This window comes from Bradyrhizobium cytisi (genome assembly GCF_008123515.1).
Classification (GTDB): Bacteria; Pseudomonadota; Alphaproteobacteria; order Rhizobiales; family Xanthobacteraceae; genus Bradyrhizobium; species Bradyrhizobium cytisi.
This window is the reverse complement of record NZ_VSSR01000024.1, coordinates 110584-161004: the sequence shown is the minus strand read 5'-3', so window position 1 is coordinate 161004 and position 50421 is coordinate 110584. Positions and strand designations below refer to the sequence as shown.

The window sequence follows — 50421 nt, the reverse complement described above, 5'->3', positions numbered from 1 at the left end:
CTTCCACTACAAGTACAAGCACTGCCACGGGCGGTACGCGTAAGCGGTTTAGCTCTCTGGATGCCCCGCGAAGGCGGGGCATCCAGTACGCAGCGGCCTCTCGGCTCAATCACGACCCTCTCGGAATACTGGATCGCCCGATTAAATCGGGCGATGACAGGTGTGCGTGTGGCGCGCAATTCTCGTAGCGGCGAGAAAGCGTAAAGCCGCCCCTCAATTCGAGCTATCGATCAAGCTCTCCAGCAGCCGCTTGAGCTCGCTGGTCGGCTTGTCGCCGTAGCTCTCCAGGATGTGCTCCTCCTGGTCGACCGCGAGCGAGTTGAGCTTCTTGCACAGCACCTTGCCGCGGTCGGAGATGAACATCAAAACCTTGCGGCGGTCGTTCGGGTCCTGCACGCGGTAGACCAGCGTGTCGGAGACCATGCGGTCGATCATCTTGGTCAGCGTCGGATGGTTGAGCAGCACAGCGTCCGCAAGCTCGCCCATCGAATGGCCGTCGCCATCCGACAGCACTTTCAGGATGCGCCATTGCTCGACGGGAACCCCCTCCTTGCTCAACCGCAGTTCGAGCTGCCGGTTGATCTCCCGGTTTGCTTGCGCGAGCAGGTAAGCGAGGTGTTCGGTGATTGGAGCGTTCATTTTTGCCACGGCTAAGACTTCGTCTTGACCCAAATGAGTGAATGTCTTGCAATCAATGCTGCTTCTATATGCACTTCAATTCTTGAATATTCAATATTTTCAAAATAGGATGATTGCACAACAAAAGGGCGGGTGCCGCGGCCGCCTGCTCAATGTGCTTTCAGGTCTGGTACCAGACAGGAGTTGGCGTGCGCGCGACGGTAAACTTCCCGGCACACGGCGGTCCGGCGTTGCCGCCGTCCTTGCTGTTCAGGAATCTGTCGTCATCGGCGGCTGATGGTGCGTTGTCGCCCAACGATCATGCCTTTCTTCGGCGTCGCGGTACGAACAAGCTGCGCGTCGGCTGCTTCATCTGCTGCACCGGCTCGCCCGGCATCTGGGGGCCATGCGCCACCAACACCGCGCAGCTCGCGGTCGCCGAGATCAACAAGCGTGGCGGCATTTTGGGGCGCGAGATCGAGCTGTCGATTTATGATGCCGGCGGTCCGCTCGACAGTGTCCTGAACCGCGCCGAGCAGGCGGTCGTCGACGACGAGATCGATCTCGTCGTCGGCATGCACACCAGCGCGGTTCGTGTCGCGCTCCGCAAGATCACCACGGCAAACCGGATCCCCTACATCTACACGCCCGTCTATGAAGGCGGCGAACTGACGCCAGGCGTCATGGCGATCGGCGAAACGCCGCGCTGGCAGAGCCGTCCTGCGATCCACTGGCTGGCCGACGTCAAGAACGCGGCGCGCTGGTACCTGATCGGCAGCGATTATGTCTGGCCATGGCAATCGCATCGCGCGGTGAAGCGTTACATCAAGGAAACCGGCGGATGCGTCGTCGGCGAGGAGTTCGTTCCTCTCGGCGAGGACAACCACGAGCCGCATCTGGAGCGGATCCGCGCCGCAAGACCGGACGTCGTCCTGATCTCGCTGATCGGCACCGACAGCATCACCTTCAATCGCGCCTTCGGCGAGTGCGGTCTCGCCGCGACGACGTTGCGGCTGGCCGGCGCGATGGACGAGACGGTGCTACTCGGCATCGGCGCAGACAACAGCGAGAACATGTTCTGTGCCTCCGGCTATTTTCCCGGTGTCGGGTCGCGCGCCAATGACGATTTTCAAAGCCGTTATCGCCAGATGTTCGGACCGAACGCCGCGCCGATCGGCTCGCTCGGCCAGTCCAGCTACGAGGGCCTGCGTTTCCTTGAAGCCGTCGCGAACAAGGCCGGTTCGTTGGCGATGGGGCCGATGCTCGCGGCGGGGCGCAACATCGATTACGGCGGCGCGCGCGGCCCGGTGGTCGTTCGCAACGGTCACGCCCGGATGCAGATGTATCTCGCCGAGGCCGATGGCCTCGACTTCAAGCTGATCAAGCCGGTCTGACGCCACGCGTAGCAATCAGCGCACGATCCGCTCCAAAATAATACTTGAAAAGGAAAATATTTCCGTCTCTAGTATCAACGCGATGCCGATTGGCCCGCGCCGTGCAGGCCCGAGCCCAGCGGCTGTCCGTTCAAAGCCAGGGATCAAGAAGCCTCAAGGAGCGCGCCGTGACAGTTGTCCTTCCCACGCCAGCCCAACTCCGCAGCGTCGCCGAGCAGTGCGGTCTCGCACTGACCGATGCCGACGTGACATCGTTCCGCGGCCTGATGCAGGGCTCGATCGATGCCTACAACCTCGTCGGCGCGATGCCGGACGAGGTGCCGGAGGTGAAATATCCGCGGACGCCGGGCTACCGGCCGTCGGCGGAAGAAAATCCGCGCAATGCCTGGTATCGCAAGTCGACCGTTAAAGGCGCCGCCAGCGGCAAGCTCAAGGGCAAGACCGTCGCGCTGAAAGACAACATCATGCTGGCCGGCGTGCCCATGATGAACGGCTCAACGACGCTGGAAGGCTATATCCCCGATTTCGACGCCACCGTCGTCACGCGCATTCTGGATGCCGGCGGGGAAATCCTCGGCAAGACCCACTGTGAATCCTTTTGCATGTCCGGCGGCAGTCACACCAACGCGGTCGGCGCGGTGCATAATCCCTACAAGATGGGCTATTCGGCCGGGGGCTCGTCCTCGGGCAGCGGCGTTGTCGTTGCCTTGGGCGAAGCCGACATGGCGATGGGCGGCGACCAGGGCGGCTCGATCCGCATGCCGTCCTCGTTTTGCGGCACCTACGGCATGAAGCCGACCTGGGGCCTCGTGCCCTACACCGGCATCATGCCGATCGAGATTTTCGTCGACCACACCGGTCCGATGACGGCGACCGTCGCCGACAACGCGCTGCTGCTCGAAGTGCTCGCTGGCGATGACGGCTACGATCCCCGCATCAAGGCGCCGAAGGTGGAGGAATACACCAAGGCGCTCGGCCAGGGCGTCAAGGGAATGAAGATCGGCATCTTGAAGGAAGGCTTCGAGCAGGCGACTGCCGAGGCCGCCGTCAATGAAAGCGTGCGCGAGGCCGCAAAGCGTTTCAAGGATCTCGGCGCCACTGTCGAGACCGTCTCTATCCCGATGCATCTCGCCGGTCCCGCGATCTGGACACCGATCGGTACCGAGGGCATGACCCAGACCATGATGTATGGCGACGGCTACGGCTTGAGCCGGTCCGATCTCTATTCGACTTCGCTGATGGACTTCCACCGCGGCTGGCGCCGGCAGGCGGACTCGTTGTCCGAGACGACAAAGCTGTTTCTGTTGCTGGGCACCTACATCAACAACACCTTTGGACCACGCTACTACGGCAAGGCGCTCAACATTTCCCGCCGCCTGACTGCGGCCTACGACAAGGCGTTCGGCGAATACGACCTTTTGCTGCTGCCGACGACACCAATGAAGGCGACCAAGCTGCCGGAACCGACGGCCAGCCGCGAGGACTACGTCGCCCGTGCCCTGGAGATGATCTCAAATACCGCGCCGTTCGACATTACCCATCATCCCGCGATGTCGCTGCCCTGCGGCATGGTCGACGGGCTGCCCGTCGGCCTGATGCTGGTCGGCCGCATGTTCGAGGAATCCACCATCTACCGCGCCGCGCACGCCTTCGAGCAGATCGGCGACTGGAAGAAGATGTGAGCGAGGAATTAGTGCAGACGAACGGAACAGCATCGCATGGCTAACGCGTTCGTCGCGGCTTTCGAGATCCTGAGCTTCGGCGCGATCATCGTCCTGATCGTGCTGGGGCTCGGGATCATCGCCAGCATGATGGGCATCTTCAACTTTGCGCAGGGCGAGTTCGTCCTGCTCGGGGCCTACATCACCTATCTCGCCTACGCCAAGGGCCTGCCGATCTGGACCGGCATGGTTGCAGCGCCTTTCCTGGTCGGTGCGCTCGGCTTCGTGCTGGAGGCGCTGATCATCCGCCGCTTCTACGCCGCGCCGATCGTGGCGATGCTCGGCACTTACGCGCTCGGCCTCATCATCCGCGAATCCGTGCGCGGCCTGATCGGCGGCTTCTATCTCACCGTGCCCGAACCGATCGGCGGCTCGATCGACATCGGCACCATGCATATCTCGGCCTGGCGCTTCACCATCATCGTCATCACGCTGCTGGTGATGGTCGGCTGCTATCTCCTGCTGTCGCGCACGAGCTTTGGTCTGCGCATGCGCGCCACGCTGGAGAACCCGTCGCTGGCGCGCGCATCCGGCATTTCGACGCCTCTGATGTATGGCGCCACCTTTGCTTTCGGCTCCGCACTGGCCGGCCTTGCCGGCGCGCTGATCGTGCCGGTGTTCAGCCTCTATGCCGATCTCGGCATCCGCTTCCTGATTCAGGGCTTTGTCGCCGTCATGGTCGGCGGCGTCGGCTCCTTCATCGGCCCTGTCGCCGGCGCCGGCGTGATCGGCACGCTCAGTGCCGCGCTGCCCTGGGTGATGGCGCCCGTGGTCGCCGATGTCCTCGTTTTCGTTCTCGCCATTGCCTTCATCAAATTCCGGCCGCAGGGCCTCATCGCTGGAAAAGGGGTTTAGTCACATGTTCGATCGTCAGCTCTCGCGCCGCCGCTTCCTCTCCAATTTTGCTTTTGCCTCCGGCGCGGTCGCAACCGGGGTGGGAAGCTGGGTGATTCCGGCGCCGTGGGCCAACGCGGCCGAAGCGCCGATCAAGGTCGGCATCGCAACCGATCTCACCGGTCCGATTGCGTACGCCGGCACGGCGGACGCCAACGTCGCCAAGATGCTGGTCAAGCAGATGAACGATGCCGGCGGCCTGCTCGGCCGACCGCTCGAGCTCTATATCGAGGACACCGCGTCGAATGAATCGGTCGCTGTCGGCAACGTGCGCAAGCTGATCCAGCGCGACAAGGTCGACATGGTGCTCGGCGGCATCACCTCGTCGATGCGCAACGCGATCAAGGATCCGATCGTGGCGCGCGGCAAGACGCTCTACATCTATCCGCAGCTCTACGAGGGCAAGGAGTGCACGCCCTATCTGTTCTGCACCGGGCCGACCCCGGCGCAGCAGTGCGACGAATTCATCCCCTGGCTGATCAAGAACGGCGGCAAGAAGTTCGCGCTGCCCAGCGCCAATTATGTGTGGCCGCACACGCTCAACGTCTATGCCCGCAAGGTGATCGAAGCCAATGGCGGCGAGGTCGTGTTCGAGGAATATTACCCGCTCGACCAGGTCGACTTCTCCGCGACCGTCAACCGCATCATCTCCAACAAGGTCGACGTCGTCTTCAACACCGTCATTCCGCCGGGCGTCGGCCCGTTCTTCAAGCAGCTCTATGAAGCCGGCTTCCTCAAGAACGGCGGGCGCCTAGCCTGCGTCTACTATGACGAGAACACGCTGAACATCAATCAGGCCGCCGAGATCGAGGGACTCGCGAGCTGCCTCGACTATTTCAAGGTGCTGACCAAGGAGAACCCGTTCGACGCAAAAATCCAGGCGGCCTACGAGAAGGACTTTCCGGGCAACTTCCTGTTCGCCGCCGGAAGTGCCGCGACCGGCACCTATCGTGGTCTGAAGCTGTGGGAAGCTGCGGTGAAGGAAGCCGGCAAGGTCGACCGCGACTCGGTCGCCGCCGCGCTCGATCACGCCAAGATCGCGGAAGGGCCGGGCGGACCGGCCGAGATGGTGCCGGGCAAGCGCCACTGCAAGATGAAGATGTACACCGCGGTTGCCAAAGCCGGGAACTACGAGATCGTCGGACGCAGCGACGGTCTCGTCGACCCCAAGGAATGCTAAGGTCAAATGCCGAAGTCGATGGGCGCAGTGAAACAGGCGATCCCCGCCGAGATTGGCGGGGAGACGGACGCGGCAATGGCTGAACGCGAAACGGCGGCACAAGCCGCCGCGGAACGAAAGATCCTGCCATTCGTAGAGGGCGTGGCGCTCGTCGCCGCGCTCGTCGCGCCATTTGTGCTGCAGGACTACCTCACGGTGTTTGCAACGCGCGTGATCATCCTGGCGCTGTTCGCGCTGTCGTTCGACCTGGTCTGGGGCTATGCCGGCATCATGAGCTTTGGCCAGGCCCTGTTTTTCGGCTCGGCCGGCTATGGTGTCGCGCTGCTCGCGCGCGATCTGGATATCACCAACATCTTCCTGGTGCTGCCTGCGGGCACGCTGATCGGCCTCACCTTCGCGTTGCTGCTCGGCGGCTTCCTGCTGCTGGGCCGGCACCCCTCCAGCGTGATCTTCGTGTCGCTCGGCACCCTGACCGGCTCCTACGCTGCCGATCGCCTTGCACGCGGCTGGTATTATCTCGGCGGCCAGAACGGCATTCCTTCGATTGCGCCGATGACGCTCGGCGGTTACGAATTCTCGGAAGGACCGGCGTTCTATTATCTCGTCCTCGGCATCCTCATTGTCGTCTACCTGCTCTGCCGCTTCCTGATGCGCTCGCAGTTCGGTCTCGCGCTTGCGGGCCTGCGCGAGAACGAGCAGCGCATCGCCTTCTTCGGCTACAAGGTGCAGCATCTGAAAGCGATCATCTTTGCGATCGGCGGCGCCATCGCGGGGCTCGCCGGGAGCCTTTATGCTTTCCACGAAGGTTTTGTCTGGCCCAACATGGTCGGCGTCGTGGTCTCGACGCAGGTGGTGCTCTACGTGCTGTTCGGCGGCTCGGGCACGCTGATCGGTGCTGTCATCGGCGCGGTCATCGTCGAGGGCGTCAGCTTCTGGCTGTCGGACAATTATCGCGACATCTGGCCGATCATTCTGGGACTGTTGCTGCTGCTCGTGATCCTGTTCCGGCCGCTCGGCCTGATCAGTTTTGTCCTCGGGGAGCGCGAGCGGGTCGGCAGCTTCGGTGCCAAGCCCAAGGAGACTAAGGAGAAGCGCAATGCCGCTTCTTGAAGCCGCGGGCATCTCAAAGATATTCGGCAAGCTCACCGCGCTCGACGGCGCAGCACTGACCGTCGGCGAGAACGAGTTTCACGGCCTGATCGGCCCGAACGGCTCCGGCAAGAGCACGCTGATGAAGTGCATCGCCGGCGCCGAGGTGCCGACACAAGGCAAGGTGAGCTTCGTCAACACCGACATCACCGCGTTCACGCCGACCGAGCGGGCGCGGGCCGGCATGAGCCTGAAATTCCAGATCACGAGCGTGCTGCCGTCGCTGACGCTCTACGACAACATCCTTCTCGCGCTGCAGGCGCAGTCCTCGCTGCTTGACCTCGTGTTCTCGCGCACCAGGAATGCGCTGCATGATCAGGTCATGACCATGCTGACGCAGTTCCGTCTCGCCGACCGTGCCTTCGATGCGGCGGCCGCGCTGTCGCACGGCCAGCAGCAATGGCTGGAGATCGCGATGGCGCTCGCCGGCAAACCCAAACTCCTTTTGCTGGACGAGCCGACCGGCGGCATGAGCCTGGAGGAGCGTCGCGTCACCGGCGAATTGCTGCAGCCGATCAAGCAGCATTGCTCGCTCGTCATCGTCGAGCACGACCTCGATTTCATCCGTGACATCTGCGATCGCCTCACCGTGCTCGACCAGGGCAAGGTGCTGGCATCGGGCACCGTGTCCGAGATCCAGGCCAACAAATCCGTTCAGGAGATTTATCTGCGCCGTGCCTGAATTTTTGGACATCAAGCATCTCGACGCCGGCTATGGCCGCAGCCAGGTCCTGTTCGACGTCAATCTCGGCATTCCCTGGCGCGGCGGCGTCGCGGTGCTCGGGCGCAATGGCGCGGGCAAGACCACGCTGATGAAGACCATCGTCGGCGAATTGCCGGCGTGGAAGGGCGAGGTCGGCTTCGATGGCCGCGACATCAGCCGCCGCCGGCCAGAGGAGCGCGTCCGCGCCGGCATCGGCTACGTGCCGCAGGAGCATTCGGTGTTCGCGCGCCTCTCTGTGCGCGACAATCTCGCCGTCGGCTCGCTCCTCAACAAGGATGCCACCGCGGTCGACCGCGTGCTGGCCATCTTCCCGAAACTCGGCCAGCGTCTCGACCAGCCCGCCGGCACGCTCTCCGGCGGCGAGCGCAAGATGCTCGCGATCGGCCGCGCCATGCTGGGCGATCCAAAATTGCTGCTGCTGGATGAGCCGACCGAAGGCGTCTGGATCGGCGTGATCGAGGAGATCACCGAGCGCCTGATCGAGCTTGCGAAAGAGATCGCCGTCATCATCGTCGAGCAGCACCTCGACCTCGCGCTGCGCGTCGCCGACTACGCCTACGTGCTCGACCGCGGAAGAGTCGCGCTGCAAGGCGCGGCCGGCGAGGTGAGGGGCAATCCGGAGTTGCTGCGGTATCTGGCGCCGTAAGCGAAAATCCCGCTTACTTCACCGCGCCAAACCGGCTGTCAAACGAGTTCGACGACACCACCGGCGCCGCGCCGGCCATCTGCGCACCATCACTTGCGCCATCGTTCACGGAAGGCTTCAGCGCGGGCCGCGTTGCTGCGATCTTGGTCTCGGCGGGCTTTGCGGCAACCGCCGGAGCGTCCTTGGACTTGTCGTGGCCGGGCACGAACCGCGTCACTGCGGCTTTCAGCCTGGAGGCCGTGCTCGGCGCTGCGGGTGTGGGGGCCACCGACGCGGTCGCTTGCGGCGCTGAGGCGGTCGCCGTCGTGTCGGCAGTGCCGAGGCCCATCTTGCGGCCGAGATTGGAGAAGAAGCCGCCGGATTTCTCGGCCGAGGCGACGCGGGTGTTGGTCGCGGGTGCGACCGCAACGACAGGTTCTTGCTGCGGAGCTGCCGCGGCGGGCTCGAGGTTCGGCTTCGGTGGGTTGACGGTGCCTGGGATCGTGCCCGGCGCCTTCGACATCGCCAGCATCTGCAGCGTATTGCCTTCGGCGCCTTCCGACAGGCCGGTCGAGCCTTCCGGAATCTTCGCGGCAAAGATCTTGTTCATGCCGCCGTCGATACCGGTGTTCATGCGCGCCACCGGCGTACCCTTGGAGACGAGCTTGTTGTATTCGGCCTCGTCGCGCTGCTCTTTCTCGCGCACGGCGCTGGCGATGTCCTCGGGGATCACATAGGCCGGGCACTTCGCCGAGGCATCGAACACGGGATCGCGCTTGGCGTCGGGTGCCTTCGCGGCATCGAACACGTACTTCTTCTCGCAGAAGTCGACCTTCGGCTCCTGCCGCGTCACCTCGAAATGATCATAGCCTTCCTTGATCATCTTCCAGAAGGCCATGTTCGGATTGTTGCGGTGCTTGGCCATGTTCACCGGCGTCATCTTGAACGGATACGCCTGGAACTGGAACGCCTTCTGGCCGCCGAAGAAGGACTCGCGCCCGAGCGAATAGATCTCCGCGATCTGCTCGTCCGTCATCGCGTAGCAGCCGCGCGACGAGCAATCGCCATGCACCATCAGCTGCGAGCCGGTACGGCCGAGCGCCTTGTCGAACGCGTTCGGGAAGCCGGTGTTGAACGAGAGGTAATAGGCCGACTGCGGATTCATCTGGCTCGGATTAATCGAGTAGAATCCTTCCGGCGCCTGGCGATCGCCTTCGCGCACCTTCGGACCGAGGTCGCCCGACCAGCGGCAGATCGGATAGGTCTTGAGCAGTGCGAACTGGCCGGAGCGGGTCTGCTTCCAGATCTCGAGCTCGGCCTCCGACTTGAATAGGCGGATCAGGATCGGCGATTGCAGATCCATGTCCTTCTCGCCCATCGCGGCGACGAGCTTTGGCGAGATCGGCTGGTTGGCCTTGGCGTTGGTCGCGAGCGAGACCTGGTCGGTGTCGCAGCCGGCCAGCACAATGCTGGCGGCAAGCGCGACCGAAGCCAAAAGCGCACGAGCAAGCGAGCTAGCAGTCAAGACGAACCCCACAACGTTCCGGGCAAGGAGCGCGAACCCCGATCTTTGAAGCATGGCCTGACCGGATGTCCGGACTTGATTCAGACCAAGCCCCAGCGCTGATGCCCTGAAGCCATTGATTAAAATTCTAACCTCCGCGCCTGGGGGTCGCAACCCGACCGGGGATCACGAGCCCGTTGGCCGACAGGCGTGGTCAACAGAGACTTAAACTGGGCCGGAACTGGGACTGAATTGGGCTTTGCAGCCAAACCGCTACTGAGATCGCCGATTTGGGCAAAAAAAGGGTTAATGCGGGGTTACAGGGGCGGTCCGGGCGAAGTCCAGTAGGGTGGGCAAAGCCGGAAGCGTGCCCACCATTCCCTGCCGTCCGACCGGCTGGTGGGCCGAATCAACCCAGTTTCCGACCGATATCGAGGAATTTCTGCCGGCGCTGCTTGCGGATCGCGTCGCCGTCCAGGCCTCGCAGGTCGTCGAACGCCTTGGCGATGGCATCGCCCGTGGTGGCGATCATGGTGGCGGGGTCGCGGTGGGCGCCGCCGACCGGCTCCTTCAGAATACTGTCGATCACCCCGAAGCGCAGCATGTCCTGGGCGGTGATCTTCATGTTGTTGGCGGCTTCCTGCGCCTTGCTGCCGTCGCGCCAGAGGATGGAGGAGGCGGCTTCCGGCGAGATCACGCTGTAGATCGCGTGCTCCAGCATCAGCACCTTGTTGGCGGTGGTGATCGCAATCGCGCCGCCCGACATGCCCTCGCCGGTGATGATGGCGACATTCGGCACGGTCAGCGCCATGCAGGCATCGGTCGAGCGCGCGATCGCCTCGGCCTGGCCACGCTCTTCGGCGCCGATGCCGGGATAGGCGCCGGCGGAATCGGCGAGCGACAGCACCGGCAGGCCGAACCGCTCTGCCATCTCCATCAGCCGCACGCATTTGCGGTAGCCTTCCGGCCGCGCCATGCCAAAGTTGTGCTTGATGCGGCTCTCGGTGGAATCGCCCTTTTCCTGGCCCATCACGCAGATCGCTTCGCCGCGGAAGCGGCCGAAGCCCGCGACCAGCGCCTCGTCCTCGCCGAACTTGCGATCGCCGGCGAGCGGGGTGAATTCGGTGATCAGGCCCTTGATGAAGTCGTTGAAATGCGGCCGCTGCGGATGCCGCGCGACCAGCGTCTTCTGCCACGGCGTCAGGTTCTGATAGAGGTCGGCCAGCGCCTGCGCCGCCTTGTCCTCGATCCGTCCGATCTCCTCGGCGATGTCAGTGCCGGAGGCAGCTAACGTCCTGAGCTCGTCGACCTTGGAGTCGAGCTCGGCGACGGGCTTTTCGAAGTCGAGATAGCTGCGCATCTGGTCTGGCATCAACTCAATATAGAGGGACGGGGCGGAGAGGCGAAGCGAGGTTGGCTCCTCATAAAGAAGTGTAGCTTCTTCAAGCACTTGACTTGTGCGCTCCCGGGGGCGCGCCAAATCGCGAATGAGGCCACGGCTCTTTCTGCGGAGATGTGGCCGAAGTCAAGGCGGTTTCGCGGCTGTCGTCCCGACCGGATCTCGTGTCCCGGACGCGCTGCAGCGCTTCTATAGCGCTGCCGCGCAGAGCCGGGACCCAGCGAGCATGGCCCCGGCTCTGCGTCGCATCGTTTCACGCTGCGCCGCGTCCGGGGCACGAGACCTCCTTACTTCTCCGCCAGCGGATGCAGATCGCGCACCAGGCTCTTCAGCCGCTCCTCGACCACGTGGGTATAGATCTGGGTCGTCGAGATGTCGGTATGGCCGAGCAGGGTCTGCACGATGCGCAGATCCGCGCCGTTGTGCAGCAGGTGGCTGGCAAAGGCGTGGCGCAGCACGTGCGGGGAGACTAGCCGCGCCTGAAGCCCCGAAGCCACCGCGAGCTCCTTGAGGTCGCGGGCAAAATGCTGCCGCGTCAGATGCCCGCTCTCGCCGAACGAGGGGAACAGCCATTTCGTGGTCGCGACACTGCCCTTCGTCTCGCCCTTTTTGTTTTCCTTGGCCGCCTCCGTCGCGCTGAGATAATCCGCCATCGCCTGCCGCGAGGCCTCGTTGAGCGGCACCAGCCGTTCCTTGTCGCCTTTGCCGCGTACCACGATCATGCGGGCGTCGCGCTTGGCCGCCGTGCGCGGCAGCGACACCAGCTCGGAGACGCGCAGGCCCGTCGCATAGAGCACCTCGAGCAGGCAGTAGAGCCGCAAAGCGCGCAATCGCTGTGACGGCGAGGCGTCCGCCGCCTCGCTCATCTCCTTGGCGCGGCGGAGCATGCGGTCGACATCGGCGATCGACAGCACCTTTGGCAGGCCGCGGCCGCGCTTGGGCCCGGACAGGATCGCCGCGGGATCCTCAGTTCTGATGCGTTCATTGAGGAGAAAGCGGAACAGGTGCCGCATCGCCGACAGCCGCCGTGCGACGCTGGAGGATTTGAAGCCGCGCGCATCGAGGTCGCCAAGATAGTCGCGGAGTGTTTGCGTCTCGGCGTCCACAAAGCTGTGGCCGGCGCGGCCGAGAAACTCGGAGAAATCGGCGAGGTCGCGGCGATAGGCGTCGAGCGTGTTGGGGCCGGCGCCCTGTTCCGCCGCGAGCATGTCGAGGAACAGGCCGGTGAGCTTGGCGTCGGAGGGCTTGGCGCCGGAGGGCTTGCTGGCGGAGGATTTGCGCATGCCCCGGAGGCTAGCTCCTATTTCTTGAGAAATTTATCCGGCGGGATCGTCACCGTCATTTCTCGCGGCTTCGGATTGACGAAGTTGGCCAGCGCGAACACCACGCCATAGACGATGCCGGCGAGCACGGCGACGACCGTCAGGAAGCGGAACAGGCTGGGCATCGGGCAAGGTCTCGGAAGAGGTCTCGAACAGGCAAATTAACCAATGAAATCATCCAACATGTTCGCCGTTTCGTGGCAAGAGTCCTCTGGCGAGGGCCCCGGGGTGGTCGTATACGTGGCCGGGATGCCGCCTTTGGCGGCAGATTGAGCGAGATCCAGAGCAAGATCGAATGTCCGACGCCGCGTTGCCAGCACAAGCGAGCCCTGAGGCCGACATCCTGTCGGCGCTGGGCGCGCGTTCGATCGTGCTGGTCGGCATGATGGGCGTCGGCAAATCGACCATCGGCCGGCGATTGGCGGCGCGGCTCAAGCTGCCCTTCGTCGATGCCGACACCGAGATTGAGGCGGCGGCCGGCATGACCATACCGGAGATTTTCGAGCGCCATGGCGAGCCGCATTTCCGCGACGGCGAGGCGCGGGTGATCGCGCGCCTGCTCGAGAGCGGGCCGATCGTGCTGGCGACCGGCGGCGGCGCCTTCATGCGCGAGGAGACGCGCAGCCGCATCGCGGCGAAGGCGATCTCGATCTGGCTGAGGGCCGATCACGACGTCATCATGCGCCGCGTGCGCCGTCGCGCCGACCGGCCTCTGCTTCAGACCCCCGACCCCGAGGGAACCGTGACGCGCTTGCTCACCGAGCGCGAGCCGGTCTATGGCAAGGCCGACCTCACCATCGCCTCGCGCGATGTGCCGCACGACCGAATCGTCGACGAGACCATCGAGGCGCTGCGCGCCCATCTTTGCGGCGAGAGCGCGTCCCATCCCCCAGCCGACGTCGCGAGTGCCGTTCGATGACCGCGCCCCCAAAGCATTCCGACCCTGTCAATGTCGATGTCGCGCTGGAGAATCGCGCCTACGACATCGTCATCGGCCGCGGCGTGCTGTCCTCGCTCGGCGAGCGGGTCGCGGCTTTGCGCCCCGGCGTGCGCACGGCTGTTGTCACCGATCGCACCGTTGCAAAATACTGGCTCGAGCCGACCGAGGCCTCGCTCGCCGCTGCCGGCATTCCGACCTCGCGCGTCGTGGTCGAGGAAGGTGAGATCTCCAAGACCTATGCGGGTCTGCAAAAGGTCAGCGAAGCCCTGATCGCCGCAAAAATCGAGCGCAACGATCTCGTCATCGCGCTCGGCGGCGGCGTCGTCGGCGATCTCGCCGGCTTTGCGGCGGCGATCCTGCGCCGTGGCGTCGATTTCGTGCAGGTGCCGACCTCGCTGCTGGCGCAGGTCGATTCCTCGGTCGGCGGCAAGACCGGCATCAACTCGCCGCAGGGCAAGAACCTGCTCGGCGCCTTCCACCAGCCGGTGCTGGTCATCGCCGACACCGCCGTGCTCGACACGCTGTCGCCGCGGCAGTTCCGCGCCGGCTATGCCGAGGTCGCCAAATACGGCGTGCTCGGCGACGAGGCCTTCTTCACCTGGCTGGAGAAGAACCACGCGGACATCGTCAAGGGCGGCTCGGCCCGCGAGCACGCCATCGCCACCTCCTGCCGCGCCAAGGCGGCTGTCGTCTCGCGCGACGAGCGTGAGACTGGCGAGCGCGCGCTGCTCAATCTTGGACACACCTTCGGCCATGCGTTGGAAGCCGCAACCGGTTTCTCTGATCGCCTGTTTCACGGCGAGGGCGTTTCGATCGGCATGACCCTAGCGGCGCAATTTTCCGCAAGTCTCGGCATGATCGCCGAGGCCGACGCGGCCCGCGTCGAGCGGCATCTCATCGAGGCCGGCCTGCCGACCCGCCTGCAGGACATCGCCGGCTTCGCGCAGGAAGGCCTCGCGGATGCTGACGCGCTGATGGCGCTGATGGCACAGGACAAGAAGGTCAAGCGCGGCAAGCTCACCTTCATCCTGCTGGAGGCCGTCGGGCGTGCCGTCATCGCCAAGGATGTCGAGCCGGCGCCGGTGCGCGACTTCCTGCATAACAAGCTCGCCCTCAAGGCGCGAGGCGCTGCTGAACGGCGCTAAAACAAGGAACCAGAGTGGTTCATGGACTGGCTCGGCTTCACCATCGTCATTATCTGCCTGCTCGTCTCGGGCTTCTTCGCCGCGAGCGAGACCGCGCTGACCGGCGCCTCGCGCGCCAGCATGCTGCGGCTCTCCAGGCAGGGTAATCGCGACGCCGACGTGGTCTCGCAACTGCTCGACATGCGCGAGCGCCTGATCGGCGCGCTGCTGCTCGGCAACAACATCGCCAATATCAGCGCTTCGGCACTGGCGACCTCCATCTTCACGGCCTGGTTCGGCGATGTCGGTGTGCTCTATGCCACCGGCGTGATGACCGCGCTGGTCGTGATCTTCGCGGAAGTTCTGCCCAAGACCATCGCCATCAACGCGCCGGACCGGATGGCGCTCGCGGTCGCGCGCCCGATGCGGTTGACGATGTACGTGCTGGGGCCGCTGCTGCGGGTCGTGGAAGTCATCGTGCGCCTGCTGATGCGCCTGTTCGGCCTTGCCGGCGAGCATCAGGCGATCCTGTCGCCGACCGAGCGCCTGCGTGGCGCGGTCGACCTCTTGCACCACGAGGGCAAGGTCGAAAAGCACGACCGCGACATGCTCGGCGGCCTGCTTGATTTGCGCGAGCTCCAGGTCTCCGATGTCATGATCCATCGCACCGAGATGATGATGATCAACGCCGATTTGCCGGCTGAGGAGTTGGTGAGTGAGGTGCTGGCGACCGAATACACCCGTATCCCGCTCTGGCGCGAGAAGCCCGAAAACATCATCGGCGTGCTCCACGCCAAGGATCTCTTGCGCGCGATCCGCGCTGCCGACGGCGACACCTCACGCATCGATGTCTCCACCATCGCGCTGCCGCCCTGGTTCGTGCCCGAGATGCGCACCGTCTCCGAGCAGCTCAAGGCATTCCGCCGGCGAAAAACCCATTTCGCGCTCGTCGTCGACGAGTACGGCGAAGTTGAAGGTCTTGTGACGCTGGAAGACATTCTGGAAGAGATCGTCGGCGACATCTCCGACGAGCACGACGTCGTGGTCGCCGGCGTGCGGGCCCAGCCGGACGGCTCCGTGGTGGTCGACGGCTCGGTGCCGATCCGCGACCTCAACCGCGCCATGGACTGGCGGCTGCCCGATCAAGAGGCGACGACGGTCGCGGGCCTCGTCATCCACGAGGCGCAATCGATCCCCGACCGTGGCCAGAGTTTCACCTTCCACGGCTTCCGCTTCCGCGTCCTCCGCCGCGAACGCAACCGTATCACCGCACTCCGTATTTCACCGGTCCCGCGCGACGCGGAGGTGGAGGAAGCCAAGCCGCGACGGGCAGGGAAGTCGTTTTGACGCCTGGTGTCATCGCCCGCGAAAGCGGGCGATCCAGTACTCCGCGGCCGCGATTATGTGAACGAACTGCCGCCGCGGAGTACTGGATGCCCCGCCTGCGCGGGGCATGACGGTGGAGATTACGTTCCGCCTTCCCCCGGGGCCTGCGCTTGGATCGCCAGCGCATGCACGCCGCCGGAAAGTTCCGCGGTCAGCGTCGCATTTATCATACGGTGCCGGTCGACCCGGCTCTTCCCTTTGAAGGCCTGAGATACGATATAAACCCGAAAGTGCGTCTCGCCGCTCGGCCGATGGCCGGAATGGCCCTCATGCAAATGTGACTCATCGACGACCTGCAGGCTTTCCGGCGTGAAAGCTTCCTGCAACTTGTTGCTGATAATGTCTTTGGTAGCCATGTTTGCCATTAAGGTACGCGATCGCACTCCGTCAATGCCGATAGGCCGCCTTGGCGGCCGTTCTTGAGCGATAGGCCGCCTGGGGCGGCCGTTCTTAAGAACGCCGAAGCGAAGCTTCGGCTACGGGTTCCAAGCTAATTGCAATGTCAAGACTTGAAGGTTTTTGCATTGCGTAGTCAAAGTCTGCCATGCCGATCGATTCATCAAAGTTCTTCGACTCCATCCGCGTGAAGCCGCGGGGCAAGCAGCCCGAGGTGAAGCCGCGCGATACCGTGGTCGCCTGCGAATGGACCGGGTGTCAGAACAAGGGCGCGCACCGCGCGCCGAAGGGACGCGATAACCAGCGCGAGTACTGGCACTTCTGCTTGAACCACGTCCGCGAGTACAATCAGAACTACAACTTCTTCTCCGGCATGAATGCCGACGCGGTCGCACGCTACCAGAAGGACGCGCTGACCGGCCATCGCCCGACCTGGAAGATGGGCGCCAATGGTGGCGTCAAGAAGGGGGCGGAAGCCGAGATCGACGGCGCCTTCGATCCGTTCAGCATGTTCGCGGAGCTCAACGGCCGCACCGGCTGGCGGAAGGGCCCTGAGGCCGCCCAGCCCAAGGTCGAAACCCGCAAGGTGATGAACGCCGAGCGCAAGGCGCTCCAGGTCATGGGCCTCGGTCCAAGTGCGACGCTCGCCGACGTCAAATCCAAGTACAAGGCGCTGGTGAAGCAGCACCACCCCGATGCCAATGGCGGCGACCGCTCCACCGAAGATCGCCTGATCGAGATCATCAAGGCGTATAATTATCTGAAGACGGTGGTGCGGGAGGCCTAACCTACAAGCTCGGGGAAGGCGAATTCGCAGACCAATCCCTCCGGCTTCCACTGCCGGGTGATCCTGCCGCGCAAGGTCCGGATGATACCGTCGACGGCGCCAATTCCGAAGCCATGGCGCGTCGGCTCGTCGACCCACGGACCGCCGCTCTCGGACCAGCGTAGCACGAGAGGCTCTGCGTCGCTGCTTTCCCAGCGAACGTCCAGCCGACCCGCTGGCGTCGCCAGCGAGCCGTATTTGGCGGCGTTGGTGGCCAGCTCGTGCACGGCGACCGCAATCGATTGGGCGAGCGTCGCCGGCAGGCGGATGTCGTCTCCAGCGATGCTGACACGTTCGCCGTCCGGGCTTGCGTATGGCCGGAGTTCCTCTTCGACGATGGTCTTCAGACTGGCACCGGTCCAGCGCGACGCCGAGAACAGCCTCTGCACGTTGGCAAGTGCTCTAAGCCTGCCTTGAAACGCGGCTTGGAATTCTGCCGCGGTCTCGGCCTTGGTCAGCCGCAGCATCGCCTGGGTCACCGCGAGCAGATTATTCGAACGATGATCGACCTCGTAGGCGAGCAGCATCATGCGCTGCTCGGCCTGCTTACGGGCCGTGATGTCGACCAGCATGTTCACCGCGCCAACCAGTCGGCCGCGTTCGTCGCGCAGCGGGGTCGGATATGGCATGAAGCAGATCCGCGATCCGTCCGGCCGTTCGGCCACAGCCTCGACGTCGCGCACCGGCCGGTTCTGCTTGAGCGCGATAGCCATCGGGCATTCATCGTGGGGGAGCGGCGTGCCGTCCGGCAGATAAAGCTTCCACGTCACGCACCACATCTCGCCGATTTCTGGAGTGCGTCCGGCAAAATCGATGCAGGCTTGATTGAAGAAGGTGATGCGGCCCGTTGCGTCGGTGGTGTAGATCGCGGCGGGCAGCGCCTGAAGCAAGTCCCGGAACCGCCTCTCGGAATCCGCTCCCGCTTCGACCCGGCTCGCCGCATAACCGGCGGCGATCTGGCCAATCCTGGCCTCGTCCGCTTGTCCAAACAAGTCCAGCATTGCGTTCCTCACGGGGAGAGATCAGGCAATGCGCTGGACGCGCATATGTTCCAAGGCGCTCGTCAGGGACGTGCAGACCCACCTCAACCCAGCGAGCGATTAGAACCTCGTCGGCACGACGACGGAGCGGGGCTCCGCCGTCGCCTTGCCCTTGCCCCTAGTTGCCGGACGCCTCCGGCATCGCCCCCACATATGACGAGCTCGGCCGGATCAACCGTCCCGTCCGTTGCTGCTCGCGCGCATGTGCGGTCCAGCCGGCCGAACGTGCCACCGCGAAGATCGGCGTGAACGCCTGCCTTGGGATTGCCAGCGCATCGAGCAGGATCGCGGTGAAAAACTCGACATTGGTCTCGAGCGGCCGCTCCGGATTCTTCTTGCGTAGCGCTGCGCGGATATAGGCCTCGACCTCGCCGGCAAACGGCAGGTCGGTACCGTCAGAGGCGAGCGCCTCGACTGCAGTCTTGAGCACGTCGGCACGTGGGTCGCGCACGCGATAGACGCGGTGGCCAAAGCCCATCATCCGCTCGCCGCGCGCCAGCGCCGCATCCACCCAGGGCTGGATCCGCTCGCGCGAGCCGATCGCATCGAGCATTTCCAGCACCGGCTCCGGCGCCCCGCCATGCAGCGGACCGGTGAGCGCGCAATAGCCGGCGGTGACGGCAGCGAACAGATCGGCCTGCGTCGAGGCCACCACGCGCGCCGTGAAGGTCGAGGCGTTCATGCCGTGGTCGCTGGCGGCGACGAGATAGGCATCGAGCGCGGTGATCTCGCGTGCGGCAGGGCTGCGCCCATGCAGCATGCGCAGCGTATCGGCGGCGTGACTCACGTTCGGATCGGGTGTGACCGGGTCGAGCCCTTTTGCGCGCCGGACCAGTGCGCCCGCGATCACCGGAAACGCGCCGACGATCGTGGCCTCATGCTCCAGCCCGTGCTCGGCGCGCAGGCCCGCGACCGCGGCACGAAAGCCGTCGACGATGCCCATGCCTTGGGTCGCCGGCAAGAGCTCGGAGAGCCGCGCGAAGGCACGTTCGCGTGCCGCGCCCAGGCTTGCCCGGACATTGGCTTCGGTGAGGGTCGTCTTGCTGGCGCCGTTCCAGAGCCGGGCTGTGACGCCCTCAAAGCTCGATTTGGCGGCAAGGCGGCCGACATGCTCGCCGGCGATGATGAGCTCGCCGCGCTCGCCGTCGACATGGCTCAACGCGGTCTCGGCCGCGGGAACGCCGTCCAGCCCGATCTGGCTTTTGGTGAGGTGGATGTTCATGGCCCAAATCTCCTTTGCACTGCCCAAGGGGAAAATCGGACCTCTCGACAGATTGATCAATCTTGATTACATTAATCAATATGAAAAATTCGGACGGTCTCTATCTCTCTGCCCGGGAAGCTGCGGCCGAGCTCGCGATCTCGCCGGCTTCCCTCTACGCCTATGTCAGCCGTGGCCTGATCCGCTCCGAGCCGACGCCGGATTCGCGCAAGAATCGCTACCGCGCCGAGGACGTCCGCGCCCTGAAGGAGCGCCGGGTGCCGTCGCCGGAGCCGCGCGGCTTGCGCAGCTTCGATGCCGATCTGCCGGTGATGGACACGGAGATCTCGACCATCACCGAGGAGGGCGCGATCTACCGCGGCGTCAACTGCGTCGATCTCGCCGAGAACGACACGCTGGAGCACACCGCAACGCTGCTCTGGGACGTCTCCGACGTCGATCCCTTCGCGCCGGACAATCAGCCTGCGATGTCCGACGAGATGCGTGCGATTGCGGAAGCCGCGCGCCGCGCAGCTCCGATCGATCGCGCCATCGCGGTGCTCGCGCTCGCGAGCAGCGCCGATACCCGCGCGTTCACCCGCGCGCCCGATGGCCGCGCGATGGTCGGCGCGCGCATCGTCCGGCTGCTGGTCGCGACCATGCTCAATGCGGAGTCTTCACCCGAGCCGCTGCATCAGCAGATCGCGCGTGTCTGGGCAGGCGACAACAAGCACGCGTCCGATCTGATCCGCCGCGCGCTGGTGCTGCTGGCCGATCACGAGCTGAATGCCTCGACCTTCACCGCGCGCTGCGCTGCCTCGACCGGCCTCAATCTCTACGACTCCGTCATCGCGGGTCTCGCCGCGCTGAAAGGCCCAAAACATGGCGGCGCCGGCGTGCTAGCCTCGCAGCTCGTCAAGACGCTGGTCGACCGCGACGTCGAGCCGATGGTGCGCGAGCGCGTTGCGCTCGGTGAGCGTTTTCCGGGCTTCGGCCACGGCGTCTACAAGCGCGGCGATCCCCGCGCGAAGTCGCTGCTGAACGCCTTGGCCCGCGCCGGCGCGCCACGCAAATTCACCAAAGAGGTGCCCGAGCGGATCGCGGAAGCGACCGGAGAATTCGTCAATATCGATTATGTGCTCGCCGTGCTCGTGCACGCGCTGCGCCTGCCGGGAGGCAGCGAGCTCGCTTTGTTCGCCATGGCCCGCAGCGTCGGCTGGATCGCGCATGCGAGCGAGCAATTGCAGTTCGGCAAGCTGATCCGGCCGCGGGCACGGTATGTGGGGCCGGCGGCGGGACGGAGATCGGCGCCCGTGGAGAGGGCTTAGGGACAGCCAGTGGCTCTAGGAACCAATTGCCACTTATTCCCGTTCCGCTACAGTTCAGGCTTATTTTTCTTCTGATCGCGCCATGTTACATCGCCGCGAATTGGACTATTGCCCGCCTGCGCCGCGCCCTTCGCCAGCCCGGCCAGGATTTGTCGAGCTATTAATCAAACTGAGGCGAAACCCGCTTGAATGCTGGAGCGCGGATTTTTTTCAGGAGCCAATAGCCAAGCTTCGCCTGCCGTTCGCTGATGCTTTTCTGGTTCATGACCCCCAAGCCATCAAGCGCGTGCTGATGGATAATTCAAGAAACTATCAGAAAGATACGATCCAACGCCGCATTCTCTCGTCTGGACTGTCCGATGGCTTGTTGAGCGTCGAAGGAGAGCGTTGGGAGCTTCAACGACGAATACTCGCACCCGTGTTCGCTCGCAGAACCGTCAACTCTTTCACGAAGGCCATGTTGTCGGCCGCGAACGGACTGGCCGCAAGATGGACAAGCTTGGAGCCTGGCGCCACGGTCGACGTCGCTGCAGAGATGACTCTGGTCACTTTGAACGTGCTCGCAGTCACGATCTTTTCTGGCGGGATCGGCGGCGACTTCGATGAATTTCGAGTGGCGATGAATGCCTATTTCAGCGTGATCGGCCGCATAGGGATGCTGGATCTGTTCGGCGTGCCCAAATTCGTGCCACGTCCGGGTTATCGCCGCTTGCGTCACACGATGGCTTACTTCGAAGCGGTGATCGATACGATCATACACGCGAGGTACCAAAGGCTTGCGGCCCTTGCCACACACGACGGGCCAGATGATCTTTTGACGCTGCTGTTACGTTCGCTGGATCCGTCGACCGGACGGCAACTCAGCCCGACAGAGGTTCGCTCGAACATCCTCACTTTTCTTTCGGCGGGACATGAGACAACTGCCAATACACTCGCCTGGTCGATCTTTCTGCTTTCACAGGTACCGGAGTGGCGATCGCTCGTCGTGGAGGAAGCACAACGGGAATTGTCGAATCCGAGGGATGACCTGGCCGACCGGCTGATCGTGACTAAGGCAGTGATCGAGGAAACGCTTCGCCTCTACCCGCCGATCGCCGCACTCAGCCGGGCCGCGGTCGATGCCGATGTGTTGGGTGAAATCCCGGTCAAGCCGCGGTCTCTGATCGTGATAGCGCCCTATGTTCTCCATCGACATCGCGGGCTATGGAGCCGTCCGGATGCATTCGACCCTTCCCGGTTTCTACCGGAGGCCCGCGGCCGAATTCCACGTTTCGCCTATATGCCCTTCGGGGTTGGGCCTCGGACCTGTATCGGTTCGTCTTTTGCCCTGCAGGAGGCTGCAATCGTACTTGCTGTCTTGACCCGTCATTTCGAGATGCAGCTGCTGCCGCACTCCGAGGTCTGGCCCCTTCAGCGCATTACGCTACGTCCCGCAAAGGGGCTGCCGATGAGGTTAATTCAGAGGAGAGCGCTTTAGCGCGGCGACCGGAGAAGCGCTTAATTGCTTTCCGTATCGTCGGCCCCCGGGCACGCTTCCAGCATCTTCGATCTCCCCGGGAGCAATTCGTGTCGCAAGCCGCCCTGCCTAGCCGAAGCCGAGCCGTTCGCTCGCGCGCCGAACTCACGTCAGCCATTGCAACGGCATACGAGCGCATCGAAAGGGACCAACACCGCAACTGCTGGGTCTATGTGAGGCCGATGGCGGAGGCGCTGGCGGAGGCCGAAAATCTCGCGGGGCGCGGCGCGCAGGGCGAATTCCTACCGCTCCTCGGTGTGCCTTTCGGCGTGAAGGACAACATCGACGTGGCGGGCATGTCGACCACCGCGGCCTGCCCATCATTCGCTCATGTTGCCGAGCGGTCGGCTCGGTGCGTCGAGCGCCTTATCGCAGCGGGTGCCATCTGTCTCGGCAAGACAAACCTGGATCAGTTCGCCACCGGGCTCTCCGGCGCGAGGTCACCTCACGGCGCCTGTCCGAGCGCCGCCGACGATCGCTATGTCGCGGGTGGATCGAGCTCGGGCTCGGCCGTCGCCGTTGCCTCCGGCCATATTGCTTTTTCGCTCGGAACCGACACCGGCGGCTCCGGCCGGATACCGGCAGGTTTCAACGGCATCATCGGGGTCAAGCCGACGGTCGGCCTGGTTTCATCCCGTGGGCTGGTCCCGAACTGCCCGACGCTCGATTGTCCGTCGATCTTTTGCAATTCAGCCGCCGAGGGCAAACTGTTGCTGGGGCTCGTCGAGGGCTTCGACGACGAAGATCCATACAGCCGTCAAGCGCCCGGCCTGTCATCGGTCTTTCCCCGCGAATTCCACTTCGGACGTATTTCCGCTCGTCAGCTGAATTCATTCGGTATGCCCGAATGCGACGCGCTGTACGAACGGGCCTGCGAGAGGCTCGTGCGGTTGGGAGGCCAAGCCATCGAGATTGACTTCACGCCTTTCACTGAAGCCGGCGAAATGCTGTTTTCGGGGCCATGGATCGCCGAACGCTATGCGTCGATCAGCAGGCTCCTCGACATCGATCAAGGTGAGCTGCTGGAGGTTACGCGCAAGGTCCTGCACTCCGCGGCGCAGTTCACCGGGGCGGACGCATTCGCGGCGCAACACCGTCTCTTGAAGCTGCGGCGGCAGGTCCGGCTGTTCTTTGAAGAGATGGATGTGCTTGTGGTGCCCACCGCACCGCGTCCCTACACCATTGCGGATATGCTTCAGGACCCCATCAAGCTCAATAACAGCCTTGGTTACTACTCCTACTTCGCCAATCTTCTGGACCTCTGCGCGGTAGCGCTTCCCAATGCAGCGCTCCCCACCGGCATGCCCATGGGCGTCACCCTGCTGGCGCCCGCATGGCACGACCATGCCCTTCTGGATTTTGCATCGCGATGGCAGCCTGACGAAGGCGGAGCTCTGTTCGGTCTCAAGGTCTATTCGCCGGCCGCCGGCTAGACGAGTTCGAGATCGAGGGCGCGCAAATTCAGGATGACGATGAGGCACCTGTCGTAGCGGATGACGCCTCTCGCCTGCATGCGCGAGAGCTGCACCGTCACCCATTGTCGGGTCGCCCCGATCAGGTTGGCGAGATCGCTGTGGGTGAACGGAATGCCGATCACGATCTGGCGGCCCTGCTGCGATCCGTAGATCTTCGAGAGAAAGATCAGCAGGCGCTGCAACCGCTCGGTCACCGACCGCGTGCCGAGCATCTGCGCCATCGCCGAGTAGCACCTGGCCTTGAACGCCAGCGCATCCAGAAGAGCAACCGCGATGGTCGCCGATTGAAGTGCAAGTTCGCGCAGGATGGCGCCGGGCAGAAACAGGAGCCGGCTGCGCTCAACTGCAACCGAAGACCACATATGCGCGCCGGCTCCGAACAGGTCCGGCCCGCCGATGAAATTGCCGGCAAACCAGTAGGCGAGCGTCACCTCGCGCCCGGAAGGGGCTGCGTAATAGCTGCGGATCCGGCCGGACTCGATCAGATAGATGCCGTTCTGCGTGTCGCCTTGGCGCCAGATATGCTTGCCGGTTTCCAGCACCTCCTTGCGGCCGATGGCAAGGACGCGACGGCGGTCAGCCTCACCTAAGGGATCGAGGAAGCCTGGCAATGAGCTGACCAGAGTATCGGACTCCGCCAGCATGATCCCGGCCGTAGTCCTGAGAGTTGCCGCTGCCATCTGCCCGCTCCCTCGTAGCCGGGCGATGCCATTCAAGAGCCATGCCAGCTCGCGCTATGAGGACACGCGCTAGGCGACCGTTTCCATTTGCTCGAACGCCTTGCGGCCTTCGCTCCGGATCAGATCGAGGCAGTCCCGCTTGAGGGCGAGATAGGCGGGGTCGGTCAGGATGGCGCTCGAGCGCGGGCGTGGCAGGCCTACGGAAAGATCGCGCAGGATGCGACCCGGCCCGGCGCTCATGATCAGCACCCGATCCGACAGCAGAATAGCTTCGTCGATGTCGTGCGTGACGAAAACGATAGTGGCGTTGATCCGGCCGCGAAGTTCGAGAAGGTTGTCCTGCATCACCGCCCGGGTCTGCGCGTCCAAAGCGCCGAACGGTTCGTCCATCAGCAGGACGCGCGGCTGGTTTGCGAGAGCCCGGGCAATCGCCACCCGCTGCTGCATGCCGCCTGACAGCGTATGCGGATAGGCGTTGGCGAATTTTGTCAGCCCGATCATTTCGATTAGGTCGTCCGCGATCCGCAGTGCCTCCGCTTTCGACTTGCCGAGCGCGCGCGGTCCATGCGCGATATTGCGACGCACCGATTTCCACGGGAATAGATGCGGCTGCTGGAACACCATCCCTACATCCGGCCTGGGTCCCAGCATCGACTCGCCGGCCACCGTCACCAGGCCTTCGAACGGCTGCTCGAGACCGGCCATCGCATTCAGGAGTGTAGATTTGCCGCAGCCCGACGGGCCGACGAGCGAGACGAATTCGCCCGGCATGACGGCCAGAGACACCCGGTCCACCGCAATAACCTGGCCGCGCGGCACATCGAAGACGATGCTCAGATCCTCGACGCGGATGATCGCCTGAGGTGTTGTCGATGAAGGTGCGGGCGGAGCATCCACCAGCCGGAGCGGCAGGGCCGGACGAAGGGGGTTGTGCATCAGCGCCACCATACGGCGCGTTCGGCAATGGCCGCGAAGGAACGATCGGCCACGAATGAGAGCAGTCCGAGCGCCGCCAGCCCTCCCATGACCTGTCCGGTCTGCATGTTCTGTTGCGCAATCTCGATCCGGTAGACGATGCCCGCAAACGCGCCCGCCAGCTCGGCGGCGACCAGCGTGTAAAAGGAGATGCTGACGGCGGTGCGCAGGCCGACGACAATGTAGGGAAGCGCACCCAGCAGGACGATCTCCGATAGCATCTGCCGGCGCGGCGTGCCGAGCATCAGCGCGGCGCGAATGAGGCCGCGGTCGACCTTCTGCACGCCGATATGGGTCGCGAGCCACACGGTGAAGAACACACCCCAGACGACCAGAAACAGTTTGCCGGCCTCCGACAGCCCAAACCACAGGATCACGATCGGCACAAAGGCGATTGGAGGGATCGGGCGAAGAATGTGGAACAAAGGGGAGAGCAGGCTCGAGACTAGCCTGAACTCGCCTGTCAGGACGCCGAGCACGATCCCACCCGTGGCACCGATCAAAAATCCCGCAGTGACGCGGAAGAGGCTCGCGGAAAGGTCGCCGAAAAACTGGCCGCTATGGATCCAGTCGAGGACGGCGACGGCGACCGTCGAAGGCGGCGGAAACAGCACCGCGTTGACGATCCGAGATCGGGCGATCAATTCCCATACGCCGACGAAGGTGGGCACGGAGAGCACGCCGACAAGCACGCTAAGGCGCCCGGCCGCGTTCGCACGGCTGCGTCTGCCGACGCTCATGGATTGGCCGACAGCGTCACACGTGCGGCATCAAGTGCCTTCAATGGCGCAGTCGCGATGATCTGTAAGAAATCGGGCATCCCGGCCCCGGGCGGATGATTGCCGGTTGCGAGCCGCCAGGCCGCGTGCGTCTTGAGCGTCTCGAGCAGCTTGTCGTCAAGGCGCACATGATAGACGTAGTCCGGCCAGATCAGCGTCAGCTCGTCGCGTTTCATGCCGGTCGCCGTGGCAATGATGTCAATCGCTTCATCCGGATAAGCCTTGACCCAGCCTTCGGCCTCAATGAGGGCAGCCAGGAATTTGCCGATGACCGCAGGGTTGGCCTCCAGATAGGACCGCATCACAACGACGTTGAACGTCTCCGAGTAGAGCCCCTTGGTGTCGAGCAGGACGGCACCCTCGCCGAGAGCTTTCTTTGCATTCGCCACATGCGGCTCCCAGGTATCGAATGCATCAATGCTCCCCGCCGCCAGGGCGGGAAGCATCTCCTGCGGGCGAAGATTGACGAGCGTAACGTCCTTGGCGGTCAATCCGGCCGCCTTTAACAGGACCGCTGTGTAGACCTCGCTGCCCGTCCCGGCCGTGAAGCCGATGCGCTTGCCGCGCAAGTCGGCCTTGGTCCTGATCGCCGCGGACGCGGCCGTCATCGTCTTCAGATCCGAGTATTCCATGCCGGCGACGAAGGCGATCGGCTGCTGGGCCATTGCGGCCGCCGTTACCGGCGCTTCGGCGGTCGTTGCGATATCCGCTCCTCCTCCGACCACCGTATCGAGGCACTGCTTTCCGCTGGTGAAGTTCGAAACGGAGATATCGAGCGCCTGCTTGGCGAACAGGCCTTTGGTCTTGGCGACGATCGCGAGACCCGAAATCGGTCCGAGATTCTGCGCAAGCCGTGCCTTCAGCACATCTTCGGCTTTAGCTCCGACGCCGGAATTCAGGCCGACCGCATACGTCGAGATCGCCAACAAAACCACGCGAAGAGCTGTGTTCGAGCGCATGCAACCACCCCCAGGAACGTCGGCGGCCGCAACGGCCAGCCTGCGATTGGATGAGGGTCATCCGAAGGCAACGCGCCGTGAAGCAATTAATCGACAACTCATCCCGCTGGCAAATATTTGCGCATCGCGGATGCGCAGCGGACCGCAATTTAGGCAACGGAGCGCTCCATGCGCCCGCCTCTTGTGCTGCCGGCCGAGCCCGTTCAGACCCGCGGCTTCGCCGCTGCCGCGATGCCGTCGCCGTTCCGGCGACGGATGATCCAAACCGTCACGCCCAGCACGATCGCGACGGCGACCACGGTCAAAATCCAGATGTGTTTGACCGGATGCCCCTCGTGCGGCACCCCGAAATATTGGTGGAAGGCCGACACCGCCAGCACGCCCGGCAGCACATGGGCCGGGGCCCAGACCAGGATCGCGGGGATGTTCACCGCGTAGAACTTTGCCGGCGCCATGCCGAGCGCACCGGCGGTCACCGGCACGAAGGCGCGGATCGGCGGCACGAAGCGGGCGAAGAACACCGCCCAGGTGCCGAAGCGGTGGAAGAAGGTTTCGCTCTCCTCGACCACGCGCGGATAATTGGTCATCGGCCAGGTGTTGAGGATCTTGCGCTGCTGCCGGTGCCCGATCCAGTAGGCCGAGCCGTCACCCAGCACGGCGCCCACGGCGGCCGCGAGCAGCACCCACTGCAGCTTCAGGTCGCCGCCCGGAATCAGGGCGCTCAGCGCCAGGATGATGGTCGAGCCCGGGATCACCGACCCCACCACCGGCACGGCTTCGAGAAGCGCTGCCAGGAACAGGGTTAGATAGGCCAGCCACGCGTGGACTGAGACGAAGGATATCAGGGGATCAAGGAATGACGTCACGTCGTCTCTGTGGTGGGCTGGGGCATTCGGGTTCAGACCCTTACACAAGTAGTGAGAGGCGGTGAAAGTGCCATTCGCCTGGGCAGGGCGCCTGTCCGGCGCGAAATTTGGGCGAGATTTGCAGGGCAGCCTTCCCAAAATCGCGTTCCTTGCCTATCTAAATGAAAAGACAATGGAACTTTGATTGGCGCGCGGGCTTCTGCAGGCCCGTGGTCTCTGATAGGTTCGCAATCGCACCCAGCCGCAGCCAACGTGCAAATAACTGGTCTCGGGATCGCCCGGGATCTCGGAGGATTGATGACGACCGCCGCCTTGTCCAAAGTTGAGGAAATTTCCGGTCTGCCCGACATGAAGGTGTCGGTGCGCCAGGTATTCGGGATCGACAGCGATCTCGAAGTGCCGGCCTATTCCGAAGTCGATCCTCATGTGCCCGAAGTCGATTCCGACTACCGTTTCGACCGCGCCACCACGCTTGCCATTCTCGCCGGCTTTGCCCGCAACCGCCGCGTGATGGTGACCGGCTATCACGGCACCGGTAAATCCACCCATATCGAGCAGGTCGCAGCCCGCCTGAACTGGCCCTGCGTGCGCGTCAACCTCGACAGCCACATCAGCCGTATCGATCTCGTCGGCAAGGACTCGATCGTGGTCCGCGACGGCAAGCAGGTCACCGAATTCCGTGACGGCATCCTGCCCTGGGCGTTGCAGCACAACGTCGCGCTGGTGTTCGACGAATACGACGCCGGCCGCCCGGACGTGATGTTCGTGATCCAGCGCGTGCTGGAGGTCTCGGGCCGCCTGACGCTGCTCGACCAGAACAAGGTGATCAAGCCGCACCCGTCGTTCCGGCTGTTTTCGACGGCCAACACGGTCGGCCTCGGCGACACCTCGGGCCTCTATCACGGCACCCAGCAGATCAACCAGGGCCAGATGGACCGCTGGTCGATCGTCACCACGCTCAACTACCTCAGCCATGACGAGGAAGTGGAGATCGTGCTGGCGAAGGCCAAGCACTATCGCACCCAGGAAGGCCGCGACATCGTCAACAAGATGGTGCGCCTCGCCGATCTCACCCGTAACGCCTTCGCCAATGGCGATCTGTCGACGGTGATGAGCCCGCGCACGGTGATCACCTGGGCTGAGAACGCCGACATTTTCGGCGATATCGGCTTCGCGTTCCGCGTCACCTTCCTCAACAAGTGCGACGAGCTCGAGCGTCCCCTGGTCGCCGAGTTCTACCAGCGCTGCTTCAACGCGGAGCTGCCGGAATCGGCCGTGAACGTGGCGCTCAGCTGATCTCTCGATTGAACGTCACTGATAGTTTCCTGACACAAGAGCGGCCGGTGGTTATGGGTCCCGGCCTTCGCCGGGACGACAGATAGGGTCAGATGACCACCTCCAACTCCAAATTCCGCAACACCAAGGAAGCGCCGACCGAGCCGTTCAAGCGCTCGGTGGCGTCCTGCCTGAAGGCGATCGCGAAGTCGCCCGAACTCGAGGTGAGCTTCGCCGCCGAGCGCCCGGGCCTTGCGCCCGGCAAGGCGCGGCTGCCGGAGCCCGCGCGGAAAATGACCAAGCGGGATGCCGCGATCGTGCGCGGCCACGCGGATTCGATCGCGCTCAAGATCGCCTGTCACGACGCAAAGCTGCATCGCAAGCTGATGCCCGGCAATCCGCAGGCGCGCGGCGTGTTCGAGGCGGTCGAGCAGGCCCGGGTCGAGGCGATCGGCGCGCGCCGCATGGCGGGCGTTGCCAGGAACCTGACCGCGATGCTCGACGATCACTTTCATCGCGGCAAGTTCGACGAGATCACCGACCGCGCCGACGCGCCGCTCGCCGATGCGCTGGCGATGCTGGTGCGCGAGCGCCTGACCGGCATGGCGCCGCCAACGGCTGCGAAGAAGATGGTCGATCTTTGGCGCCCGATCCTCGAGGACAAGATCGGCAGGCGGCTCGACCGGCTTGATAACCTCGTCGAGGACCAGACCAGGTTCGGCGACGCCGTGCACGATCTCTTGACCGCGCTCGAGCTCGGCGACGAGCGCAGCGCCGACAGCGAGGACAATGAGGACGACGACGAGAACCGGGACGGCGACAACGACCAGTCCGGTGCCGAGGGTTCGCCCGATTCCGATGCCGCGCAGGAGATGAGCGCAGACCAGGCGCAGGCCTCGAGCGAGGATATGAGCGACAGCGCGATGGAAAGCGCGCAGGCCTCGACGTCGGATACCCTGGACGACGGCGAGCTCGGCGACGACGAGACGCCGGGCGAGGCGACGCGCCCGAACGCGCATGGCAAGAACGAGCCGCGCGGGCCGGAATATCACGCCTTCGCGCCCAAGTTCGACGAGGTCATCGCCGCCGAAGATCTCTGCGACCATGACGAGCTGGAGCGCCTGCGCGCCTATCTCGACAAGCAGCTCGCGCACCTCCAGGGCATCGTCGCCCGCCTCGCCAACCGGCTTCAGAGGCGCCTGATGGCACAGCAGAACCGCGCCTGGGAGTTCGATCTCGAAGAAGGCATCCTCGATCCCGCGCGCCTGTCGCGCGTGGTGACCGATCCCCATCACCCGCTGTCCTTCATGCACGAGAAGGAGGCGACGTTCCGCGACACCGTGGTGACGCTGCTGCTCGACAATTCCGGCTCGATGCGCGGCCGCCCGATCACGGTCGCCGCGACCTGCGCCGACATTCTCGCGCGCACGCTGGAGCGTTGCGGCGTCAAGGTCGAGATTCTCGGTTTCACCACGCGCGCCTGGAAGGGCGGACAATCGCGTGAGGCGTGGCTTGCCGCCGGCAAGCCGGCCAGTCCCGGCCGCCTCAACGATCTCCGCCACATCATCTACAAGTCCGCCGACGCCCCGTGGCGCCGCGCGCGAAAGAACCTCGGCCTGATGATGCGCGAGGGGCTGCTGAAGGAGAACATCGACGGCGAGGCGCTGGACTGGGCGCACAAGCGCCTGCTCGGCCGGCCCGAGCAGCGCAAGATCCTGATGATGATCTCGGACGGTGCGCCGGTCGACGATTCCACGCTGTCGGTCAACCCCGGCAACTATCTCGAGCGGCACCTGCGCCACATCATCGAGGAGATCGAGACCCGCTCGCCGGTCGAGCTGATCGCGATCGGCATCGGCCACGACGTGACGCGCTACTACCGCCGCGCGGTGACGATCGTGGACGCCGAAGAGCTCGGCGGCGCCATCACCGAGAAGCTCGCCGAACTGTTCAGCGAGACCAACACCGCGCCCACGCAAGCTCCCAATCGCCCGCGACGCAAACTGCATTCGTGAGCACGCATCAATCCCGCCGCGGCTTTCTCGGCCACGCGGCGGCGGGATTTTCCACTCTTGCACTGCCTCGGCTCGCGCAAGCGCAGTCCGCGCCAAAGCCGGCGCTGGCCGAGCACGCCGTCACCGAGCCCGTCAGCATCGAGGTCAACGCGCGGCCGATTCCCGACTTCGAGCCGCGCGACCGTTCGCGCGTGCGGTTCGGCTCGTTGCAATATCGCAGCGGTCTGGTGCTGACCTCACCGCATCGCGGTTTTGGCGGCCTGTCCGGCTTCCGCTTCCTCGATGACAAGGGCGGGCGCTTTCTCGCGCTGTCAGATCAAGGCACCTGGTTCACCGGCGCCATCCGCTATTCCGGCAGCAAGATGACCGGGCTCGACGACGTCGAGGCCGCGCCGATGCTCAACGCCGAGGGACGGCCGATCACGGAGAAGCGGCTCTGGTACGATACCGAGTCGCTCGCGCGCGACGGCTCGCTGGTCTATGTCGGGCTCGAGCGCGTCAACCAGATCATGCGCTTCGACTTCGCCAAAGGCGGCACCCGTGCCCGCGGCGAGGTGGTGCCGACGCCGCCTGCGGTGCGCAAGCTTCCCTACAACAAGGGGCTCGAGGCGCTGGTGTTCGTGCCCAGGGAGATGAAGGGCCAGCCCCTCGCGGGCACGCTGATCGCCCTGTCGGAAGGCGGCTTCGATGCCGACGGCAATCTGATCGGCTTCTTGATCGGTGGTCCCTCGCCCGGCCAGTTCAGCATCAAGCGCACCGACAAGCAGTTCATCAGCGACGCCGTGCTGCTGCCTTCGGCTGAGCTGCTGATCCTCGAGCGCAAATTCTCCTGGTTCACCGGCATCAACATCCGCATCCGGTCGCTCCCGTTGAAGGCAATATCGCCCGGCGCATTGGTCGACGGCCCCGTGCTGTTCGAGGCCGATCTCGGCCATGAGATCGACAACATGGAAGGCATCGACGCCCACGTCACGGCCGCGGGCGAGACCGTGCTGACAATGGTGTCGGACGATAATTTTTCGCTGCTCCAGCGCACCCTGCTGTTGCAGTTCACGCTGGTGGATTAGTCGCCTGTTCCGTGACGACGGCCCGTCGTGCCCGCAATGCATGGGGCCGCCAGCGGCCATGCCGCCTGCGCAACTGGCAATTCGCCGTCGGCCTACTAGACTTCATGCAATCGCTTTCATCCCTCCATTCCCGGATTCCCCGCATGAGCGCCCTGTTCTCCCCGATCAAGCTGCGCGGCCTGACCTTGAAGAACCGCGTCGTGGTGTCGCCGATGTGCCAGTATTCGGCCGAAGACGGCGTTCCCACCGACTGGCATTTCGCCCACATCAACAATCTCGCGCTGTCGGGCGCGTCGATGTTCTGCATCGAGGCCACCCATGTCGAGGCGATCGGCCGCATCACGCCGGGCTGTCTCGGGCTCTACAGCGACGCCGCGGAGGCCGCGCTGAAGCAGATCCTCACCTCAGTCCGCAAGCATTCGACCACCGCGATCGCGATGCAGCTCGCCCATGCCGGCCGTAAGGCGAGCAGCGCGCGGCCCTGGGACGGCGGCCAGCTGATCCCGCAAAGCGAAGGCGGCTGGCAGCCGGTGGCGCCGTCGGCGCTGCCGCACAAGGAGGGCGAAGCTGCACCCGTGGCGCTCGATGCCGCGGGGCTGAAGCGCATCCGCGAGGCCTTCGTCGACAGCGCGAAGCGCGCGATGCGCATCGGCATCGATGCGATCGAGCTGCACGGCGCGCACGGCTATCTCATGCATCAATTCCTGTCGCCGATCTCGAACAAGCGCACCGACGAATATGGCGGGTCACTTGAAAATCGCATGCGCTTCCCGCTCGAGGTCTACGACGCAGTGCGCGCGGTGGTCCCGCACGACAAGCCGGTCGGCATGCGGGTGTCGTCGACCGATTGGGTCGAGGGCGGCTGGGATCTGGCGCAGACCATTGAGTTTGCCAAAGTGCTGAAGGCGCGCGGCGTCGACTGGATCGATGCTTCCTCCGGCGGCGTCTCGCCGCTGCAGAAGATCGCGCTCGGCCCCGGCTATCAGGTGCAGTTCGCAAATGCGATCAAGCGCGAGACCGGATTGCCGACCATCGCCGTCGGCCTGATCACCGAAGCCAGGCACGCCGAGGAGATCGTCGCCTCCGGCAAGGCCGACATGGTCGCGCTCGCCCGCGCCATGCTCTACGACCCGCGCTGGGGCTGGCACGCCGCAGCCGAGATCGGCGGCGAAGTCGAAGCCCCGCCGCAATACTGGCGCTCGCAGCCGTCGACGCAGAAGGCGCTGTTCGGGAAGACGACGTTCGGAGCGCGGTAAGGGAGTAACCGGGCACCTCACGCATCCGTAACTCCCCCAACCTTCCACCCGCGGCAAAACAGGCCTAACCTCCGCCCATCCGGGGGGCGTCTCGGAGGCCCGGCATGCGATTTGGTGTCCGCAAGACTGCCCATGTGCTGGAACGGATCGGGCTCGCGATGGCGGGCGCAGCCTGCGGGCTGTTCGTCGGCGCCCATGTCGGATCGGCGATCCCGTCGCTCACCACGCAGGGCTTTCTGCTGCTGATGATGCTGCTCGGTGCCGTCGGCTTCTATCTCGGCATCGACACGCCGCAACTACCCTTCGACGCGGCCCACAGCCAGATCGACGCCGCGGAATTGTTGAGCTCCGCCGGCACCCTCTGCGCCACGCTCGCCTCGCTCGCGTCAGTCGCCGTCATCGTGCTGCGGCTCGATCCGCACGACGCGGCTACCTGGCTGGTGTTCGCCGGCTGGATCGGTGGCGTCGCGATGCAGATCGTCGCGGGCGCAAAGGCGAGGATGCGGGAGTAGTCCTCTAAAACACCACGCCCACGCGCGTGCCGCGCTTCCAGGCGATGCGGCAGCGTTTCTTGGTGTTGACGTGCAGCAGCTCGAACCGATCGGGGATCTTGACCTGTCCGCCGAGATCGATGCAGGCGCCGCCCGGCGAATAGTCCACCAGTGTACAGACGATGACCGGCGCACGCGCGTCGGTGATGATCTTGGCCTGGCGGGACACCAGGCCGGCGGGTTTCACGCGAGCATGTCGGCGCGGATGCATTGGCACTCTCCTCCAATACCGCGGACAACGCGGTGGCAGGTTGCAATGATGCCGAAGAGATGATGCGATCACGTTGAGGTCGCGGTGAGAATTTTAATGAAAAGTAGCGGCGATCGGGGAATGTTGCGGTAGCGGGGTGGGGTACCGTGGCCGCCTCAGGCACCGCCGGGAGTGTAGCGCGACGCCGTCTCTACACTCTCCGTCATTGCGAGCGCAGCGAAGCAATCCAGTCTGCCACTGCGGAAAGACTCTGGATTGCTTCGCTTCGCTCGCAATGACGAGGAGAGGCCACGGCTTCACTCTCCGACCATCACCTCGCCGCTACCGTCCGCCGCCAGCTCCACCCCCGGCGCCACCGGCATCGGCACCGTCACAAAATCCTTCGGCATATTCACCGGCCGATAGTCCGGCTCCACCGCCATCCGCTTCAACACGCTCTCATGCACGTGCGCGCCTTCGGGGATCAGCCGCGGCTCGCAATCGGGGATGTAGAAGCCCAAAAACACCTTGCCCAAAAACACCTTGCGCGCCGGCCATTCCTTGTAGCTCGCGCGCTTCGGCAAGAATTCCAGCATGCGCCAGGCCGCACTCATCGAATTGTGCAGCACGCCCGCCTTGCCGGTAAAAGCCGGCGGGACATATTGGAACGGCGAGGCCTTACGCTGGATGCCCCAGGCGAGCTGGTTCACGGTGCGCGGGTTGAAGTTCAGTCCCGCCTTCGCGGCCTCGTCGATCATCCAGATCAGCGGGTATTTCGATTCCGCGCTCTCGGCCTCGGGATAGCCGCCGCCGACGTCGCAATGCACGCCGGCGAACCACACCTGCAGGATGTCCTGCTTCTCCTTGCTGTGGTCGGGCACGAAGCGGTTGCTCCAGAATTCCTGCGGCTCCTCATACGCTTTGAGGCGAAACATGCAGCGCCGCTCGTCGATCGCGATCGCCTGGCGGAAGATTTTGACGCTCGGATTGCGCAGCGTGAAGGCCAGCTCCTCCAGGCTCGGCCAATACAGCCGGTCGGCGCGCGGCACGATCACGCTCGCCACCGTGTCCCAGACGCCGATGAAATGGATGGTCGGCCAGCGCGACGAGGTGATGCGGGCGAATTGCGCGGCGAGATCGAACTGGTCCTTCGGCAGCGGCCCATCCTCGTCGCTGCCGCTATCCTTGAGGTCCTCGATGTCGTTGCCGCGCCCGAGCCCGGAATATTGCTTGTAGGCGACGAGGCCCGAGCCTGCGAGGTTCGCCTGCTCCGGCGAGATCAGCCCAATTTTGTGGATCAGCCCCGCCAGCACCCGCACGGTGTAGGCGCCGCGCGAAAACCCGAACAGGTAGATGCGATCGCCGGGCGCGTAGTGCTCGACCAGGAAGCAGTAGGCGTTGAGCACGTTGTCATCGAGCCCGTAGCCGGTGGCGAGCCCCAGCACCAGGTTGATGTCGGCCTTCCAGCGATTCCACGTCGACGGCTCCGTCACCGTGCCGACGCCGGGATCGTAAAACACCATCTGCCGCGGCTCGGTCTTGTCGGTCTTGCGCAGGCAGCGATAGAGCTTCAGGACGTTGGAGATGTTCTCCGAGATCTCGTTGCCGGTGCCGTCGCAGCAGATGACGAGATTCTTCGGCTCGGTTGTGCGCGCGTGCTCCACAGTGGGCCCCTCCCGGTGATGCTACCGGAGCGAGTATAGCCGAAAAGCGCGGCGGCGAGGAGACGAGGGCTGCGCCAGTTGGATGCGCGGTCGTGCCACAAACTCGTCATGCCCGGGCTTGTCCCGGGCATCCACGTGCTGGTTTCCGCGTAACAAGAACGTGGATGGCCGGGACAAGCCCGGCCATGACGGGCTCTATCGATTTGGCCGAGCGCGCTTGCTAACCTACTTCTTCTTCCCCTGTCCGATCTCCGGCTGCCACGCGTCCTTGCGGGTCGGCGCCGCGGCGATCACCTTGGTCTTGTCCTTCTTCGGCTTCTTGGCTTCGCGATTGCTGCGTTGCTGTCCCTTGGCCATGATGTTGGTCTCCTGTGCGGGTTTGAGTTCGTCCAGTTCGTCCGATTGCAGCACGCGTCCGCGCGGCGTGCAGACGCGCACCTCCATGAAGCCGTCGCGCAGCAGCTTTCGCGCCATCCGGAGCGCGACATTGGCGTCGCTGCGGCCGTGATGGGCGCTGCCGTATTCGCCGGTCGCCCAGATCAGATAGGGCACGCGGATCGGCCTGGCCATGGCAATGCCCGTCTGAGTTGCGATGATGCGTCGAGCCTACGCCCGCACCACACCATTAGCGAGGCCTAAAACTAGCGAGGCCTAAAACGCCGCGCACCAGCCGCGGTATTGATAGTGCTGGCTATTGGCGCGCCGAGAGCGCATGGTTGCAACCAAGCTGGCGTCGGCTGGGGCCGCTCTCGCAGGAAGGCAGGCGTGCATGACCATCCGTTCGCGGCGGGAGACCGTCACGTTCAGGCATCCGTTCCGCATCCACGGTATCGATCGGATGCTGCCGGCCGGCAGCTATCAGGTGATCGCCGACGAAGAGACGATCGAGCGCGAGATGTTCTCGGCCTGCCGCCGTGTCGGCACGTCGATCGTCGTGCCCGTCGACGGCATGGTCGGCTCCATGGAGACGCTGTCGATCCGCGCGCCCGATCTTGCGGATGCGATAGCGTCCGACGCGAGCGTCGCCCAAGAGCCTCGCCAATGACTGAGATTCCCGTCGATCTCGACAAGCACCGCGGCATGGCCGCCCAGAAGGCGACCGACCTGCGCCGTGCGCTGGCCGAGGTCGAGAGCAATGTGAGGCAGCTGCGCGAGCGCGAGGCCGATCTCGAGAACCGCCTGATGACGGTGCCCGCCGGCTCCTGGGCCGAAGCCGCCGTGAAGGCGCGCTATCTCCTCAACCTCTACGCCGCCAGCCTCCCCACCGAAGACACCCGCCACCGCGCGCTGGTGGCCGCCCTGTTCGACGACTTCGCGAGATTAGGCGGGGACAACTGAAGGCGGCGGGGACACCTCTCCCGCTCGCGGGAGAGGTCGGCACGTCGGGCGATGCGAAGCATCGTCCCGCGCGCGGCGGGTGAGGGCTCTCTCCTCATCGGGGTTCTCGCCTGCAGAGACACCGCCACCCGCATCCGCCTTCGCCAAGGTTCCGGCCGCCAACACCGAGAGATGGCGGCGAACCACCGCCGTCACACCGCGTTCAGTCCTCAGCAAGCAACCCGCGTCAAAGGAGCACCCCATGACCCTCACCAGCGGCCGTTTCATCGGCCACGAACAGGACCGCGGGATCGTCCAGTTCTCGATGCAGGACGGGCCTAAGGAAGTCCCGTGCGCGATCTCGACCTCCGCGATGGACGATCTCGAACGCGGCCCCAAGGCCCGCCACAACGAGCGCGAAGCCCAGTTCACCCGCCTCCGCGACCGCATCGAAGCCCAAGCCGCGAGCAAGTACCGCGCGACGGAGTTCGAGGGCACCCCGCCGGGGATCGTGCTGCGGAGCATTGATTTTCGGGGGTAGGGGAGACGCTATGCTATCGGAGCAACCATAGCGGAAAAGGGATCGTGTGAGTGCCAAGGTGATTCTACTTCGCCCATTTTGCGTAGGCGGCGGTGTCGTACCTGGCCGCCTCAAGAAATCGGCTTGAGTTTTGAACCATCTCTTCAAATAGATTCGGATCATTCGCTAGGAGTTGATCGACGTCTCGATGGTTTGCAACCCTTTGGACGAGCTTCGTAGCAAATCGGCATTCGTCTATTTCTTGTGACGCGACGGCAGAGATATCAAGTGGATCGGCTACTGGAATTGTATGTGGTGTGAAACGCAATGCGATAGAAACTAAGTCCGTTGTCGGTGCCGATCCTTCGACACGATATCCCAATACGCTCTTTAACTCGGCGCTGGATTGATAGCTTATTGCCAATGTTAAGAGCCATTTGCAAACTCCGACCAAGAAGACGCTGTGTACTCCCGCGGCCGTTTTAAGAGATTCAGTAAGAGAGGCCTCGTCTGAAATTTTGAATTCCTGCAAGGAGAGGTCGCGGAACGGTCCGCACTCAACGAGATTCTGCCTGTAATGCCCCTTAAATCGTTTCAGCGTCTCGGCATGAACGTGATTTAATCCCACGCGCGTTGTCAGCAAAAGTAACCAAGGGGTCTTCCGTCGAGTTTGAATTGCCATGAGCCTGGCCACGGCATTGTAATAGTTGTCATTGAACAGCCCAGCTTCCTCAATGGCGAAGCTATCACAAAGGTCTAGATTGATCACATCGAACGGGCCGAATTTTCGGATTTTGGCCCAAGCCATGGAATCGTCGTTGGCTACTGAGCGAAAGTCGTCTGGAATGACTTCGGATATTGGGTCAACGTGATTTAGCTTCGTTACCTCGTCCAAGGAGATATTGAGTTCAATCTGCTCGTTGCTGTGAGGTGCAAGGCCGCATAAATTGCACCAGCTTCTTCATGCCATTGTCGGTCGTTCAAATGCTCACCTTGCCCCACAAACAAAAACGGCCGGATCTTTCGATCCGGCCGCGACGCAGAACTCTACTTGGCTAAGCCTACGCCACGCGACGCAACTTAGCCCCCGCCCGAATCCAAAATTCGCTTAGCTGGCCTTCTTGACCGGCGCGTCGCCGACCTTTTTCTGGATGGCGCGCTTCAGCTCGAGGGCGCGCGGCGACAGCACGTCGGCCTTGGCCTTGAGCAGGAAGGCATCTAAGCCGCCATTGTGGTCGACGCTCTTCACCGCGTTGGTGGAGACGCGCAGGCGCACGTTGCGCTCCAGGGCTTCGCTGATGAAGGTCACGTTGACCAGGTTCGGCAGGAAGCGGCGCTTGGTCTTGATGTTGGAGTGGCTGACCTTGTGGCCGACGAGGGGGCCCTTGGCCGTCAGTTCGCAGCGGCGAGACATGTCACTAATCCTCAGTTTCGAGCCCCCAACGAGTTGCGGCCGCCATCCGGGGCGCCACGGGGGCAAATTCTCTGTCCTTGCAGGGAGCGGCGGACGTATAGGGGGGAAGGGGCGGGTAGTCAAGGCGACGGGCCGTTTTGGGCCCGTCGTCCCGGGGCGGGCGGGAGCCCGAACCCGGGATCTCGATCGGCATATTCAGGTGTCATCGCCCGCGAAGGCGGGCGATCCAGTATTCCACCGGCGGCGCGGCTGGAACAGAGAGGCCGCGGCGTACTGGATGCCCCGCCTTCGCGGGGCACGACAGCGGAGCAAGCGGGGAGATGTGGCGGCGCCCGCGGCTGCCCCGATCACCAAAACGGCAATGTTTAAAGCGCCTTACCATCACATAAAGGGCGCATTCACCGCCGAAAGACTCCGGTGAGTTCCCGGCTTATCGTGCCCGGATACATTGCTTGCGGCCGTAACAGGCTTAAGTAACACCCACTCGCGTCCCGATTGGATCGTCTCGTGCACACCTCGCCCCTCTTTCTGCCCCGGCTGCAGTCGGCCGGCAGGCTGGCCTTTGTCGCCCGGCTGGCGCTGGCCGCTGTCGGCGTGCTGGTGCTGGTGTGGGCGGCGGAGCCGGCGGCAGCGCAAGGCAAGCTCGAGGCGCAGTATGAGGCGACGCTGTCGGGCATTCCGGTCGGCCGCGGCGCCTGGAACATCGATATCCAGGACGACGTGTTTTCGGCGGCGGCCTCCGGCGGCACCACCGGCATCCTGAAATCGTTCGCGGGCGGGTCCGGCACCGGCGCCTCGCAGGGGCGCGTGGTCAACGGCGCGCTGGTCGCGACCGCCTACCAGGCCTCAACCACCACCTCGAAGAAGACCGAAGAGATCCACATCACCCTCGACAAGGGCAATGTGAAGGATTTCGGCATCATTCCGGAGCCGCCTGTCGATGCCGACCGCATCGTCGTCACCGACGCGCATCGCCGCGGCGTGTTCGATCCGATGACGGCCTCGCTGGTGCGCGTATCAGGCACCGGCGATCCCGTGTCGCCGGAGGCCTGCCACGGCAGCGCGCCCGTGTTCGACGGCCGCATGCGTTACGAGCTGAAGCTCGATTTCAAGCGCATGGAGACGGTGAAGGCCGAGAAGGGCTATCGCGGCCCGGTCGTGGTCTGCGCGCTCTATTTCGTGCCTGTGGCCGGCTACATCCCCGACCGCCCCGTGATCAAATACCTCGCCGCCCAGCGCAACATCGAAATCGCCTTCGCGCCGGTGGCGGGCACGCGGATCCTGGTCCCGTTCTGGCTGAAAGTGCCGACGCCGCTGGGCCCGGCGATGCTGGAAGCGACCAGCTTCATCACCACCGCCCAGCCGCCAAGGGTGGCGAAAACGCAGTAGCCGCCGCTGCGACGCTCCCCCTAATCATAACAATGACTTAGCTACTGTGCATGGGGTTGTTTTCGCGAAAATGAGGTGGGGGTCATCGTTTTCGGGAATCCATTTGACTCCTCCCCAATTCTGATTCGACTCCGCGCCATCCCCAACTTAACGAAATCCGCCACCACATCGTCGCTTGTGCGACAGCCCAAAACTCCATCTAGTGCGATGGAAACAAGCGTCCCGCGACATGTTGCGTGAACGGAACAGGACTCACCGGGGAGTCAGCGATTCGGCCGCGATTCGTTCTGGAGTCGTTCCGAAGCTTAAGGCCACAGGGAAAAGCGTCGCAAAGTGAGACAGTTGCGCGGGATTTGGGGAAGCTGCTCCCACACGATCGGTGTCATCGTCCGGCTTGACCGGGCGATCCAGTACGCCGAGGCGGTTGTGGTGGAGCGGACAGGCCGCGGCGTACTGGATGCCCCGGTCAAGCCGGGGCATGACAGCGGAGAATTTGGCCGCGTTCGGAGACATGGCTGACAGCACCTCGCCGCCCCAAACAGCACTGACATTCGCCCCAATCGCCACTACCTAATCATTCAGACATGGCCTTTTCCTCTTCCCCCTTCGCCTCCGAGCGCGCGCTTTCCGATCGCGTGCCTGGCGCCGGCGTCACTGCGGTGCTCGGGCCGACCAACACCGGCAAGACCCATCTCGCCATCGAACGGATGCTCGCGCATTCCTCGGGCATGATCGGCCTGCCGCTGCGGCTCTTGGCGCGCGAGGTCTATAACAAGATCGTCGGCCGCGTTGGCCCCGAGGCCGTGGCGCTGATCACCGGCGAGGAGAAGATCAAGCCGAAGAACCCGCGTTACTGGGTGTCGACAGTCGAGGCGATGCCGCGCGACCTCGACGTCTCCTTCCTCGCCGTCGACGAGATCCAGATCGCGTCCGATCTGGAACGCGGCCACGTCTTCACCGACCGCATCCTCAACCGCCGCGGCCGCGACGAGACGCTGCTGCTCGGCGCCGCGACCATGCGCCCGATCATCGAGCGGCTGTTGCCCGGCGTCTCCATGATCACCCGTCCCAGGCTGTCGCAGCTGGAATTCGCCGGCGATCGCAAGATCACGCGCCAGCCGCGCCGCACCGCGATCGTCGCCTTCTCCGCCGACGAGGTCTACGCCATCGCCGAGCTGATCAGGCGCCAGCATGGTGGCGCCGCCGTGGTGCTGGGTTCACTGTCGCCGCGCACCAGGAACGCGCAAGTCGAGATGTTCCAGAACGGCGACGTCGATTACCTCGTCGCCACCGACGCCGTCGGCATGGGCCTCAATCTCGACGTTGACCACGTCGCCTTCGCCTCCGACCGTAAGTTCGACGGCTATCAGTTCCGCCGCCTGACGCCGGCCGAGTTCGCGCAGGTGGCCGGCCGCGCCGGCCGCGCCACCCGCAACGGCACCTTTGGGACGACGGGACGCTGCGGCCCGTTCGAGCCCGAGCTGGTGAATGCGCTCCAGAACCACATCTTCGACCCCGTGAAGATGCTGCAATGGCGCAACGCGAAGCTGGATTTCTCCTCGCTCGGCGCGCTCCAGGTCTCGCTGAACCTCGGCCCCGGCCATGAGGTGCTGACGCGGGCACCCATTGCCGAGGACATGCGCGTGCTCGACCACGCCGCCCGCGACGTCGAGGTGCGCGATATCGCGCATGGCAAGGCCGCCGTGGAACGTCTGTGGGAGGTCTGCCAGGTCCCGGACTACCGAAAGCTGTCGCCGGCCGCCCATGCCGAGCTCGTCACCACGCTCTACGGTTTCCTGATGCAGAAGGGCTGCATCCCCGATTCCTGGTTTGCCGCCCAGGTCGACCAGGCCGACCGCGTCGACGGCGACATCGACACGCTCTCGGCCCGGATCGCGCAGATTCGCACCTGGACCTTCGTCGCCAACCGCCCGGACTGGCTGAAAGACCCAGAACGCTGGCAGGGGATCGCGCGGGAGGTCGAAAATAAATTATCGGATGCGCTCCATGAACGCTTGACTGAGCGTTTCGTTGATCGCCGGACCAGTGTATTGATGCGCCGCCTGCGGGAGAACACGAGCTTGAATACGGAAATCGGCAAGACCGGCGAAGTCATCGTCGAAGGCCATGTCATCGGCCGCCTCGATGGCTTCACCTTTGCACCGGATGCGGCGGAAGCCGGCTCCGATGCGAAAGCCTTGCAGGCTGCTGCGCAAGCGGTGCTCGCCGGCGAGATCAACACGCGCGCCGAAAAGCTCGGCAATGCGCCGGACGATCAGTTCGTGCTGACCTCGGACGGCACCATCCGCTGGACCGGCGATGCGGTGGCGCGGCTGACCGCCGCAGAGGAGGCGCTGCATCCACGCATCCGCATCATCTCGGACGAGCGGCTGACAGGTAGCCCCCGCGAGAAGGTGCAGGCGCGGCTCGACCTCTGGCTCAAGACGCACATCGAAAAGCTGCTCGGGCCGATGTTCGAGCTGTCGAAGGCCGAAGACGTCACCGGCATTGCCCGCGGCATCGCCTACCAGCTCGTCGAGGCGCTCGGCGTGCTGGAGCGTCCCAAGATCGCCAACGAGCTGAAGGATCTCGACCAGCCCTCGCGCGCGACCTTGCGCAAATACGGCGTCCGCTTCGGCGCCTATCACATCTATTTTCCCGGCATCCTGAAGCCTGCCGCGCGTGCGCTGGCCGCGCTGCTGTGGGCGCTGAAGCAGGACAATGTTGATCTTTCGGCGCTTTCAGGTGCGCAGCATCTGGCATCGTCGGGCCGCACCTCGTTCCCGGTCGACAAGCAGCTGCCGCGCGATGCCTATCGCGTGCTCGGCTACAAGCAGGCCGGCGAGCGCGCCGTGCGCGTCGACATCCTGGAGCGCCTGGCCGATCTGATCCGCCCGGCGCTGGCTTGGCGCGAGAACGCGCCCGGCGAAAAGCCCGCCGGCGCGTTCGACGGCCGCGGCTTCGTGGTGACGCAGGCGATGACCTCGCTCACCGGCTCCGCCGGCGAGGATTTTGCCTCGGTGCTGCGCGCGCTCGGCTATCGCATGGAGAAGCGTGCGCCACTGCCGCCCAAGCCGGTCGCGCCTGCTGCCGAGACGCTTGCTGCCGAAGCTTCCGCAGAAACGCCCGCGACCGAGGAGGCCGCGGCGCCCGCAGATGCCGCGGCGCCCGCAGATGCCGCGATCGAAGCCGTCACCGTCGAAGACGCGCCCGGCCTGGAGCTGCATGACGAGGGAGCGCACGAAGAGCCGGCGCTCGAAGCCTCGCCCGAAGCGCCTGTCACGCCGGAAGATGCCCCCGGCATCGCGCCGCCGGCGGAAGAAACTGCTGCGCCTGCTGAGGCTGCTGCTGAAGCCGCTCCGGCCGAGATCGCTGCAACCGAGGCTGCCGCATCGCCCGATGCTGCTGCACCTGAGGCTGCGGCGGCGCCCGAGGCTGCTGCGGCACCTGCCGAGCCTGAGCTCGTCGAAGTCTGGCGTCCCGGTGGCCGTCACGAGGATCGCAAGCCGCGCCACGAGCGCCATCGTCATCAGCGCCACAACAACCAGCGTCCGCAGGCCGGTGCTGAAGCTGGCGCCGCGCCCGCGGAAGGCGAAGCCGCGCCGGCGGCCGATGGCGAGAAGCGCGAGCAGCGTCATCGCCACGGCGGTCATCGCAGAGACGGGGCTAAGGACTTCCGCAAGCCGCGCGAAGGTGGTGCCGAAGGTGCGCCGCGTCAGGAAGGGCGCGACGACAGGAATCGCAGCTTCCAGGGCAAGGACCGCGACAACAAGGATCGCAACCGCGACAACAAGAAGTTCGGCGGTGATCGCGACAAGGGCCGCGACAATCGTGGCCGCGACCGCGACAAGGGCCGCGACCGTCAGGGTGGTCCGTCGCTGCGTCCCTACGCCTCGAGCGCGAACCCGCGCGAGCGCGATCGCCCCGTCGATCCGAACTCGCCCTTCGCCAAGCTCGCTGCGCTGAAGGAGCAGCTGTCCGGTCGCAAGGAGTGATCCCACGACCGAGCGGCAGCGCCTCGACAAATGGCTGTGGCACGCGCGGGTGGTAAAGGCGCGCACCTCCGCGGCTGAGCTCGTCGAGTCCGGTCACGTCCGCGTCAACGGCACACGCGAGAAATCGCCGGGCCACGCGGTCAAGGTCGGCGACGTCATCACCGTCGCGCTCGATCGCACCGTACGTGTGTTGAAGGTGACCGGCTTCAATGCGCGCCGCGGCGATGCAGCCTCGGCGCGAGTGCTCTACGAGGAGCTCAGTGAACGCAAAGAGTAATTAATTGCGTTTTCGGTTCATTTCTTGGTCGATCAACCACACAAAGCCCGCATGATCGGGGCTTCCCGACCTTGCAGCGCCGGGCCATCCGCGCTACGCAAGCCGCGACTTTTAAAAGAGCTTTTCGGAGCGTTGGATGACTTACGTCGTCACTGAAGCCTGCATCAAGTGCAAGTACACCGACTGCGTAGAGGTCTGCCCGGTCGACTGTTTCTACGAGGGCGAGAACATGCTCGTCATCCATCCTGACGAGTGCATCGATTGCGGCGTGTGCGAACCGGAATGCCCAGCCGACGCCATCAAGCCGGACACGGAACCGGGCCTGGAAAAGTGGCTCCAGGTCAACGCCGACTACGCCAAGAGCTGGCCGAACATCACCCAGAAGAAAGAATCACCCGACGACGCGAAGGAATTCGACGGGATGGAAGGGAAGTTCGAGAAATATTTTTCTCCGAACCCCGGCTCCGGAGACTAAATTCCGGCGCAAACTTAACCCTAATACCTTCGTCAGCGTCGAAAACCAGCCTCACGACCCCTAAATCATTGATTTTTGCGGGAAATGTGCTATATTGGGCACATTAACCCGAACCCCTCGTCAGCCCTGTTGGCTCCGCCGGGTTCCCGTGAAACCAGATGTCGAACAGGGGCGTGGCAGTTTCCGCGCGCAGGCTGTGTCACAGAAAACGCGTAAAAAGAGTACTTCAGCGAGGGCTTCCCATAAGGAGGCCAAAAAAGTCGCCGCGGCCAGCCGTAGCGCATCCAAGGGTCGGGCCGCTGCCAAGGCGCCGCCGGCTGCAAAGTCCTCGAAGAACAAAAGAAGCGCAATGCCTCACAAGACTGCCAAACCGGCCGCGAAAGCGACCGTTGCCAAGCCTGCTGCCGCCAAGGCTCCCGCTGCCAAGGCTCCCGCTACGAAGCCTGTTGCTGCCAAGACTCCTGCTGCCAAGCCTCTTGCTCCGAAGGCTCCTGTTGCTGCCGCCCCTGCCAAGGCTCCCGTTGCTGCTGCCAAGCCGGCTGTGAAGGCCGCTGCACCCGCGCCGAAGGTCGAGGAAAAGAAGGTCGTGACCCAGCGTCAGGGCTTCAGGGCCAATGAATTCGTCGTCTATCCCGCTCACGGCGTCGGCCAGATCCTGGCCATCGAGGAGCAGGAGATTGCCGGCGCGAAGCTCGAGCTGTTCGTCATCAACTTCATCAAGGACAAGATGACGCTGCGCGTTCCGACCGCCAAGGTGGCCAACGTCGGCATGCGCAAGCTGTCCGAGCCCGCGCTGGTGAAGAAGGCGCTGGAGACGCTCAAGGGCCGTGCCCGCGTCAAGCGCACCATGTGGTCGCGCCGCGCCCAGGAATACGAAGCGAAGATCAACTCGGGCGATATCGTCGCGATCGCGGAAGTCGTGCGCGACCTCTATCGCTCGGAGTCGCAGCCGGAGCAGTCCTACTCTGAACGTCAGCTCTATGAAGCGGCGCTCGATCGTCTCTCCCGCGAGATCGCGGTGGTGCAGCACTCGACCGAGACCGAAGCGGTCAAGGAGATCGAGGCCCAGCTCGCCAAGAGCCCGCGCCGCAACGCCAAGGCGGAAGCCGCCGAGGGCGAAGGCGAGGCGGATGCCGAGGGCGATACCGACGGCGACGACACCACCGTCGCCGACGAGGCCGCATAAGCCGCTCTCGCTTCTAACAGTTCAAAAGCCCGGCCGTTCGGCCGGGCTTTTGTTTTTGGATTTGTAGCTTCGTAGGGTGGTTAGCCTCGCTAACCCACCCTCCGAAGTGAGGCGTCGGCTCATTTCACCGGCCGCTTCTCGAGCTTTCGTGCCAGCGTGCGCCGGTGCATGCCCAGCCTTCTCGCGGCCTCCGAGATATTGAAGTCCGTCTCGATCAGCGTCTGGTGGATGCGCTCCCATTCGAGCGTCTTGATCGAGGTCGGCCGCACGTCCAGCGCGACGTCGGCGTTACCTGCGGCCTTGTTAAAGGCGGCCTCGATGTCGTCGGTGTTGGAGGGTTTTGCGAGGTAGTGGCAAGCGCCGAGCTTGATGGCCTCGACGGCGGTCGAGATGCTCGCGAAGCCCGTCAGCACCACGATCAGCATCTCCTCGTCGTGGGTATGCAGCAGATCGACACAGGCAAGGCCGGAGGCGCCGCCGAGCTTGAGGTCGACCACGGCATAGCCGAAGGATCGGTCCTCCAGAACCTTCCGGACATCCTCGATCGAGGCGGCGAGCACGACCTCGTAGCCGCGGCGCTCGAATGAGCGTTTCAGCGTGCGCGCAAAACCATCGTCGTCCTCGACGACGATGAGCGAACGGTCAGGCGTCAAAGCTGCCTCCGATCGCGAGCGTGGCGAGCGGCAGCGTCAGGCGCACGGTGGCGCCGCGCTTCCGGTGGTTCTCGGCGGTCACGCTGCCACCAAGCTTGCGCACCACGTTGACCACCAGGAACAGGCCGAGCCCGCCGCCGGCGCGGCCCTTGCTCGACTGGTAGGGCTTTCCGAGCTGTGCCAGCATTTCAGGCGCGAAGCCCGGGCCGCGGTCGCTGATCGAGAGCACCAGATTGTCGCCCTCGCGTTCGGCGAGCAGCTCCACCCACCCGCGCGAGATTTCATAGGCGTTGTCGAGGACGTTGAAGATCACCTGCTTCAGCGCGATGTCCGAGACGATCGCGACGTCCTCGCCAAAGGTATTGACGAAATACAGTGTGCGCGCCGAGCGGGCGTCGCGCCATTCTTCGACCAGTGCGGTGACGAAGGCGGTCACCGTCGTCGGCGAGGATCCCTCGCCGCGGGCTTCGCCGGCCGACACGAGAATGCCCGTCACGATCGTCTTGCAGCGTTGCAGCGAGGTTTCCATCTCCGTGAGGTCCTCGGCGAGCTCCTGATCGGCGGCGAGATCCGGCATGCGGCGCCAGTCACTGAGGATGACCGAGAGCGAGGCGAGCGGCGTGCCGAGCTCATGCGCTGCACCGGAGGCGAGCAGGCCCATGCGGACGATGTGATCCTGCTCGGCCGCGTGCTGGCGCAGCGCCGCCAGATGCGCGTCGCGCTCGCGCAAATTCCTGTTGATGCGGGTGACGAACACGACCAGCAATACGGCGTTGAGGATGAAGCCCAGCAGCATGCCGGTGACGGTGAGCGTATAGGTCTCGCTCAGCGGATTCGGCGGCAGGTCGAGCGGCCGGTAGGCCATCGTCAGCCACACGAAGCTCGCGCAGCTCAGCGCCACCAGCGACCAGGTCGAGCGGGCATCGAGCAGCACCGCGCCGAGCGTGACCTGAAGCAGGAACAGCGAGGTGAAGGGATTGGTGGCGCCGCCGCTGAGATAGAGTTGCGCGGTCAGCGCGGCGACATCCAGCATCAGCGCGACCAAGAGCTCGTTGTTGGTCATCGCGGCGCGATGGCGCACCCAGACCAGGCTCGAGACATTGAGCAGCACCAGCGCGCCGATCACCGCGCCCATGCGGGTGAGGGGCAGCGGAATGCCGAGCCAGAAATGCACGCCGCCGATGGTGACGATCTGGCCGACCACCGCGGTCCAGCGCAGCTGGATCAGCAGCGCCATGTTTTTGCGGTTGGTCTCGTCGTCAGTGGGGGCCGCGCCGATCAGCTCGCTGCGCGCGTCCGCCTGCGATTGCAGCGTGACCGCCAGCTCGCCGTAAGTGTTCCCGTCGTCAGGTCGGTTCGACGATCGTTCCAGCATCTGATCCCGTCCTGCGGGCGGAGGCATCCGACCCGCAGGCCGTTTCGTGGACGAAGCGTTTGCGGCGGAACAGCCCGCCGCCGAATGTGACGAGAAGTCTACCGGCCAGCATGAAAGCCAGGGCAAACCACGTCAACGCGTAGATCAGGTGGTTATTGGGAAAGCGGACCACGGTCAATCCGCCGATTGGAGCGCTGCCGGATTGTGATCCGGCGTCGGCATCGACGAAGAACGGCGCAACGTTCTGGAGGTCGCGCGCGGCCGCGATCGCGGCGACATCCCGCGAGTACCAGCGGTTGTGCTGGGGCACGTTGTCCCTGAGAAAACCGCCTTTCGGCTCCGTGATGCGCAAGAGACCGGTGATTTCGACCTGGCCGTCCGGATTGCCGCCCTGGCGCGTCGATGCGTCGCGCCGCTCGGATGGCACGAAGCCGCGGTTGATCAGCACAAGCGTGCCGTCGCTGCGCTGGAGCGGCGTCAGCACCCAATAGCCAGGGCCGTCCTCGGTGACGGCCTGAACCAGGGTCTCGCGGTCGTGCAGGAAGCGGCCGGAGAGGCTGACATGCCGGTATTCGTCGCCTGCGGCGGTGATCGCCGGCCAGGCTGCGCGCGCGGGGATCGGCTGGGCCGCGGCATGAACGCGCTGCTCGACGCGGTCGATCAGCGCGAGCTTCCAGGCACGGCGCTCGACCTGCCAGACGCCAAGGGCGATCAGAACAACGAAGGCGGAGAGCGAGGGAATCGTGAGCCATAGGGACGGACGCGCAGCCCCCGCGGCGCTGCGCGGTTCGTTATCCTCGGGTCTCACGGGATCGCTCACTTCATTCCCGTCATCTCGTGCATCGGCATCATGTTGCTGTTGAGGTGGTTCATCACCCACAGCGAACCGGACAGCGCGATCACCACCATCACGATGGTGAAGATCAGCGCCATCATGCTCCACCCGTTCTCGGACTTGGGGCTCATGTGCAGGAAGTAGATCATGTGCACGACGATCTGGACGACCGCAAAGGCCATGATGACCAGTGCGGTGATCTGCTTGCTCGGCAGCGTCCCGCTCATCACCAGCCAGAACGGGATCGCCGTGAGCACCACCGAGAGCACGAAGCCGAGCATGTAGGTCGAGAACGTGCCATGGGCGTGGCCGTCGTCGTGGTGATGGTCGTGCGCGTGGGCGGCGTGGGTGTCGGTGTTCATCGCAGAACTCCCAGGAGATAGACAAAGGTGAAGACGCCGATCCAGACCACGTCGAGGAAGTGCCAGAACATCGACAGGCACATCAGGCGACGGCGGTTGGCCTCGATCAGGCCGAAACGCCAGACCTGCACCATCAAGGTCACCAGCCAGATCAGGCCGCAACTGACGTGCAGGCCGTGGGTGCCGACCAGGGTGAAGAAGGCGGACAGGAAGGCGCTGCGCTGCGGCGTGGCGCCTTCATGGATCATGTGGGCGAACTCGGTGAGCTCGATGCTGATGAAAGCGACGCCGAACAGGCCGGTGATCAGGAGCCACATCTGCGTCTGGGCGATCTTGTTCTGCTGCATCGTCAGCATCGCAAAACCATAGGTGATCGACGACAGCAGCAGCATCGAGGTGTTCACCGCGACCAGGTTGAGGTCGAACAGGTCCTTCGGCGCAGGCCCGGCGGCGTAGTTGGCGCCGAGCACGCCGAAGGCGGCGAACAGCATCGCGAAGATGAGGCAGTCGCTCATCAGGTAGATCCAGAAGCCGAGCGAGGTGCTGTGGCCTTCCGGATGCGGATGTTCGTCGGCGAGGTAGAA

The 50421-nt window shown here is 64.3% G+C and carries 48 protein-coding genes and 2 pseudogenes (1 of these 50 only partly in view); 27 read left to right on the top strand and 23 right to left on the bottom strand.

Annotation, left to right across the window (positions count from 1 at the left end; all coding sequences use genetic code 11):
• Positions 1 to 213: 213 nt before the first annotated feature.
• Positions 214 to 639 (bottom strand): MarR family winged helix-turn-helix transcriptional regulator, encoded by a 426-nt coding sequence (locus FXB38_RS16770; RefSeq protein WP_148751963.1) that lies wholly within the window; start codon positions 637 to 639, stop codon positions 214 to 216.
• A gap of 188 nt (positions 640 to 827) precedes the next feature.
• On the opposite strand from FXB38_RS16770, the gene FXB38_RS16765 reads away from it, so the two are divergent.
• The 7 genes from FXB38_RS16765 (at position 828) to FXB38_RS16735 (ending at position 8326) form a co-directional block, all read left to right on the top strand.
• Complete coding sequence (locus FXB38_RS16765) at positions 828 to 2012, top strand: substrate-binding domain-containing protein (protein WP_246229934.1); 1185 nt, start codon at positions 828 to 830, stop codon at positions 2010 to 2012.
• 167 nt (positions 2013 to 2179) lie between these two features.
• Positions 2180 to 3694, top strand: coding sequence for an amidase (locus FXB38_RS16760; RefSeq protein WP_148751961.1), 1515 nt, complete (start codon positions 2180 to 2182; stop codon positions 3692 to 3694).
• 36 nt (positions 3695 to 3730) lie between these two features.
• Complete coding sequence (locus FXB38_RS16755; protein ID WP_148751960.1) at positions 3731 to 4588, top strand: branched-chain amino acid ABC transporter permease; 858 nt, start codon at positions 3731 to 3733, stop codon at positions 4586 to 4588.
• 4 nt (positions 4589 to 4592) lie between these two features.
• On the top strand, positions 4593 to 5807 hold the full coding sequence (locus tag FXB38_RS16750) for a substrate-binding protein (protein ID WP_148751959.1): 1215 nt from the start codon (positions 4593 to 4595) through the stop codon (positions 5805 to 5807).
• Between the two features lie 6 nt (positions 5808 to 5813).
• On the top strand, positions 5814 to 6917 hold the full coding sequence (locus FXB38_RS16745; RefSeq protein ID WP_148751958.1) for a branched-chain amino acid ABC transporter permease: 1104 nt from the start codon (positions 5814 to 5816) through the stop codon (positions 6915 to 6917).
• Positions 6904 to 7638, top strand: a complete 735-nt coding sequence (locus FXB38_RS16740) for an ABC transporter ATP-binding protein (RefSeq protein WP_148751957.1) — start codon at positions 6904 to 6906, stop codon at positions 7636 to 7638. The genes FXB38_RS16745 and FXB38_RS16740 overlap by 14 nt, the downstream gene beginning before the upstream one ends.
• Complete coding sequence (locus tag FXB38_RS16735) at positions 7631 to 8326, top strand: branched-chain amino acid ABC transporter ATP-binding protein (RefSeq protein ID WP_148751956.1); 696 nt, start codon at positions 7631 to 7633, stop codon at positions 8324 to 8326. The genes FXB38_RS16740 and FXB38_RS16735 overlap by 8 nt, the downstream gene beginning before the upstream one ends.
• A gap of 13 nt (positions 8327 to 8339) precedes the next feature.
• Here FXB38_RS16735 and FXB38_RS16730 read toward each other — a convergent pair whose 3' ends face one another.
• The 4 genes from FXB38_RS16730 to FXB38_RS16715 form a co-directional block, all read right to left on the bottom strand.
• Positions 8340 to 9830: a L,D-transpeptidase family protein gene (locus tag FXB38_RS16730; RefSeq protein ID WP_430640175.1), complete on the bottom strand. Its 1491-nt coding sequence runs from the start codon at positions 9828 to 9830 to the stop codon at positions 8340 to 8342.
• A gap of 388 nt (positions 9831 to 10218) precedes the next feature.
• Entirely contained in the window at positions 10219 to 11181 is a 963-nt protein-coding gene (locus FXB38_RS16725; RefSeq protein ID WP_148751954.1) for an acetyl-CoA carboxylase carboxyltransferase subunit alpha, read from the bottom strand.
• A 314-nt stretch (positions 11182 to 11495) separates the two neighbouring features.
• On the bottom strand, positions 11496 to 12491 hold the full coding sequence (gene xerD, locus FXB38_RS16720; RefSeq protein WP_148751953.1) for a site-specific tyrosine recombinase XerD: 996 nt from the start codon (positions 12489 to 12491) through the stop codon (positions 11496 to 11498).
• A gap of 17 nt (positions 12492 to 12508) precedes the next feature.
• A complete protein-coding gene (locus tag FXB38_RS16715) occupies positions 12509 to 12655 on the bottom strand; it encodes a hypothetical protein (protein ID WP_008144572.1) in 147 nt (48 codons plus the stop codon).
• Positions 12656 to 12825: 170 nt separating this feature from the next.
• On the opposite strand from FXB38_RS16715, the gene FXB38_RS16710 reads away from it, so the two are divergent.
• From FXB38_RS16710 to FXB38_RS16700, 3 genes are read left to right on the top strand one after another with little or no spacing between them, the layout of a single operon-like run.
• Positions 12826 to 13449 carry a shikimate kinase gene (locus tag FXB38_RS16710; RefSeq protein WP_148751952.1) on the top strand — a complete coding sequence of 208 codons (624 nt, stop codon included), beginning with the start codon at positions 12826 to 12828 and terminating at the stop codon, positions 13447 to 13449.
• Positions 13446 to 14615 (top strand): 3-dehydroquinate synthase, encoded by a 1170-nt coding sequence (aroB, locus tag FXB38_RS16705; RefSeq protein WP_148751951.1) that lies wholly within the window; start codon positions 13446 to 13448, stop codon positions 14613 to 14615. The genes FXB38_RS16710 and aroB overlap by 4 nt, the downstream gene beginning before the upstream one ends.
• A gap of 21 nt (positions 14616 to 14636) precedes the next feature.
• A complete protein-coding gene (locus FXB38_RS16700) occupies positions 14637 to 15941 on the top strand; it encodes an HlyC/CorC family transporter (protein WP_148751950.1) in 1305 nt (434 codons plus the stop codon).
• A 119-nt stretch (positions 15942 to 16060) separates the two neighbouring features.
• Here the strand turns inward: FXB38_RS16700 and FXB38_RS16695 are convergent, their stop codons facing one another.
• Positions 16061 to 16336, bottom strand: coding sequence for a BolA family protein (locus tag FXB38_RS16695; protein ID WP_148751949.1), 276 nt, complete (start codon positions 16334 to 16336; stop codon positions 16061 to 16063).
• Positions 16337 to 16524: 188 nt separating this feature from the next.
• Here FXB38_RS16695 and FXB38_RS16690 point away from each other — a divergent pair, with 188 nt between their 5' ends.
• Positions 16525 to 17163: a J domain-containing protein gene (locus FXB38_RS16690; RefSeq protein WP_148751948.1), complete on the top strand. Its 639-nt coding sequence runs from the start codon at positions 16525 to 16527 to the stop codon at positions 17161 to 17163.
• Here the strand turns inward: FXB38_RS16690 and FXB38_RS16685 are convergent.
• Both FXB38_RS16685 and FXB38_RS16680 read right to left on the bottom strand, forming a co-directional pair.
• Complete coding sequence (locus FXB38_RS16685; RefSeq protein ID WP_148751947.1) at positions 17160 to 18203, bottom strand: HWE histidine kinase domain-containing protein; 1044 nt, start codon at positions 18201 to 18203, stop codon at positions 17160 to 17162. The two genes, FXB38_RS16690 and FXB38_RS16685, sit on opposite strands and share 4 nt — an antisense overlap.
• Positions 18204 to 18360: 157 nt before the next feature.
• Entirely contained in the window at positions 18361 to 19464 is a 1104-nt protein-coding gene (locus FXB38_RS16680; protein ID WP_148751946.1) for a citrate synthase/methylcitrate synthase, read from the bottom strand.
• 80 nt (positions 19465 to 19544) lie between these two features.
• Between FXB38_RS16680 and FXB38_RS16675 the strand changes: the two genes are divergently transcribed.
• From FXB38_RS16675 to atzF, 3 genes are all read left to right on the top strand, one after another.
• A complete protein-coding gene (locus tag FXB38_RS16675) occupies positions 19545 to 20771 on the top strand; it encodes a citrate synthase family protein (RefSeq protein ID WP_148751945.1) in 1227 nt (408 codons plus the stop codon).
• 82 nt (positions 20772 to 20853) lie between these two features.
• Entirely contained in the window at positions 20854 to 22248 is a 1395-nt protein-coding gene (locus FXB38_RS16670; RefSeq protein ID WP_148751944.1) for a cytochrome P450, read from the top strand.
• A gap of 89 nt (positions 22249 to 22337) precedes the next feature.
• Complete coding sequence (atzF, locus tag FXB38_RS16665; RefSeq protein ID WP_148751943.1) at positions 22338 to 23720, top strand: allophanate hydrolase; 1383 nt, start codon at positions 22338 to 22340, stop codon at positions 23718 to 23720.
• Here the strand turns inward: atzF and FXB38_RS16660 are convergent.
• The 5 genes from FXB38_RS16660 to FXB38_RS16640 form a co-directional block, all read right to left on the bottom strand.
• Positions 23717 to 24442 (bottom strand): Crp/Fnr family transcriptional regulator, encoded by a 726-nt coding sequence (locus FXB38_RS16660; RefSeq protein WP_148751942.1) that lies wholly within the window; start codon positions 24440 to 24442, stop codon positions 23717 to 23719. The genes atzF and FXB38_RS16660 overlap by 4 nt on opposite strands.
• A 69-nt stretch (positions 24443 to 24511) precedes the next feature.
• Complete coding sequence (locus FXB38_RS16655; RefSeq protein WP_187434929.1) at positions 24512 to 25390, bottom strand: ABC transporter ATP-binding protein; 879 nt, start codon at positions 25388 to 25390, stop codon at positions 24512 to 24514.
• Entirely contained in the window at positions 25378 to 26157 is a 780-nt protein-coding gene (locus tag FXB38_RS16650) for an ABC transporter permease (protein ID WP_148751941.1), read from the bottom strand. The genes FXB38_RS16655 and FXB38_RS16650 overlap by 13 nt, the downstream gene beginning before the upstream one ends.
• Positions 26154 to 27155, bottom strand: a complete 1002-nt coding sequence (locus tag FXB38_RS16645) for an NrtA/SsuA/CpmA family ABC transporter substrate-binding protein (RefSeq protein WP_148751940.1) — start codon at positions 27153 to 27155, stop codon at positions 26154 to 26156. Before FXB38_RS16645 ends, FXB38_RS16650 begins: the two co-directional genes overlap by 4 nt.
• 203 nt (positions 27156 to 27358) lie before the next feature.
• Positions 27359 to 28021, bottom strand: coding sequence for a DedA family protein (locus FXB38_RS16640; protein WP_148751939.1), 663 nt, complete (start codon positions 28019 to 28021; stop codon positions 27359 to 27361).
• A 297-nt stretch (positions 28022 to 28318) separates the two neighbouring features.
• On the opposite strand from FXB38_RS16640, the gene cobS reads away from it, so the two are divergent.
• The 5 genes from cobS to FXB38_RS16615 all read left to right on the top strand — a co-directional run bounded on the left by cobS (position 28319) and on the right by FXB38_RS16615 (position 34146).
• Positions 28319 to 29317, top strand: a complete 999-nt coding sequence (gene cobS / locus FXB38_RS16635; RefSeq protein WP_148751938.1) for a cobaltochelatase subunit CobS — start codon at positions 28319 to 28321, stop codon at positions 29315 to 29317.
• Positions 29318 to 29409: 92 nt separating this feature from the next.
• Entirely contained in the window at positions 29410 to 31311 is a 1902-nt protein-coding gene (cobT, locus tag FXB38_RS16630) for a cobaltochelatase subunit CobT (protein ID WP_148751937.1), read from the top strand.
• Positions 31308 to 32378, top strand: coding sequence for an esterase-like activity of phytase family protein (locus FXB38_RS16625; RefSeq protein ID WP_148751936.1), 1071 nt, complete (start codon positions 31308 to 31310; stop codon positions 32376 to 32378). The genes cobT and FXB38_RS16625 overlap by 4 nt, the downstream gene beginning before the upstream one ends.
• 143 nt (positions 32379 to 32521) lie before the next feature.
• The gene (locus FXB38_RS16620; protein WP_148751935.1) at positions 32522 to 33634 is read left to right on the top strand and encodes an NADH:flavin oxidoreductase/NADH oxidase; all 1113 of its coding nucleotides are present in this window, start codon (positions 32522 to 32524) and stop codon (positions 33632 to 33634) included.
• A gap of 104 nt (positions 33635 to 33738) precedes the next feature.
• Positions 33739 to 34146: a hypothetical protein gene (locus FXB38_RS16615; RefSeq protein ID WP_148751934.1), complete on the top strand. Its 408-nt coding sequence runs from the start codon at positions 33739 to 33741 to the stop codon at positions 34144 to 34146.
• A gap of 4 nt (positions 34147 to 34150) precedes the next feature.
• Here FXB38_RS16615 and FXB38_RS16610 read toward each other — a convergent pair whose 3' ends face one another.
• The 3 genes from FXB38_RS16610 to FXB38_RS16600 form a co-directional block, all read right to left on the bottom strand.
• A complete protein-coding gene (locus tag FXB38_RS16610) occupies positions 34151 to 34396 on the bottom strand; it encodes a PilZ domain-containing protein (protein WP_187434928.1) in 246 nt (81 codons plus the stop codon).
• 296 nt (positions 34397 to 34692) lie between these two features.
• Positions 34693 to 36039, bottom strand: coding sequence for a T6SS phospholipase effector Tle1-like catalytic domain-containing protein (locus tag FXB38_RS16605; protein ID WP_148751932.1), 1347 nt, complete (start codon positions 36037 to 36039; stop codon positions 34693 to 34695).
• A 225-nt stretch (positions 36040 to 36264) separates the two neighbouring features.
• Positions 36265 to 36609, bottom strand: coding sequence for a hypothetical protein (locus FXB38_RS16600; RefSeq protein WP_148751931.1), 345 nt, complete (start codon positions 36607 to 36609; stop codon positions 36265 to 36267).
• Between the two features lie 199 nt (positions 36610 to 36808).
• Between FXB38_RS16600 and FXB38_RS16595 the strand changes: the two genes are divergently transcribed.
• From FXB38_RS16595 to FXB38_RS16585, 3 genes are all read left to right on the top strand, one after another.
• Positions 36809 to 37084: a hypothetical protein gene (locus FXB38_RS16595; RefSeq protein WP_148751930.1), complete on the top strand. Its 276-nt coding sequence runs from the start codon at positions 36809 to 36811 to the stop codon at positions 37082 to 37084.
• Positions 37081 to 37377: a hypothetical protein gene (locus FXB38_RS16590; protein WP_148751929.1), complete on the top strand. Its 297-nt coding sequence runs from the start codon at positions 37081 to 37083 to the stop codon at positions 37375 to 37377. The genes FXB38_RS16595 and FXB38_RS16590 overlap by 4 nt, the downstream gene beginning before the upstream one ends.
• 241 nt (positions 37378 to 37618) lie before the next feature.
• A complete protein-coding gene (locus FXB38_RS16585) occupies positions 37619 to 37897 on the top strand; it encodes a DUF1488 family protein (protein WP_148751928.1) in 279 nt (92 codons plus the stop codon).
• Positions 37898 to 37961: 64 nt separating this feature from the next.
• Here FXB38_RS16585 and FXB38_RS16580 read toward each other — a convergent pair.
• Together FXB38_RS16580 and rpmB are read right to left on the bottom strand one after the other, a co-directional pair.
• A pseudogene (locus FXB38_RS16580) lies at positions 37962 to 38792 on the bottom strand (PP_RS20740 family protein); the annotation flags it as partial.
• A gap of 192 nt (positions 38793 to 38984) precedes the next feature.
• A complete protein-coding gene (gene rpmB / locus FXB38_RS16575; RefSeq protein WP_148751926.1) occupies positions 38985 to 39290 on the bottom strand; it encodes a 50S ribosomal protein L28 in 306 nt (101 codons plus the stop codon).
• Between the two features lie 579 nt (positions 39291 to 39869).
• Here rpmB and FXB38_RS16570 point away from each other — a divergent pair.
• The 5 genes and pseudogenes from FXB38_RS16570 to FXB38_RS16550 all read left to right on the top strand — a co-directional run bounded on the left by FXB38_RS16570 (position 39870) and on the right by FXB38_RS16550 (position 46612).
• On the top strand, positions 39870 to 40679 hold the full coding sequence (locus FXB38_RS16570; protein WP_187434930.1) for a DUF3108 domain-containing protein: 810 nt from the start codon (positions 39870 to 39872) through the stop codon (positions 40677 to 40679).
• Between the two features lie 584 nt (positions 40680 to 41263).
• Complete coding sequence (locus tag FXB38_RS16565; protein ID WP_148751925.1) at positions 41264 to 44674, top strand: helicase-related protein; 3411 nt, start codon at positions 41264 to 41266, stop codon at positions 44672 to 44674.
• A 10-nt stretch (positions 44675 to 44684) separates the two neighbouring features.
• Positions 44685 to 44951, top strand: a pseudogene (locus FXB38_RS16560) (RNA-binding S4 domain-containing protein); the annotation flags it as partial.
• Positions 44952 to 45087: 136 nt separating this feature from the next.
• Positions 45088 to 45426, top strand: a complete 339-nt coding sequence (gene fdxA / locus FXB38_RS16555; protein ID WP_148751923.1) for a ferredoxin FdxA — start codon at positions 45088 to 45090, stop codon at positions 45424 to 45426.
• Positions 45427 to 45775: 349 nt separating this feature from the next.
• On the top strand, positions 45776 to 46612 hold the full coding sequence (locus FXB38_RS16550) for a CarD family transcriptional regulator (protein ID WP_187434927.1): 837 nt from the start codon (positions 45776 to 45778) through the stop codon (positions 46610 to 46612).
• A gap of 119 nt (positions 46613 to 46731) precedes the next feature.
• Here FXB38_RS16550 and FXB38_RS16545 read toward each other — a convergent pair whose 3' ends face one another.
• The 5 genes in view from FXB38_RS16545 to cyoC are tightly spaced (at most 8 nt apart) and all read right to left on the bottom strand, a layout consistent with a single transcriptional unit that may run on beyond the window.
• A complete protein-coding gene (locus tag FXB38_RS16545) occupies positions 46732 to 47265 on the bottom strand; it encodes a response regulator transcription factor (protein WP_148751921.1) in 534 nt (177 codons plus the stop codon).
• A complete protein-coding gene (locus tag FXB38_RS16540) occupies positions 47255 to 48640 on the bottom strand; it encodes an ATP-binding protein (RefSeq protein ID WP_187434926.1) in 1386 nt (461 codons plus the stop codon). Before FXB38_RS16540 ends, FXB38_RS16545 begins: the two co-directional genes overlap by 11 nt.
• Positions 48612 to 49448: an SURF1 family protein gene (locus FXB38_RS16535; protein WP_246229928.1), complete on the bottom strand. Its 837-nt coding sequence runs from the start codon at positions 49446 to 49448 to the stop codon at positions 48612 to 48614. The genes FXB38_RS16540 and FXB38_RS16535 overlap by 29 nt, the downstream gene beginning before the upstream one ends.
• Before the next feature lie 8 nt (positions 49449 to 49456).
• A complete protein-coding gene (gene cyoD, locus FXB38_RS16530; protein ID WP_148751918.1) occupies positions 49457 to 49837 on the bottom strand; it encodes a cytochrome o ubiquinol oxidase subunit IV in 381 nt (126 codons plus the stop codon).
• A protein-coding gene (gene cyoC, locus FXB38_RS16525) for a cytochrome o ubiquinol oxidase subunit III (RefSeq protein WP_148751917.1) crosses the window boundary here: on the bottom strand, positions 49834 to 50421 show its 3' portion. It continues 42 nt past the right edge of the window; 588 of the gene's 630 nt are visible here — the last part of the coding sequence; its start codon lies off the right edge, out of view; its stop codon occupies positions 49834 to 49836. The genes cyoD and cyoC overlap by 4 nt, the downstream gene beginning before the upstream one ends.

Coding starts and splice junctions, on each gene's coding strand:
- FXB38_RS16770 (WP_148751963.1), bottom strand. CDS start 639: ATGAACGCTCCAATCACCGAACACCTCGCTTACCTGCTCGCGCAAGCA.
- FXB38_RS16755 (WP_148751960.1), top strand. CDS start 3,731: ATGGCTAACGCGTTCGTCGCGGCTTTCGAGATCCTGAGCTTCGGCGCG.
- FXB38_RS16750 (WP_148751959.1), top strand. CDS start 4,593: ATGTTCGATCGTCAGCTCTCGCGCCGCCGCTTCCTCTCCAATTTTGCT.
- FXB38_RS16745 (WP_148751958.1), top strand. CDS start 5,814: ATGCCGAAGTCGATGGGCGCAGTGAAACAGGCGATCCCCGCCGAGATT.
- FXB38_RS16740 (WP_148751957.1), top strand. CDS start 6,904: ATGCCGCTTCTTGAAGCCGCGGGCATCTCAAAGATATTCGGCAAGCTC.
- FXB38_RS16725 (WP_148751954.1), bottom strand. CDS start 11,181: ATGCCAGACCAGATGCGCAGCTATCTCGACTTCGAAAAGCCCGTCGCC.
- xerD (WP_148751953.1), bottom strand. CDS start 12,491: ATGCGCAAATCCTCCGCCAGCAAGCCCTCCGGCGCCAAGCCCTCCGAC.
- FXB38_RS16715 (WP_008144572.1), bottom strand. CDS start 12,655: ATGCCCAGCCTGTTCCGCTTCCTGACGGTCGTCGCCGTGCTCGCCGGC.
- FXB38_RS16710 (WP_148751952.1), top strand. CDS start 12,826: ATGTCCGACGCCGCGTTGCCAGCACAAGCGAGCCCTGAGGCCGACATC.
- aroB (WP_148751951.1), top strand. CDS start 13,446: ATGACCGCGCCCCCAAAGCATTCCGACCCTGTCAATGTCGATGTCGCG.
- FXB38_RS16700 (WP_148751950.1), top strand. CDS start 14,637: ATGGACTGGCTCGGCTTCACCATCGTCATTATCTGCCTGCTCGTCTCG.
- FXB38_RS16695 (WP_148751949.1), bottom strand. CDS start 16,336: ATGGCTACCAAAGACATTATCAGCAACAAGTTGCAGGAAGCTTTCACG.
- FXB38_RS16690 (WP_148751948.1), top strand. CDS start 16,525: ATGCCGATCGATTCATCAAAGTTCTTCGACTCCATCCGCGTGAAGCCG.
- FXB38_RS16685 (WP_148751947.1), bottom strand. CDS start 18,203: ATGCTGGACTTGTTTGGACAAGCGGACGAGGCCAGGATTGGCCAGATC.
- FXB38_RS16680 (WP_148751946.1), bottom strand. CDS start 19,464: ATGAACATCCACCTCACCAAAAGCCAGATCGGGCTGGACGGCGTTCCC.
- FXB38_RS16675 (WP_148751945.1), top strand. CDS start 19,545: ATGAAAAATTCGGACGGTCTCTATCTCTCTGCCCGGGAAGCTGCGGCC.
- FXB38_RS16670 (WP_148751944.1), top strand. CDS start 20,854: ATGTTACATCGCCGCGAATTGGACTATTGCCCGCCTGCGCCGCGCCCT.
- FXB38_RS16660 (WP_148751942.1), bottom strand. CDS start 24,442: ATGGCAGCGGCAACTCTCAGGACTACGGCCGGGATCATGCTGGCGGAG.
- FXB38_RS16655 (WP_187434929.1), bottom strand. CDS start 25,390: ATGGTGGCGCTGATGCACAACCCCCTTCGTCCGGCCCTGCCGCTCCGG.
- FXB38_RS16650 (WP_148751941.1), bottom strand. CDS start 26,157: ATGAGCGTCGGCAGACGCAGCCGTGCGAACGCGGCCGGGCGCCTTAGC.
- FXB38_RS16645 (WP_148751940.1), bottom strand. CDS start 27,155: ATGCGCTCGAACACAGCTCTTCGCGTGGTTTTGTTGGCGATCTCGACG.
- cobS (WP_148751938.1), top strand. CDS start 28,319: ATGACGACCGCCGCCTTGTCCAAAGTTGAGGAAATTTCCGGTCTGCCC.
- cobT (WP_148751937.1), top strand. CDS start 29,410: ATGACCACCTCCAACTCCAAATTCCGCAACACCAAGGAAGCGCCGACC.
- FXB38_RS16620 (WP_148751935.1), top strand. CDS start 32,522: ATGAGCGCCCTGTTCTCCCCGATCAAGCTGCGCGGCCTGACCTTGAAG.
- FXB38_RS16615 (WP_148751934.1), top strand. CDS start 33,739: ATGCGATTTGGTGTCCGCAAGACTGCCCATGTGCTGGAACGGATCGGG.
- FXB38_RS16610 (WP_187434928.1), bottom strand. CDS start 34,396: ATGCATCCGCGCCGACATGCTCGCGTGAAACCCGCCGGCCTGGTGTCC.
- FXB38_RS16600 (WP_148751931.1), bottom strand. CDS start 36,609: ATGGCCAGGCCGATCCGCGTGCCCTATCTGATCTGGGCGACCGGCGAA.
- FXB38_RS16595 (WP_148751930.1), top strand. CDS start 36,809: ATGACCATCCGTTCGCGGCGGGAGACCGTCACGTTCAGGCATCCGTTC.
- FXB38_RS16590 (WP_148751929.1), top strand. CDS start 37,081: ATGACTGAGATTCCCGTCGATCTCGACAAGCACCGCGGCATGGCCGCC.
- FXB38_RS16585 (WP_148751928.1), top strand. CDS start 37,619: ATGACCCTCACCAGCGGCCGTTTCATCGGCCACGAACAGGACCGCGGG.
- rpmB (WP_148751926.1), bottom strand. CDS start 39,290: ATGTCTCGCCGCTGCGAACTGACGGCCAAGGGCCCCCTCGTCGGCCAC.
- FXB38_RS16565 (WP_148751925.1), top strand. CDS start 41,264: ATGGCCTTTTCCTCTTCCCCCTTCGCCTCCGAGCGCGCGCTTTCCGAT.
- fdxA (WP_148751923.1), top strand. CDS start 45,088: ATGACTTACGTCGTCACTGAAGCCTGCATCAAGTGCAAGTACACCGAC.
- FXB38_RS16550 (WP_187434927.1), top strand. CDS start 45,776: ATGCCTCACAAGACTGCCAAACCGGCCGCGAAAGCGACCGTTGCCAAG.
- FXB38_RS16540 (WP_187434926.1), bottom strand. CDS start 48,640: ATGCTGGAACGATCGTCGAACCGACCTGACGACGGGAACACTTACGGC.
- cyoD (WP_148751918.1), bottom strand. CDS start 49,837: ATGAACACCGACACCCACGCCGCCCACGCGCACGACCATCACCACGAC.